The sequence below is a fragment of the Rhizobium sp. BK512 genome (assembly GCF_014194915.1).
GTDB lineage: Bacteria > Pseudomonadota > Alphaproteobacteria > Rhizobiales > Rhizobiaceae > Rhizobium.
The window spans coordinates 169,755-227,425 of sequence record NZ_JACIAS010000003.1; the positions used below are offsets into that span (position 1 = coordinate 169,755).

Consider the following 57,671-nt stretch of genomic DNA (forward strand, 5'->3'; position numbering starts at 1 on the left):
GGTCATGACCGTGTAGAAGATCCACGACAGGAGCAGGATGATCAGGAAGTAGACGATCGACATTGCCGCCGCAGGCCCGAGATCGAACTGACCGACGGCCATCTTGACGAGATCGATCGACAGGAAGGTGGTCGAATTGCCCGGCCCGCCGCCGGTAACGACGAAAGGCTCGGTGTAGATCATGAAGCTGTCCATGAAACGAAGCAGCACGGCGATCAGAAGCACGCGCTTCATCTTCGGCAGCTGGATGTAGCGGAAGACGGACCAGCGCGAGGCGCCGTCGATCTTGGCCGCCTGGTAATAGGCGTCGGGGATCGACACGAGGCCGGCATAGCAGAGCAGCACGACAAGGCTCGTCCAGTGCCAGACATCCATGACGATGATGGTGATCCAGGCATCGAGCGGATCGCGGACATAGTTGTAGTCGAGGCCAATCGCTTCCAGCGTATGGCCGAGCAGGCCGATATCGACGCGACCGAAGACCTGCCAGATGGTGCCGACGACGTTCCACGGGATCAGCAGCGGCAGCGCCATCAGGACGAGGCAGACAGGCACGCCGATGCCCTTCTTCGGCATGTTGAGCGCGATGAAGATGCCGAGCGGAATTTCGAGCGCCAGGATGATGATCGAGAAGAGCAGGTTGCGCTGCAGGGCTGCCCAGAAGCGATCCGACTCCAGGGTCTGCACGAACCAGTCCGTGCCGGCCCAGAAGAACTCGTTATTGCCGAACGTATCCTGCACCGAATAGTTGACGACCGTCATCAGCGGAATGGCCGCCGAGAAGGCGACGAGCACCAGGACAGGCAGAACCAGAAACCAGGCCTTGTTGTTCCATGTCTTTTCCATGACTCAGGCCTCCCTGCCGACACGCCAGGAATCGGCGTAGATGCTAATCGCCGCGGGGTCGAAACTGACCCGCGCATCTTCCGGGATCTCGGCGTCCTCCGATAGGACGATCGCCAGCGGCTGGCCGGCAAAACGGGCGCGTACGATCTTCTGGCGACCGATATCCTCGACCTTCGAGATCGATACCGGCATTCCGTCACGGCCAAGCCGGATGAATTCGGGACGGATGCCGAGCTCGACCTTGGCGGCCCGCGACGTGTCGGGCGCATAATCGAGATTGATGGTCTCTCCGCCGACACTGACGCTGGAACCAGCGACCTTCGCGGGCATGACGTTCATGCCGGGCGAGCCGATGAAATAGCCGACGAATGTGTGGCTTGGCCGCTCGAAGAGTTCGGCCGGCGTGCCGATCTGGACGATCTCGCCTTCATACATGACCACCACCTTTTCGGCGAAGGTCAGCGCTTCCGTCTGGTCATGCGTGACATAGACCATGGTGAAGCCGAACTGCTTGTGCAGGCGCTTCAGCTGCGAGCGCAGCACCCATTTCATATGCGGATCGATGACGGTCAGTGGTTCATCGAACAGGATGGCGTTGACGTCATTGCGCACGAGGCCGCGGCCGAGCGAGATCTTCTGCTTCTGATCGGCCGTCAGGCGCTGCGCCTTGCGTTTTGCCCAGTCGGTCAGATCGATCATCTCGAGGATTTCGCGGACGCGCCGGTCGACCTCGGGTTCGGCAACGCCCCTGTTGCGCAGCGGAAAGGCCAGATTGTCGTAGACGGTCATCGTGTCGTAGATGACCGGGAACTGGAAGACCTGCGCAATATTGCGCGCCTGCGTCGAAAGATTGGTGACATCGCGGCCATCGAAAAGGATGCGTCCGTGCGAGGGCTGCAACAGGCCGGAAATGATGTTGAGCAGCGTGGTCTTGCCGCAGCCGGAGGGACCGAGCAGCGCATAGGCGCCGCCATCGGTCCATTCGTGGTCGACTTCCTTCAGCGCATAATCCTTGTCCGACTTCGGATCGGGGCCATAGGCGTGGCGGATATGGTCGAGCGTGATTCGTGCCATTGAAACCTCCTATGCCGCCTGGCTGCCGGTTGCGATTGCCCGCCCATCAGGCCCGAAGGCCATGAGATGGCGGGTGTCCAGGAAGACGGCGATCTCGGTATCGGGATCGATGTCGTGAATGCCATGCGCCAGCATCACCCAGCGCACACCGTTGAAATCGACATGCACGAAGCTTTCCGAGCCGGTGATTTCGGAAATCTGCGTGCGCGCCGTCAGTCGCGGCGAAGCCGGAGTCTGGGCTTGCAGTGACAGATGATGCGGGTGGAAGGCGATCGTGACGGCGCCATCCGGCGTGGCGGCAAGATGCGCCGGCACGACGATCTCAGCGCCAGCTCCATGGCGGAAGATGCTGCCGTTCTTCTCCACCTCGATGAAGTTCAGCGGCGGGTCGGCGAAGGTCTTGGCGGTGACGAGATCGACCGGGCGGCGATAGACCTCGATCGTCTTGCCGAACTGCGTCACGCGGCCTTCGCTCAGCGTCACCGTATTGCCGCCGAGCAAAAGGGCTTCGGAAGGTTCGGTCGTCGCATAGACGAAGATGGCGCCGGATTGCGCGAAGATACGCGGCAGTTCCTCGCGCAGTTCCTCGCGCAGCTTGTAGTCCAGATTGGCGAGTGGCTCGTCGAGCAACACGAGGCTGGCATTCTTGACGAGCGCGCGGGCAAGGGCGGTACGCTGCTGCTGGCCGCCGGAAAGATTGAGCGGCGTGCGGTCGAGATAGGGCGTCAGCTTCAGAAGCTCTGCGGCCTTGCGCACTTCGATATCGATCGTCTTGGCATCGTGCCCGGCAATGCGCATCGGCGAGGCGATGTTTTCATAGACGCTGAGTGCGGGATAATTGATGAACTGCTGGTAGACCATCGCGACATTGCGCTTCTGCACCGGCATGCCGGTGACGTCGGCGCCGTCGAAATGCACGGAACCGCTGGTCGGCCGATCGAGGCCGGCCATCAGCCGCATCAATGATGTCTTGCCGGAGAGCGTCGGTCCGAGCAGGACGTTCAGCGATCCCCGTTCAAATGTCAGGTCCGTCGGGTGAATATGGTATTCACCGCCGACCATCTTTGCGGCATGGCGCAATTCGAGCATTCCGGTTCCCGTGCCTCCTCAAGACGGGGACCACATGCCGGCTTAGCCTGCGAGTTTCGCGGGCAGAGCGGCGATGTACTCCTCCAAAATATCTATCTGTTGTGGTGTCATGTGCAGGCCGGCCTTGGTTCTCCGCCAGAGCACATCGTGGGCAGTGACGGCCCATTCATTGTCGATCAGGTATCGGACCTCGGCCTCGTAGAGGTCGGATCCGAACAGCCGGCCGAGATCGTCGATCTTTGCGGCATTGCCGAGAAGCGTTGCAGCCTTCGTGCCGTAGCGGCGAATGAGACGTCGGGCATGCGCATCGGCCAGGAACGGATAGCGGCTCTTGAGCTTGACGACCTCGCCCTCATAGCCCTGCACCGGAAAATCCCCGCCCGGCAGATGGCTGCCCGCCGTCCACGGCCTGCCCTTGACGCCGATCGCCTCGCCGATCTTCTCCAGCGCATGTTCCGACAGACGCCGGTAGGTGGTGAGCTTGCCGCCGAAGACATTGAGAAGCGGCGCCTCGCCCGCCTTGCCCTCGACCTTCAGGACATAATCGCGCGTGGCCTCCTGCGCCTTCGAGGCGCCGTCGTCGAAGAGCGGACGCACCGCCGAATAGGTCCAGACGATATCCTCGGGTCTGACCGGCTCCTTGAAATATTCAGACGCCGCATTGCAGAGATAGACGGTCTCCTCCTCAGAGATCTTCACATCCTTCGGATCGGCGGTGTAGTCGCGGTCGGTGGTGCCGATCAGGGTAAAATCGGTCTCATAGGGGATGGCGAAGATGATGCGGTTGTCGGGGTTCTGGAAGAAATAGGCGCGCGGCCCCTCGAACTTCTTCTTCACGATGATGTGGCTGCCCTGGACGAGACGCACATGGCGGGCCTCGTTATGGCCGAAGGCGGAGCGGATGACATGGTCGACCCAGGGGCCGGCGGCATTGATCAGCATGCGGGCCTGATGGCGCTCGCTCTTGCCGGTGAGACTGTTGATCGTCTCGATCTGCCAGACGTTGCTTGCCTGCGCATCCTTTTCCTGATGGGCGGAGACGACCTTGGTGCGCGGCATGATCGTGGCGCCCTTGTCGGCGGCATCGCGGGCATTGAGCACCACCATGCGGGCATCGTCGACCCAGCCGTCGGAATATTCGAAGGCCTTCGTAAACAGCGCCTTCAGCGGTTTTGCCGCCGCATCGCTGCGCATGTTCAAGACCGCAGTCGGCGGCAACAGCTTGCGGCCGCCGAGATGGTCATAGAGGAAGAGGCCGAGGCGGATCATCCAGGCCGGCCTGATCCCGCCCTTGTGATAGGGCAGCACGAAGCGCAAAGGCCAGATGATATGCGGGGCCATGGCCCACAGGATCTCGCGCTCCATCAGCGATTCCCGCACCAGGCGGAACTCGTAATGTTCGAGATAACGCAAACCGCCATGGATGAGCTTGGTGGCACCCGACGAGGTGCCGGAGGCGAAATCGTTCATCTCCGCAAGCGCCACCGTATAACCACGACCCACGGCATCGCGCGCTATCCCGCAGCCGTTGATCCCGCCACCAATGACGAAAATATCGTGGATTCGGCCCATATTCCCCCCGTTCGAGCCAAGACAGCGCAACAGTTCCTCCAACCGTTGCGAAAGTGAGGGTGATTAAATCGAAAATTTTCCGAATGTCAAACGAATGTTATTGGCCGTAAAAATCAGCGGTTAGCTTTCGCTGCTTCGATCAACACGACACCGCTCTGCTGACAGATATTGCGGATGGAGGGCGAATCGCATTGGTCGGTAATGAAAGTATGGACCTGCGAAATCTGGCCGATCCGGACAGGCGCAGTGCGCTCGAACTTGGTTGAATCCGCAACCAGGATAACGTGTCGCGCATTGGCGATGATAGCCTGCGCCACCTTCACCTCACGGAAATCGTAGTCGAGAAGCGCGCCATCCGGATCGATCGCCGATGCTCCGATCACGGCATAATCGACCTTGAACTGGCGGATGAAGTCGACCGCCGCCTCGCCGACGATGCCGCCGTCGGACTGGCGCACCACGCCGCCGGCGATCACCACCTCGATATTGTCGATCAGCCGCAATCTATTGGCAACATTGATGTTATTGGTGATCACCATCAATTCGTGATGATCCGAGAGCGCTTCTCCGACAGCTTCCGTGGTCGTGCCGATATTGATGAAAAGCGAACTGTTGTTGGGAATGAGATCAGCGGCAGCCACACCGATCGCCTGTTTCTCCATCGCGGCGATCTGGCGCCGTGCATCGTAGCGGACATTTTCCGTCCCGCGCGGAAAGGTTGCGCCTCCGTGAATGCGGGTCAGGAGCTGTGCATCGCAGAGATCGTTCAGATCCTTGCGGATCGTCTGCGGTGTCACGGCAAACTGCGCCGCCAGATCATCGACCAGCACCCTGCCCGACGATCTCGCAAGTGCGATGATCTTCTCCTGGCGATCCGACAGAAACATGCGCCCTCCCTTCGTTTCGCTTTCATCTTTAGCGAAACTTCGCCTCAAGGCAAAGCGATCGATACTGGTGCGATCCTCCGGATCAATCCCACCGTTCACTGCTTTCGAACATGAACGAGTGCTGAAATCCCTTTGGATATTGCAAAGCCCGCCCCGCCTCTGCCTTGTTGCGCGCTTAACGTATTATGCGATTCGCTATCCGCGACGGGGCGGAGCATGCACGAGGGACAAAAGGAGAGTTCGATGACAGACGCCAAGAGCGGCATTACGGGACTACGGCCGCAGATCACGGTGATTGGCGTCGGCGGAGGCGGCGGAAACGCGATCAACAACATGATCGCCGAAAAACTGGCGGGCGTCGATTTCATCGCCGCAAATACGGATGCCCAGGTGCTGGCGACCTCCAAGGCGACGCGCCGCATCCAGCTCGGCGCGCATGTCACCGAAGGTCTCGGCGCCGGCTCCCTGCCGGAAGTCGGCCGCGCGGCTGCCGAAGAATCGCTCGACGAGATCATGGATCACCTGAGCGGCTCGCATATGTGCTTCGTCACGGCCGGCATGGGCGGCGGCACCGGCACGGGTGCGGCACCGGTCATTGCGCATGCCGCCCGTGCAGCCGGCATCCTGACGGTCGGCGTCGTCACCAAGCCCTTCACCTTCGAGGGCAATCGCCGCATGAAGATGGCCGAAGCCGGCATCGAGGCGCTGCGCCAGGCAGCCGACACCGTCATCGTCATTCCCAACCAGAACCTCTTCCGCATCGCGGACGCCAAGACCACCTTCGCCGATGCCTTCATGACCGCGGACCGCGTGCTTTATGCCGGCGTGGGCTGCATCACCGATCTCATCGTCAAGGAAGGACTGATCAATCTCGACTTCGCCGATGTGAAGTCCGTCATGCGCGGCATGGGCCGCGCCATGATGGGCACGGGCGAGGCTGAGGGCGAAGCACGGGCGATGAAGGCGGCGGAAGCCGCAATCGCCAACCCACTGCTCGACGATATCTCGATGAAGGGCGCCAAGGGTGTGCTGATCTCGATATCAGGCGGTTCCGACATGACCCTCTTCGAGGTGGACGAGGCCGCAAGCCGCATTCGCGATGAAGTCCAGGACGACGCCGAAATCGTCGTCGGCGCAATCTTCGACCGCGGCCTCGACGGCAAGTTCCGCGTCTCCGTCGTTGCGACCGGGCTCGAAGGCGCAGGCCCCGTCGCAGCCGTGCCGAACTTGGCCGCAGGGCAGGTCTCGAACCGCACGCTGCAGTAGATCGATAAGATCGCCTGACCGCCACGCAGATCCTCGCAGCGGTGACGAACAACTGAGAGAGATAGGATTGACCGCCACCGGTGCGGCATCCTGGCTCTCTCAGCACCAACGTGACGAGGTTCCAAGCGCCGTTAGCGCAGAATCATGTCGGACGCCTTCTCGGCAATCATGATCACCGGGGAGTTGGTATTACCGGAGACGATCGTCGGCATGACCGAAGCGTCGACAATGCGCAAAGCGCCCACGCCATGCACTCTCAACTGTTCGTCGACGACAGCCATGCCGTCACGCCCCATCTTGCAGGTTCCAACCGGGTGGAAGATCGTGGTGGCGATGTCCCCAGCGCGGCTGATCAATTCATCATCGCTTTGAAATTCCTTGCCAGGAAGCATCTCCTGCGGCCGGAACTTCGAGATGGCGCTCGTCTGCATGAGACTGCGGGCATGGCGGATGGATTTTGCGGCAAGGATGCGATCTTTGCTGGTCGAGAGGTAGTTGGGCTTGATCTCGGGAGCTACGGACGCATCCGGCCCGGCAATGTGGACCGTCCCCCGGCTCTCCGGTCTCAGGTTGCAGACCGATACAGTCACCGCGGGATAGCGGTGCAGCGGTTCGCCGAGCCTGTCGGTGCTGAGCGGCTGCACATGATATTCGAGATCGGCGGTCGCGACTGCCGGGTCGCTCCTTGCGAAAATACCGAGCTGACTTGGCGCCATCGAGAGCGGGCCGGAGCGGCGTAGCGCATATTGCAAGCCCATGCCCGCACGGGCGAAAAGATTGTGGTAGAGCTGGTTCAACGTCTTTGCCCCCTCGATCCGGAAAACCGTCCGGATCTGAAGGTGGTCCTGCAGGTTCTCGCCGACGCCGTGAAGCGCGTGAGCCACGTCGATATTGACGGAGGACAACAAATCCGGGCGGCCAATCCCGGAAAGTTCCATGATTTTCGGCGAGTTGATGGCACCGGCCGAAAGGATGACTTCACGACCGGCATGCACGACATGGATCTGCCCGTTCAAACGGAAGCGGACTCCGGTTACACGACGTCCGCCGAGCACCAGCCGCTCCGTTTCCGCTCCGGTCAGCACGCGAAGGTTAGGGCGCCGCATTGCGGGGCGCAGAAATGCCTTGGTGGTATTCCAGCGAACGCCGCCGCGCTGATTGACCTCGAAATAGCCCGATCCCTCGTTGTCACCGCCGTTGAAATCATCGGTCTTGGGAATGCCGAGCTCCTCGGCTGCGTCGCGAAAGGCATCCAGGATCGGCCAGGAAAGTCGCTGCCGTTCCACGCGCCATTCGCCGCCTGCCCCGTGCATGGCAGAATTGCCGCGGTAGTTATCCTCGGATTTGAGGAAATAGGGAAGCACGTCATCCCATCCCCAACCTTCGTTGCCCGCCTGCCGCCAGCCATCATAGTCGGCGGCCTGCCCCCGCATGTAGATCATGCCATTGATCGACGAACAGCCGCCAAGCACCTTGCCGCGCGGATAAGGAAGCGACCGGCCATTCACCCCCCCCTCGGCGGCGGTGCGCATCATCCAGTCGGTACGCGGATTTCCCATGCAGAAGAGATATCCGATCGGCACATGCACCCAGTGATAACGATCGCTGCCGCCAGCCTCGAGCAAGAGGACACGGTTGGCCGGATTTGCCGACAGCCGATTGGCAAGAACGCATCCGGCCGAGCCTGCCCCCACGATGATGAAGTCGTAAGAGCCCGCGTCGGCAACCACTTCCGTTAAAGGCCCGCTCACGCCGCTGCTCCTGCAACATCGGCTTTCGCCGACACGAGCCGCCGCCAGATCGGAGCCATTGCCTCGGCGATATCGCGATAGAGGCCATAACGGCGCGCATAGTGGGCTTCCAGCCGTCTATCAGGGATGTAATTGCGTTCCATGCGAACCATCGAGGCGGCGCCGGCCTCGAACGACGGAAAGACGCCGGCGCCGGTTCCCGCCGCAATCGCGGCCCCGAGCGCGCCCGTTTCTCGTGAGCGGGCGATCGAAACCGGCACGCCCAGAACATCGGCGAATATCTGCGGCCAGATCAGGCTTCGCGAGCCTCCACCGGAAAGGACGGCTTCGTCGAATGTTGCCCCGGCACTGCGCATGGTCTCGACGTGTTGACGATGGCCGAAAGCGACCCCTTCAAGGACCGCTCGCACCAGATGGCCCCTCGTGTGCCAGCCAGCAACGCCATAGAAGCCGGCGCGGGCATTGCCATCCTGCTGCGCGCCATACAGGAACGGATGATAGAGCGGATCGTCAGCGCCGGGCTCGACGGCAGCGGCGAGCGCCGCGCAATGATCGAAAGGCGAGCGCTCGTCGGGCGAGGCGTCGGGGAAAAGCTCCCGCACCAGCCATTCGAGGTTCGCAGCCGATGTGGCGCTGGACTCGATCGCCATGTATCGCTCCCGGTCGAATGTGGACGACATGAAGACTGGCCCGGCCAGTTGCGGCGCATCGATAATCACCTGATTGATGCTCCAGGTCCCGGCGATGATCGAGGCAGCACCCGTCCGGGTCACGCCGGATCCGATCGCCGAAGCAACGACATCGAACAGGCCGCCGACCACAGGTGTGCCGACGGCAAGACCCGTCTGCGCGGCCGCCGCCGCCGTGACATGACCTGCGATATCCGAGCTCTCGAGCAATCCTGGCAGCATCGCCAGGCAATCGCCGAGGCCATAGGCATCCATCAAGGTCTCGCTGTAGCGGCGGTTGGCAACGTCAAGCAGGCCGCAACCTGTCATGTCGGACACCTCGCTGACGCGGGCATCCGTCAGGCGGTTGACGATAAAGTCCTTGCAGAGGAATACCGTGCCGATCCTGCCGAAGATCTCCGGCCGGTGGCGTTTCAGCCAGGCAAGAAGCGTCGGCGTCTGCGATGGCCAAGGGCGCTGCCGTCCGATCGGATAGGTGCGATCGCCGATGCCCTGTGTCTGCCATTCCTCGACCAGAGCCGCAGCGCGCGTGTCGAGCGACTGGATGCCGAGCAATGGTTCACCCTCGCGATCAAGCGCGTAGAGACCGTTACCATGTCCTGCGCAGCCGATCGCGATAATCTCCTCGGGCCGGATGCGGGCCTGCTCGATACAGCTGCTGATGACCTGACGTGCATTCGTCCACAATTCGTCCAGGCCACGCTCGACATGGCCGGGGCATGGCATGCGGCTGTGCCCCTCGGCTGACGCGGCAGCGACCTCGTTGCCCTGCCGGTCAAAGATCACGGCCTTGATCACGGTGTTGCCGGCATCGAGCCCCAACAGATAATTTCCCATGCAGAACTCCTCCCCAGGTTCAGCAACTATTTTCAATCGCGCTCGTAGAGCGCAAAGGCTTCCTCGCCAGTAGCGTCGCCATGCACGATGGCCATCAGCCCGCGCACGACTGCCCCTGGATTGGCGTGCTGATAGATGTTGCGTCCGTAGACCATGCCGACCGCCCCCTGCCGCATCAAGGCCGCAGACTTGTCGAACACGGTCCGAAGATCCTCCTTGCCGCCGCCACGCACCAGAACCGGGCAACGCGCCGCCTCCACGACCCTGTGGAAATCTTCCGCATTGGTTGTCGGATCGGCCTTGACGATATCGGCGCCCATTTCGCGCGCAAGCCGTGTCAGGGTGACGATCTTGTCGGCATCGCCATCGACCATGTATCCGCCCTTTTCCGAGACCGGCTGCATGACCAGAGGTTCGATCATCAGCGGCATTCCGTACTTGTCGCAATCGGCGCGGACACGTGCGATGTTCTGCACGCATTGGCGAAAGAGATCCGGCTCGTCAGGCAGCATGAAGAGATTGACGACGACGCAGGCCGCGTCCATCTCGAGCGCGCCAATCAGCGGCTCGGCCTCATTCTGCAGCACCGCCCACATGTCGCGGTGTCGAATCCTGTTATAAGGGTTGCCCATGTCGATCCGCATTACCAGCGCCGGCTTGTTCTTGCCGGCGACATTCTGGAGCAGATCGGCCTGGCCATAGTTCATCTGGATGGCGTCCGGGCCAGCGGCCGTCAGCGCCTCAACGACCGATTTCATGTCCTCAAGGCCGCTCAGGAAGGACGGCTCGTTGCAGACACCGTGATCGATCGCAACGTCGAGGCAGCGACCATGACCGAAGAGCCGGTTCATCCGGACTTTCATGTTGTTTCGCATTTCTTGCTCCTTTGTTCGTTCCGTGCGGAAAGGCTGAGTTCGTCGACGCCGTGGCGGTCGCGCAAAAGGGTGAGGAAGCGGCTTCGCTCCGCAGCCCGCAGAGCTGGCGTCCAGGCCTTCTCCGCTGCCAGAAGATCGAGGACGGCATCCGTCATCTCGAGCGACAGCGTGCCGGTGATCGCCAGCGTCGTTCGCCGGAGCAGAACGTCATCGAGATGCTCGACGGCTTCGTTCCTGATGAGGAAGAGAATTTCGCGCTCCGAATAGGCCGCCTGCGGCAGGGGTGCATCAGGCGCAGCCACGATGAAGGCCGCGATCGCTTCGGCTTCCGTCCCGTAGCGGGAGAAGAGTTCTCCCATGCGATCGCCGGAAATGCCTTTTTCCCTGGCCGTCCTGGCAATCCATTCCGCGCGATCCGGTGGGAATCGCCTGCCACCACCAATTGGCCGCTCAGCGGTTGTTACGCGACGTGTCCTGCCGAGACGTTCCAGAGCGAGATCGGCCGCAAGTTCGCCGAACGAGCGAAAGGTCGTCCATTTGCCGCCGATCATGCACAGCACCGCCGGCCCACTGCCGGAAGTTTCCACGATGGTACAGAAATGGTCGCGCGGGATGCGACCGGTGAAGCTGTCCTTGCTCGTCGGCAGCGGGCGCACGCCCGAGAATTGAAAACTGATTTCCTCCGCCCGGATCTTGATGCCAGGCAGCACGAAGCCAAGCGATTGCAGGATATAGTCTCGCTCGTCGGCTTCGCAGCGCACGGTTTCGGGATCATCGACGCGAATATCGGTCGAGCCGACCAGCACCTTGCCGAGGTAGGGAAACAGGATGCAGATCCTTCCATCCTCGTTCTCGTAGTAGATCATGTGACCCGCCAGGGCGTCGTAGAGTTCGGCGTTGTCGATGATGAGGTGAGATCCCTTGGTGCCACCCATCAGGGTTGCCGGGCGGGCATCCGGCGAGAAAAGAGTGTCGTTGGTAATGTCGATCCATCCGCCTGTTGCGTTGATGATGAGTGTGGGGTCGACCTCCGCGGAGCGGCCGCTGACAAGGTCGCGAACGACAAACTGCCCGGGACCCGCTGCACGAATGTCGGCGTAGTTCAGCGCTCCTGCGCCAGCGCCAGCAAGAAGGGCATCATCGAGCAGCTCGATGCCCAAACGTTCGGGGTGACTGACCCACGCATCGTAGTAGGTCGCAGAACTTCTGATCTCCGGGTTGAGCGCCGGCCACTTCGCAAGCGTTGTGCGTCGGCCGCGAAACTTGTGGCGCGGCATCATTGCCCGTTTGCACGTGAGGAAATCATAGATGCTGAGCCCCATCTTGATTGCGACCGCGCCGCGACGGCTGGGGCGACGGGTCAGCCCCAGGAATCGGACGATGCCGTTGCCCAGCCCCGAAAAGGCATCGAAGACAGGGACCGTCGTCGGCAAGGGGGCGACATAGTGCGGAGCATTTCGCAACAACCGGTCGCGCTCGACAAGCGATTCCTGCACCAGCTTGAACTCGCCATTCTCAAGGTAGCGAAGTCCGCCATGCACCATCCGTGACAGCGCCGCACTCGCTCCGGAGCAATAATCATGCCTCTCGACGAGAAGGACGTTGAGCCCCTGCAGCGCCAGCTCCCGGAAGACGCTGATGCCGTTGATACCGCCGCCGATGACGCACACGTCCACCTTCGGGCTTCGTCGAAGCCCGTCCAATATCTCTTCGCGATTCATGATGCGATCCGTTACCTGTCCATAGCCGTCAGTTTCGTCGCAATGGCCGCATCGATGGCCGAGTGATCGTCCGGGTCAAGGCGGATCGTGCCAGCCCGTGCATTGTCGAGCGCCTGCGCAGGGTTGCGTGCGCCGCAAAGGGCGAATGTCACGCCGGGCTGCGCAAGCGTCCAGGCGATGACGATTTGTGCAACGCTTGCTCCGTGCTTCCCGGCGACCGGCCCGATGGCTGCGGCGAAGGCCATCGCCTTCTCGCGATTGGAAATGGAAAAGCGCGGATTGTCTCGTCGCTGATCGTCACCGGAAAAGGCCCGATCCGGACCGACTGTCCCGGACAAGAGGCCAAGTGCAAGCGAAGAATAGCTGAGCGTCGAAATGCCGTTCGGCCGCGTAAGCGGCAAGAGATCGGCCTCGATTTCCCGGTCTACCATGCTGAAGCGCTCCTGGATGGCATCCAGGCCGCCGACGGAAATATAGGTTTCAAGCTCGGCAGCACTGACGTTGCTGGCACCGATCGCACGAATCTTGCCCGCGGCCTTCAGCTCTTCCAGCGCGCGCATCGTCTCCTCGATGGGTGTCGTCGGATCCTGCCAGTGGGTGATGTAGAGATCGATATGATCGGTGCGAAGGCGCCGCAGGCTCTCCTCGACTTCATAAAGGATTGCGTCGCGGCCGAGGTAGCGGTGGACCGGCTTGCGATCCTGATCGAAGAAATGTTTGCCCTTGTCCGTGTGCCACACGAGCCCGCACTTGGTCGCGATGACGGCCTTGTCGCGGCGGCCTTTCAACGCCTTGCCGACGATCTCCTCGGATCGGCCAAGTCCGTAGGCGGGTGCCGTGTCGATCAGCGTCACGCCGGCGTCGAGCGAAGCCTGGATTGCTGCGATCGATTCCGCCTCGTCCGTGCCTCCCCACATCCAGCCGCCGATCGCCCAGGTTCCAAGCCCGACCGCCGAGGCGACCACACCCGACCTGCCGATTTCACGCATCAACTGTTGCCCGCTCATGCGTGCTGTCCTTTGCCTGCGGCCAACGCGAGAATGCGTGCGCCGGTTGCCTCGTCGGTTACGAGCGTATCGAGATGATGACCCCGCATGACGCTCAAGATCGGCCCTGCCTTGTTTGGTCCGCTGGCCACGCCAATCTTCATCGGGATCGACGCGAATTCGGGAAGGGTCAGCGATACCAACGAACGATTGAGGCTGTAGTCACACACGCTGCCATGATCGTCGAGCAGATGCGCAAGCAGCTCGCATGAGGCGCGGGAGCGCTCGATCGCAGCCCGGTCGGTGCTGGAGGACGGATGCAGGTCGTAATAGCTTGAATCATCCGACAAGATCGAACCGATGCCGACGACGGCGACCTTGGCCTCACGCGCCCGCTTGAAGACATCGGCAACCGAGCGCATGTTCATCAGCATCCCCCGTTCGGCGGCGCTGTCGGCAAAGAGGGGGGCATGGATCTGGAACGAGCGGCCTCCAAGCCGGTCGGCCATCATCGTCGAGACGTGGTTCACATCCGTGTAGTGCTTGCCCTGAACGCATCCCGTTGCCGGTATAACCTCGACGTCGAAGCGCCGCGGCGGCTGCAGGCCGGCAACGACGGCGCTGACGCCCTTGCCGCCCGTGATGCAGATCGTGTCGCCATCAGTGATCTCCTCGATGAGCAGCCGCGCTGCCGCCTCGCCAACGGCCTGCAATGCGGTTTGCGGATTGTCGGATACGGTCGGCACGACAATCGCCCGGCTGATTCCGCCAAGCGCCAGAAGCTGTTCTTCCATATCGACCAGCGGCTCGACCGGCGATTTGATCTTGATTTCCACGAGGCCGAGCTGGCGACCGCGCTTGATCAGCCGGTTGACGGTGGCGTGAGAGATGCCGAGCTGATCAGCGATCTGCGCCTGCGTCAAACCTTCCAGGAAATGCAGGACGAGAGCCTGGTGCATCTGGCGTGCGATGACGATTTCTTCGCGTGGCGCAGAGACGATCTTGGGTTTGGCAATCGGCATGTCAGGCAGCCTTCCGCTTGTGCAAGAAATGATCGATGGAAACGGCAGCCAGGAGAATGCAGCCTTTTATCATATCCTGCCAGTAGACCGAGACATTCAAGAGGATCAGCGAACTGCTGACCACCGACAGAAGCGCGATACCGAGGATGGCGCCGAGGATGGTGCCGGAGCCGCCGCTGAGCGATGCGCCGCCGATCACGGCAGCGGCAATGATGTTGAGTTCCATGCCCACGCCGAAGGTCGGGGTCGCAGCACCGAAGCGCGACATGTAGATGACACCGGCAACGCCCGACAGCGTGCTGCAGAGGACGGTCACCCAAAATTTAACCTGGTTCGTCCTGATCCCCGAATAAAGCGCCGCCTTCTCATTGCTGCCGGTGTAGAAGACCTTGCGGAACGCTGTCGCCCTGCGCAGCAGGAAATCAAAAACCGCCACGATCGCGACGAAGATCAGAATGACGTAGGGAATGCCGTGGAACGTGCCCTGCCCGACCGCCTTGAATGACGGCGGCAACGTAAACAGCGAGAGCGGCGTTCCCTTGGTGATGATCAGGCAGACGCCCCGCACGATGACCATTGCGGCAAGCGACGTGATGAAATGGTTGAGCCCGATCACTGTCACAAAGAAGCCCATGGCACAACCAATCAAGGCACTGGCGAGAATACCCACCAGAGACGCGCTCCAGGGGTCCATCCCCATCAGGAACAGCGAGCCGGACAAGACCATCGAGAAGCAGACAACCGAGCCGACCGAAAGATCGATGCCGCCAACGATCAGAAGGATCGTCATGCCGACGACCACGATGCCCTCCACCGAGAACGACATCAGCATCGCACGGAAATTGCCCATCGTCAGGAAGTGCGGAGAGGCAAAGCTCATGAGGACGCAGAGCGCGAGAATGATCGCAATCAATCCCGCCTCGCGCATCGTTCCCAGCCTCTTCCAGGAAGAGACGCGTTGTCTTGTCGCCGCCAATGCGTGATCTGTCATTGCCTGGTCTCCCGTCCCAGTTTTCTCGTCAGACGGCATGCTCTGATGCCTTCGATATGTTGTGTTGACTTGCGCCAATGCCGGATGCGAGCCGCATGACGGCCTGTTCGGTCATCGCCTCGCCCTCGACTTCTCCGGCAACCCTGCCTTCGCGAATGACGATCGCCCGATCGCAGAGACCGAGAAGCTCCGGCAGCTCGGATGTGATGACGACGATGCCGACCCCGGACCGCGCAAGCTCGCGCAGCAAACGGTGAATTTCAGATTTTGCGCCAACGTCGATACCGCGCGTCGGCTCGTCCATCAGGATCACTTTCGGATCGACCGCCAGCTGTTTCGCGATGGCGACTTTCTGCTGGTTGCCCCCGGAGAGCGATGAAACCGGCATGTCGATACCGCCCATGCGAATACCAAGACGGCGCGCGAGATCCTGTGCCCGCTCGGCCTCTGCCCTCGTGTTCAAGAGTCCAAACGGTCCCGTCAGCGACTTGAGATCGAGGGCAGCGATGTTCTGGGCGATCGACAGATCGAGAAAGACACCCGAGCCCTTGCGATCCTCGGACAGATAGACAACGCCCGCTTTCACCGCCTCGGCATAGGACGAGACGCTAAGCACGTTGCCCCAAAGTCGAACGTCGCCTTGCCTGGTCGGGCGAAGGCCGCAGATACCCTCTGCGATCTCGGTTCGGCCGGAGCCGATGAGGCCGCCGATCCCGAGAATTTCTCCCTTGCGCAATTCAAAGCTGACATTTTTAAAGCGCATCCCGTCGCCGAGATTGCGGACGGAAAGAATGGTTTGCTCGCTTTGCTCCGCCACCGGTTGCTTTTCGGGGTAGAGCTGCGTGATCTCACGCCCAACCATGCGGCGCACGACTTCGTCGGGCGTCAGGTCGCAGATCCGTTCGGTGGAGACATAGCGTCCATCGCGAAAAACCGTGACCCGATCGCAGAGGCTGAAGATCTCTGCCATGCGATGGCTGATATAAATGATCGAAATGCCGTGAGCCTTCAGATCGTTGATGATGCCGAACAGGACCTGCGCCTCCGCCTCCGTCAGAGCCGCGGTGGGCTCGTCGAGGATGAGGACACGGCAGTCGAGCGTCAGCGCCTTTGCAATCTCGACCAGCTGCTGGCTGGAAATCGGCAGATCGCCAACCTTCTGGCGAACGTCGATCGGAGCAAGGCGGTTCATTACCGCCTGAGCGTCGCGTTCCAGCCTGGCGAAATTCATCAAGGGCGACCGCCGGCGGTTCGTCGCCACCATGAACATGTTTTCGGCAACGGTGGCATCCGGGCAAAGCGCGATTTCCTGGTGTACCAGTCCGATGCCGAGCGACTGCGCAACGGCGGGAGAGGCGATTTTCACGGGCGCGCCATCAACGACAATTTCTCCCTCATTCGGCTGCAGCACACCCGCAATGATGTTCATCAACGTCGACTTACCAGCACCGTTTTCGCCGCAGAGGGCATGAACCTCTCCCTTTTGAAGGTGGAAGCTCACATCTGTCAGCGCCTTGATCGTGCCAAAACGCTTGGTGACGTTGCGTATTTCCAGGGCCGGCGTCTGCGCCATGATAACTCTCCCTCTCCCCGCTTTGCGGCCGCTGTCGGCTCCTGACCCCGACAGCGGCCGGCAAGGCTTACTCCTCGATGCCTTTCGTACCCCGGCGCTGGAGGTACTTGTCCCAGTAGAAGTCGTCGGCATTTGCGGCCGTCACGATCGAGAGACCGTTATCGACGACGGGGATGCTCATCGGGTTGAAACCCGAACGCTTGGCGTCGTTCATCGGATCGATCAGTTCCGGATGCTTGGCAAGCCACAGCAGCATGAAGCCCATGTAGCCCTGCATGCCCTGGTTGGGATTGATCGAGCCGAAAACTTCCCCGGCCTTGATCATGTCGAGGATGTTGGCATTGACGTCGGCGCACATGACGAGGATCTTGCCGCCGCTTTCCTTGTTTGCCTGGGCCGCGCCGATTGCCGAGTTGGCCTCCGGCATGAACACCGCATTGAGGTTCGGGTGAGCCTGTACCAGGCTCATCAGACCTTGATAGGCCTTGTTCGGATCCTGGTTCGATGCCGCCCGGCCAACGAGCTTCATGTCCGGGTACTTCTCTTCCATTCGCGCGATGAAGGCTGCGATGCGCTTGTCGTGGTTGTCCTGACCCGGATTTTCCAGAACCGCATATTCACCCTTGCCCCCGAGCTTCTTGGCAATTGCGTCGGCGGCATAAATGCCCTCGCGGGTATTGTCGGAAGTAATGAAGGAAATGCGCTTCGACAGCGGTGAATCCGCCGCAAAGGTGACAACGGCCGTACCCTGATCGATCGCGCGATTGATCGGCTCGATGAAAGGATCCGAGTTCATCGGGTGAACGAGGATGCCGGCCGGGTTCTGGGCAAGAGCCTGGTCGAACGTTGCGATCTGCTTGTTGACGTCATATTCCGGGGTGCCGGTATAAGCCGTCTCGCAGCCGAGCTGCTGTCCGGCCTGCTTGAACATTTCATAGACCGGGAACCAATATTCAACGCCCGACACCATGACGTTCATGACGTATTTTTCGCCGGGTTTGCAGCGAAACGGATTTTCGGTTTCGGCCGCTGACGCAGCCGTGCTCAGTGTCGCGGCAGCCAGAACGGCCATCGCTGTCGTGCCTAGAAAATTGCGCAAAGTTCCTCCTCGAGGCCGAAGCCCCTCCCAAATGCCGATGGCGCAATCAGCGCCTTGTTCGTGAAACCGGATTTCCTCCTCGAACGCCGGTAAAGCGAGATAACTCTGGCGCCAAAAGAATGTCAATATAATTCATCACGTGAAATATATTTCACATCAAGGGCACGACGCAGACGCCGTGGTCCACCGTGATGGCCTGTAAAGCAGCGATCAGCCGATTTGGAATCCTGACTGTCGACCCGGCCTAGCCAGCGTTGCCGATCACTTCGTCGGCAGCCCGCAGTCCGCTCTCCCATGCCCCGTGCGCGGTCGAGAAATCGGATTGATGCGTCGCTTCGCCGGCAAAGAACAGCCGGTCGGCGACGGGCTTCGCCAGGATGGCTCGCGCACCCGCATTGCCCGGCAGCGCATGGCTGTATGAGCCTCGAACCCAATCCGTGTGGCACCAGGACGACGCTGTCAGGGGCCGGAGATGGCGGCGGATGTTGTTTCCGAGCAATGATGACAGCTGCTCGAGCGCAAAGGTAAAGGCGTCGAGCAGGCCAGCCTGTTCGATGACGACGGCGCCCTTGCCGCCGAAGAAGCCTTCGACGACGGGGCGGCCGAGCGGCCGGATATAATAGCTGCCGGTCTGGTCGTTTCGGGCATCGCCGAGAAGATGGGTTTCCGGTTCCAGGCCGTGATTGCCATGGACTTCCATGAAGAGCTTGTCGGCAAGGCCGAGCGGTAATTGTGCTGCGGCATGCAGATGCTCATCGGCCTCAGGGTCGAAGACGATAGTGCCGCGGGCAAGCACATTGGTCGAAACCGTGACGATCACTGCACTGGCACTGACCGGACCACGATCGGTTTCAAGTCGGACGCCCCCACTCGTCAGCGCAACACGGCGCACCGGGGTCGACAGACGCAGGGTCACATCGGGAACGGCAGCGGCGATCAGGCTTCCATAGCCTTCGTGCACCCGCCAGTTGGCATCGGTTGCGGCATTGTCATAAGCAAGGAAATCGGCAACCGACAGCCGCTCCAGCGGCGCGCCGTTCAGATAGCCTGACAGCGACTGGCAATAGGCGTTCCACTCGCCGCCGGGCTCCAGCGCGTCCGATGCCCTGTCGCTTGCCGGCGGATTGGCCCGCAGCCGCTCTTCAAGCGCGCCCCAGGCGGCAGCGGCGGCCTTGCGTTCCTCCGGAGGGAAACCGAGATCGCGCCACTGGTTCTGCCAGGCCGTCGGCCCGCGCTCGATCGTGAAGCCGGCCTCACTGCCGATCGCGACAAGCGGATTGCGCTCGGCCGAATGCAGCCAACCGCAGCCCATATCGAGCGACATGCCGGAAAGTTCGACGGTCCAGGCACGACCGCCGACACGGTTGCTGGCTTCGAGAATGACGACCGAACGGCCGGCACCGGCGAGCTTTCGCGCCGCTGCAATGCCCGCCGCGCCAGCGCCGATAACAGCCACATCGTAGTCCATCGTCACGGCTTGCCTCGCCTTTTGTCATCACCTTGATAGGCTTCAGCTTTACATGGGAGCCGCACCCGCTTCAATGCGACGGAAAGCCTGCTACTATGCCGACATGACCTTCTTCGAAACCCTCGTCGCCCTTCTCGCTGTCGCCATCCTGCTCCTGCAGATCACCCGGCGCATGCATCTGCCCTATCCGGGTATTCTGGCTGCTGCCGGCGTGGGCGTGGCGATGCTGCCCGGCGCGCCTGTCATCCCGATCGATCCGCCGACGGCGCTTGCCCTGTTCATCGCGCCCGTCCTCGTCGATTCCGCCTATGACTTCCCGATGGGGGCTGCGCGGCGCATGCTGCTGCCGCTGATCTTCTATGCCGTCATCGCCGTTCTGGTGACAACAGGCGTGGTGGTGTCGATCAGCATGCTGACCGTCGGCTTGCCGATCGCGGTGGCGGTCACACTTGGCGCCATCGTTGCACCGCCTGATGCTGCTGCGGCGACCGCCGTGCTTTCCAATCTGCCGGTGGACCGCCGCGTGGATGCTCTGCTGAAGGGCGAAAGCCTATTCAACGATGCAACGGCGCTATTGTTGTTCGGGGCCGCACTCACGGTCCAGGCGCGCGGCGGGCTCGATGGGGCGACGGCCCTTCAGATCGGCTTTGCGGCACCCGGCGGCATTTTGCTCGGCATCGCCTTCGGCTTTTTCGTCTCGCGGCTCCGGCCGATTACCGAAAACACGGTCGGCGGCACCCTGCTGCAGTTCGTCTATGCCTTTTCGACCTGGCTGATCGCCGAGCATCTGCATCTCTCGGCCGTACTGGCAACGGTTGCGAGCGCCATGACGATCGCCACACTGTCGACGGTCGACGATTCCCCGCGCATGCGGGTGCATTCCTTCGCCGTCTGGACGACGGTCGTCTTCCTGCTGAACGTCGTCGCTTTCCTGCTCATGGGGCTGCAGGCACGCAGCATCGTCGAATCCATGTCGGCCGAGGCGCTCGAGCGGGCGCTCGCCTTTGCCGGAATCGTGGTTGTCGGCGTCATCCTGGCGCGCCTGGCGATGGCCTTCCTGCTGCATGCGTTCGTCACCTTGCGTCACCGGCGCGGCGGTGTCCTGGCGCCCTTCAGGCACGGGGAGACCTTCCTGGTCGGCTGGTCGGGCATGCGCGGCCTCGTCACGCTTGCCACCGCCTTCGCGCTGCCCGCCGATTTTCCGGACCGCGATCTCGTGGTGCTAACAGCCTTTGCGGTGGTCCTGGCAACGCTCGTCATCCAGGGAGCGACGCTTGCCCCGATGATCCATTTCCTGAAACTCGGGCGGCAACGCCAGGTCCATGACGAACTGGAAGCAGCAAGGCGCTCGCTCGCCGAGGCGGCATTCCAGCGGCTTGAAAAGGAAGGCGGCGCCGAGGCCGAAGCGATCAGGACTGTCTGCAAGGACCACTGGACGGTGCCCTCGGACCTTGACGGAGCCTCGCCGCTCGAGCGGCGCCGCAAACTGACAATCGCCGCCGTGATCGCCCAGCGCCAGCGCCTGGAGGAGCTGCGCGACAAGGACAGGATCGGCGCGACGCAATATCTCGAACTGCAGGAAGATCTCGACTGGAAGCAGCTCTCGGTCGGCTCCGACGAGGATCGGCGCATTACCGAGAGCTAGGTCACCAGAAACAGGCTAGGCGCCTTCAGCGGATGCTGAACGGGAAATATTTCGCGTTGATCGTATCGTAGGTGTCGTTGGCCTGGATCTCCTCGAGCGCTGCATTAAGCCTGTCCAGCAGCGGCTTGTCGGTCGGACGCACGGCGATACCTGCTCCGTCGCCGAAATATTCGGTGTTCTTGATATCGTCGCCCTTGAATTCGCAGCAGCTGCCAGCTTTGGTGTTTGCGAGCCAGTCATAGACCGCGAGCTTGTCTTCCAGGATGATATCGACCTTGTCGTCAGCAAGACCCTTATAGAGATCCGGCGAGGCCTGGAATACGGTCGTGGCGATACCGCCGTAGAACTTCTTGGCGTAGGACTCCTGGGAGGTCGCTGCCGTCACCCCGAGCCGTAGCTTCTTCAGATCTTCGGGTGACGTGCCGGCAACGTCGAACTTCTTGCGCGCGATGAAGACCGTCGGGCTATCATAGTATTTCTGCGTGAAGGCGACCTTTTCTCGCCGCTCCGCGCTCATCGACATTGACGAAATGATTGCGTCATACTTGTTGTCGAGCAGGTTCGGGATCATCGCCGTCCATTCCTGGATGACGAATTCGCACTTCAATTTCGCGGCCTCGCAGAGGGCCTTGGCGATATCCACGTCGAAGCCCTGAAGCTGGTTATTGGAATCGACATAGTTGAACGGCGGAAACGCGCCCTCGACAGCTATGCGGATGCTGTCGCTTTCGGCAGCACGGACAACCGCCGGCATAAAAATGCCGACCGAAACAACGGCCGCACAAACAAATACGAAGAACTTCGAACGGTAGAGAGATCCCAATCGCAACATATCAATCACCTTGACGTAGAGCCCGATCGCCAAGCTTGCATCGGCAAGCGTTGCGCAATGAGCAGCCAATCACAAAACGATTAAAAAGCTCATCATTTTGGGCCATTAATTTTGATGCTGCTTGAAAAGCTTTTTGTAAACAATCGAGGTCAGTATTGGCGCGCTCGGGAGAAGACTGCGTGCCTGCTGATCCGTCTTTAAGATTATTCACTCATAGAAAGGCCTGGACATCGTCCGGGTCGATACTGGTGCTGCTTGCGATCAGCGGCCTGGCAATTCTTGGGCTGGTGTTCCTGGCTGCCATCTGGGCCGGCAGGGAAAGCGACGCCGCCGCTCTCGATCGGCAGCGCCAGCTCGTCAACAGCCGGCTTCTGGATCAGGTCCAGCGGGTATCGCAGGACATCCAGCTGATGGGCGCCGGTTACGCCTCGCTGCTGGTGTCGGATTCGGCGACGACCGGCGGCAAGAGCGGCGCGACATCGGCCGGGGCGTTCGGGAAGATCGCGACGACGGTATTCGGCTACAATGCAGCATTCCTGGTGACCCCGGCAGGCGAGCTCGCCCTGCAGTCCGATACCGAAACGAAACGTCGCTTTAAATGGGTGCGGCCGCTGCTTCAGCCCATGATCCAGGATCTTGAAGCAAGGCAACACGGTGCGCCGCAGGGACCGAGTTCGGATCCGGAACCCAGCCGGGTGGAGCTGATGCGTCTCGAGGGCCGGCCTTCGGTCGCCGGCGTCGTTTCGGTCACGGGCTCTTCGAAAGTGGATCCGCAGCAAGCAAATGATGCCAACAGGCTCTACCTCGTGGCGTTCCGCTTCCTCGACGGCGCCACGCTCGATACGCTGAGCCGGGAACAGGGGCTGGCAGGCGCGCGCTATGCCCGCACTGCGGATCAGGAGCAGAATGAGGTCGCCTTCGAAATCGAGGCGACGACGACGGGCGAACCGATCGGCTTCATCATCTGGAGGCCGGACCTGCCGGGCACACGCGTCATCGGCCGGCTCGTTCCCGTGCTTTCCGTTGCCGGTCTCGTCATCGCTGGCCTGTTCTTCGCCTTGATGGGCCGGTTGCGCGGCAGCCTCAGGGAACTCAGCGCCAGCGAACTTCATGCCCGGCATCTTTCGCTGCATGACGTGCTGACGGGCCTGCCGAACCGGGCGCTCTTTGCGGCCCGTTTCGAGCAATGCCTCGCGGCCATGAAATCACCTGGCGAGCATGCCGTCCTTGCCCTTGTCGATCTCGACAAATTCAAGGAGGTGAACGACATCCACGGGCATGCCGCCGGAGACGAGCTGCTGCGCGGCGCCGTCGACAGGATGAATGCCCTGATCGAAACGGGCGACACGCTTGCAAGGCTCGGCGGCGATGAATTCGCCCTGCTTCTTCCCCATGTCAGGGAGGGTGACGACAGCTACATCCTGCTTTGCAACACCATCATCGAGGCCCTGAGCAGGCCGTTCCAGCTGCGCGGCGGCGACGTTGTCGTCCGCATCGGATGCTCGATCGGCACCGCAGCCTTTCATGATGCGGCTGAGGCGACCAGCGAGATATTGCGGCGTGCGGACGTCGCCCTTTATGAAGCCAAGACCAGCGGGCGCGGGCGCCTGATCGAATATGAACCCTCCCTGGATCATCGGGTCGAGGCACGGGAAAATCTCAAGAACGATCTTCGCCTGGTGCTGGAGGGTCCGACGCACCTCTCCGACAGCGCAGAGATTGTACGTCCGAGTGATCCCGGCCATCTCGAGGTCTTCTTCCAGGGTGTGCATCGCGCTGACGCGCATGGAAGACTTTCGGGGGCGGAAGCCCTCGTGCGGTGGCGCCATCCCACCCTCGGACTGTTGTCGCCGGACAAGTTCATACCGATCGCGGAGGAAGCCGGCATGATCGACCAGCTTGGCGGCTGGGTGCTGAGGAACGCCGCGAAGGCAGCGGCAAGCTGGCCAGCCGATATGTCGGTCGCCGTCAACGTCTCCCCCTCGCAGGTCCGGCATCGCGACTTCGACCGCTACGTGCTGTCGATCCTTTCGGAAACGGGCCTGTCACCATCGCGCCTCGAACTGGAACTGACGGAAGCCGCCCTCTTCAACATCGACGAGAGTGCGCAAGGCACACTCGGCAGGCTTCGATCCCAGGGGATCCGGATTGCGCTCGACGATTTCGGCACCGGCTTCTCGTCGCTCAGCCACCTCATCCAGTTCAATATCGACCGGATCAAGATCGACCGGTCCTTCGTACGGTTGCTGGGAACACAGGCCGAGGGCGCCGCCATCGTTTCGGCGATCCTGGGCCTCAGCCGCACGCTTGGAAAAGCGACGACGGCGGAAGGTGTCGAGACCGAAGGGCAGCGGGATTTTCTCGTCGCTGCAGGCTGCAACGACCTGCAGGGCTTCCTGTTCTCCCGCCCTGTGCCGCTGGCTGACTTCGTCTCGTCATTGCCATCCACCGAAGCCATACGGCCACAGTCGGCTGCCACACCCTGAACGGCTGATCGTCTTTCATAAGAGGCCGCGTCACGGCCTCTCGCCGATCATCCAGACAAGGTAAGGCGCACCGGCGAAGGCCGCAAAAAGGCCGAGCGGCAGCTCGTAGGGGAAGGTTACGGTGCGGGCGCCGAGGTCGGCGATCACCATCAGCACAGCGCCAATCACAGCCGAGGCGACAAGGCGGCTGCCTGGCTTTTCGAAGCCGGCGCGGTGGGCGATGTGGGGAGCCATCAGGCCGACAAAACTCAAGGGGCCGACAAGCAGCGAGGCGGCAGCGGTCGCAATGCCTGCCGTCAGCACCATCATCATGCGGGCGCCGACCAACGGCAGGCCGAGGGCCAAGGCGGTGGGTGCTCCAAGCGGCAGGATTGTCAGCCACCGCGTGAAGATCAGGCCGATGATCAGGGTAAGAAGAGTAAGGGCGGCGAGGAACGCTGCAACGTCGGGCGTCGCCGCCGCAGCCGAGCCGCCAAGCCAGGCAAGAATCTGCCAGGCGCGCTGATCACCAACGGCAAGAAGAGCGCTGAGGATCGCGGAGCTGAAAGCGCTGACGGAAATACCTGCGAGCAGCAACCGCTCCGGCGGAAGATGCCGGCGGGCGGCAAAGAGCGCCACGAGCGCGAGCACGATGACTGCGCCACCGCCGGCCCCGAGGAAGAGTTCGAACGCGCCGGCACTGGCGGAGAAACTCAAGGCAACGGCATAACCGACACCGGCACCGCCGCTGACACCCAGCACCTCCGGGCTTGCCATCGGATTGCCGGTGAGGCGCTGCAGGATGGTGCCAGCCATGGCAAGCAGGCCGCCGGCGGCGGCCGACGCAACCAGTCGCGGCCAGCGGGCGGGGAAAAGCTCCCAGAAGAGATCGCCGCCAAGCAACATCCAACCGTCAGGCAGGCGGGCAATGCAGAGGGCCGCCCAGACGAGCGGCGGCAGCAGGCAAAGGATGAAGAGGAGCCGCGACAACGGCGCACGGGAAACGACGATGCTGTCGGGCGGTTGCGGCGGTTCGACGGCGCGCACCTGCGGCAGCAGCCAGATGAGCAGCGGGCCGCCGATCAGCGCCGTCACCGATCCCGTCGGGAAGGTCTCGCCGGCCGAGGCGGCAACGAGCTGGACGACGCCATCGCAGAACCAGAGCAAGAGGCCGCCAGCAACAGGCGACAGAAGCAGGACGCTGCGTGTCGTGCGGATACCCGCCAGGCGCACCAGCGCCGGGGCGGCAAGGCCGACGAAGCTGACGAGGCCGACGGCAGCGGCAACGCCGGCGCTCAGCGCCACGGCAAGGCTGGCAACGGCTATGCGCGTGCCGGCGAGCGCGACACCCAGCGAGCGGGCACCGCTGTCGCCGAGGCCGAGCACGGTCAGCGGACGCAGCAGCAGGAGGGTGACGGCGATGCCGAGCAGCAGCTCCAGACCAAGTGTTATCGTCGTCGACCAGTCCTGCTGGCTGAGCGAGCCACCGTTCCAGGTCACCAGCGACATCAGGTATTCACCCTGCGAGAGCGTCATTGCCGCCGACAGCGCGCTGCAGGTAATGCCGACGAGAAGACCGGAGACGGCCATCGTGATGGGCTCGAAGCTGCGACGCCAACCGAGCAGGAAGACGAGAGCCATAGCCGCAGCGGCACCGGCAAGCGCGACGAAGGCGCGGTAGCCATCGAGCACTTCAGGAAAGAAGAGTGTCGCTGCGACGATTGCAAGCTGCGCGCCCGAGGAAACGCCGAGCGTCGAGGGATCGGCGATCGGGTTGCGCAGCAGGCGCTGCAAGAGGGCGCCGGCAAGCCCGAGAGCGGCACCGGCCAATATCGCGACCGCTCCGCGCGGCAGAACGGCATAGGCGAAAATGATCTGCTGCGTCGTCATCCGCCCGGCATCGAAAGGCAGGGACGGCCAGTCGGCCACGGGCAGATGGTTCAGCGCTGACCACAGGAAGAGGCCGGCAGAGGCGGCAAGGGCCAGAAGTGCTGCTGATAATGCGGCGGGTCTCGTCACGGCATTTCCCCCGACGAGAGCATCGCCGCCTGGAAGAGCCGCGTGAAGCGTGCGGCGGCGATGATGCCGCCATAGGGATTGATGTTGCCGAGCATCAGCACGCGGCCAGAGCGCACCGGCTGCAGCGATTGCCAGATCATGCTCTCCTTCAAGCCGTTGCGGGCCTCGACCGGGATATCGGAAATGATGACGATGCGGGCTTCGGGGTCGGCCGCGAGATTTTCGATCGGCACCGGCGCGGCAAACGTATAGCGGGAGCGGTCCGTCCAGGCATTCGGCAGGCCGAGGCGGCCGAGGATGTCGCCGAACATGCTGTCTGCGCCGAAGACGCGCACATGCCTGGCATCGCCGATGTTGACGAGATAGGTCGGCCGGGACGCAAATGCCTGCAGGCTGAGGCGTGTCTCCCCGACGAGCGCTGCCTGTTGCTCCACCACCGCACGTGCTCGCTCCTCGAGGCCGAGTTCGCTGGCGAGCGCGGAGACGGCATCGATTGCCTTCTGATAGGGCGGCTCCCCCCTGTTGTAGAAAGGCAGCGACAAGACAGGCGCGATCGCCCGGAAGCTTGCCTCGAACCTGACATAGAAGGGCGAAATCAGGATGAGGTCCGGGCGCAGCAGGCGCAGGAGTTCGAGGTTCGGCGATCCGCGCAGGCCGAGATCGGCAACAGCGGGGGCGAGCACGGGTTCGACCGCATCCTTGCGGAACTGCACGAGTTCGGTCGCGGCGACCGGCATGACGCCGAGCGCGACCAGTGTCTCCAGCATCGCCCAGTCGATCGCCGCGATGCGCTTCGGTGTTTCCGCAAGCGCCTTTCCCGGAACGGCGAAGGCCGCCAGCAGCGCAAGCGCCCGCCGACGGCTGATGCCTCGTCCGTTTTCGTCTCGAATTTCACTCACCATTGAAAGGTCAGCTTGCCCATCACCGTTCTGCCATCGCCATAGGTGCAGCCGAAGGAGCTGCAGCTTGCAACATAGTCCTTGTCGGCAAGGTTCTTGAAGTTCAGCGAGGCGGTCACATTGTCCTTCTTGTAATGCACTGCTGCATCGAAGAGGGTCACGGCGTCAAGATCGAGCGTGTTCTTGATATCGCCGTAGCGCTGGCCGACATAACGCACGCCGCCGCCGAGACCGAAGCCTTCGAGCGCCGTATCCTCGGGGAAGGTGTAGTCGAGCCAGAGGCTTGCGGCATGCTCGGGCACATTGTCCGGGCGCTTGCCATCGTCGATACCGCCGACGATTTCGGCCTGCATGTAGGTGTAGGCGGCGCGCAGGTCGAGGCCGTCTGTGAGACTGGCGACGCCTTCCAGTTCGATACCCTTGACATCGACTTCCCCGATCTGACCGGTTCTCGTCGTGCCATCCGGCAAAGCGTAAGTCGTCAGGACGTTCTCCTGCTTCAGGTCGTAGGCGGCGATGGTGAAGAAGCCGTTCCAGCCCTCCGGCTGATATTTGATACCCACTTCCACCTGCTCGCCCGTCGTCGGCTGGAGAATGCCGCTCGTTGCGGAAACCGGCACCGGCTCGAAGGAGGTAGCGTAGCTGATATAGGGGGCGATGCCGTTGTCGAAGACATAGCTGAGACCGGCCCGACCGGTCAGCTTGTGATCGTCCTGATCGAGAGGACGCGACACACCCGTCAGCCGGTTCGTCGATGTCCCCTCGGTGCTTGCCCAGTCCTGCCGAAGGGCTGCCGTCGCGCGCCAGTTCTCATAGGCGAGCTCGTCCTGCACATAGAGGCCGACCTGTGTCATCTGTGAATCGACATAGGTGCTGAGCGTCGGGGCGATCAGCCGGACCGAACCATAGGCTGGATTGAAGGCATCGAGCGGGCTCGCACGCCAGAACTGCGTGCCGACATTATTGCTGTAATAGCGATAGTCGAGCCCGAAGAGCATCTTGTGCTGGACGTCCCCGGTATCGAATTCGGCAAGCAGGTTGTTGTCAACGTTGAACGTGTTGAGCAGCTCGTCCTGGATCGTGGCGTTGCGATTGATCGTTCGCCCGCCGGTAAGGCCTAATGTCGACATGCCGAGCGCCTTATAATTCCAGTCGAAATTCTGATAGCGGAGGTTCTGGCGGAAGGTCCAGGTATCATTCAGCCGATGCTCGAACTCATAACCGAGATTGGTGAGCGTTCGTGAGGACATATCGAAGCTCTTGTCGCCAACGAAGAAATCCCGCGACAGGCGGTTGGTATCGGTCGCATTCAGCGTGAGCTGCGCCGGCAGGCCGGATGGCGTGCTCGGATTGTCGTGCTGGACGCTGGTCAGGATCGTCAGCCTGGTATCGTCGTCGGGCTGCCAGGTGAGCGCAGGCGCAATAAAATAGCGGTCATTGTCCAGTTCTTCGACCTGCGCCGACGCCGCTCTCGCGAGCCCCGTGAGGCGATAGGCGAAATCGGAGTTGCCGGGAATGATATCGCCGAAGTCGAAATAGGTGCCGTAGGTATCATAGCTGCCGGCCTGCACGCCCACTTCGCCGAAACGTTCGAAGACCGGCCGCTTGCTGATGAGATTGATCATGCCGCCGGGATTGCCCTGGCCATACATGACGGAAGCCGGGCCACGCAGCACTTCGATACGCTCGAGCTGATAGGGGTCGACCGCAGGCGCACCTGCCGTGCGCATCATCCGCAGCCCATTCAGGAACTGCGCCTGGCGGCTGTCGAAACCGCGAATACGCGGTGAATCAAAGCGCGGATCGGCGCCGTAGGGTTCGCCGACGACGCCGGGTACATAGTCGAGCGCCTGGCCGACGGTTTCGGCATCCTGCGACTTCAGCTGATCGGCGGTCAGTACCGATATGGATTGCTGGGTTTCGAGAAGCGGTGTGCCGGTCTTGGTGGCCGTCGCACTCGTCCTGGCGACGAAACCCTTTACCGGCGCCGTCGGGTCCTCGTCCTTGGAGCTACTGATGACGATCGGGGCAAGCGTCGTCGGACCGGTATCCTGCGCGGCCGCCGGAAACAGCGGCGCCAGAAGCGCGCTTGCCAGCGCTGTGGTGGAAGCAAATTTGAGGAGATGAAGAGAACCGGTCATTGGGGACTCGTTATATGCCGTAAAACTGGATTTTTATAATCATGTTATTTTTCGGAGGTCCAATAAACGCGGCTCGAATTTTTCATAAGTCTGGATTATGAAATGCGCCCGATCTCATAGATTTGAATTCTTCCAGGAGAACATGATGGCGCTGAACGACCCCGGCTTCGAACTCCGGCACCTGCGATACTTCGTGAGCCTGGTCGAAGAGCGGAATTTCGAACGTGCGGCTGGCAGGCTCGGCATCGCCCAGCCGGGTCTCAGCCAGCAGATCAGGAGCCTTGAAAAGATTGTCGGCACACCGCTGCTCGATCGCAGCCGACGAGGCGTGCAGCTGACGCATTCGGGCGAGACCCTATTTCAGGAGGCCAGGAAAGTGCTCGCCCAGACGGAGGCGACGGTTGCCGCCATCAACCGTGCCGGGCGCGGCGAAAGCGGACGCATCTCGATCGGCTATGTGGCGTCGGCCGCCTATTCCGGTGCCGTCGTCGGCTCTATCAGGGATTTCAAGCGCGACTATCCCTATGTCGAGGTCGAACTGCAGGAAATGGAACTGCGCCAGCAGTTGCAGCGCATTGCCGACGGCCTGCTCGATTTCGGCTATATCCGCGCACCGGCCCCGATCCCATCAGGTGTTTCCGTACAGGTCGTGTTGCGCGAACCGCTGGTCGCCATGATCCCCGACGGCCATGAATTCGCAGAGCGCCCGATCGATACGCTGGCTCGATTGACGCAGGAGACGTTCATCACTCCGCGCCAGCCGCCGGACGTCGGCTTTCACCGCAACACGCTACAGGCCTGCCGCGAGGCCGGCTTCGAACCAACCGTCGATGCGGTGGCGCACGACTTCACCGAAATCGCCGCCCTCGTCGGCATCGGCATGGGCATAGCGCTGGTGCCGCAATCGATGAGCCGCGTGGAACTGCCTGACATCTACTACAGGCCGCTCGGCAGCGTCGCTGTCACCTCGGACGTGGCGATCGCCTATCGCAGGGGCGAAGGCGCTCCGGCGGTGAAAGCCTTTATCGCCCGGCACCGCGAGCAGCAACCATCGCCTGGTAACTGATCGCCGGAATGCGATCATACAGGCTTCGGGTTCGGCGGCGCTGAGCGTCTATCCGCACGTCTTTGGCTGAAGACGAGGTATGCCAGGGCGCAGACGAAGATCGCAAGAAGCACCCATAGCTCACCGACATAGGTGATCCAGTGCTCCCCGATCCTGAGGCTCAGAACGCGGTCCATCAGAAACATCAGATCGATCGCGGAGGCCGACGGCAAGCCCACGATCCAGCCGAACGATGCGACGATCGGGATGCAGATGACCCCGGCGATCATCGCCGATACAAACGCGCTGATGCCTGCAAGCCGCCAGGGAATGGTCAGCGCACCGTCGCGGTTCTCGTCCTCGCCCTTCCAGACAGAAAGGAAGATGATGAAGGCGAAGAAGAAGAGCATCGTTACGGGAGCTCTGAAGGACAATATGCCGAGGGAAAAGCCGACGGCCCAGAAATTGAAGCCGGCAAGAAGAACATCACGGGCCGCAAGCAACCACAGCAACCCGGCAAGCGTCCACAAGACACTCAAACCGGCATGCGCGCATCGCCTTGCGATCAATATCAGCATCGCGATAGCGTAGACGAACACGAGGAGGATACGGCCAAACAGGGCGAACATCAGAGCGACGGCGCCGCAGGTATCGGCAGCGCAGGCTGTCATCTTCACGGCCGCAAAGAGGATAAGCGGAAAACCGACCGTAACGGCAATCCACAGGGCGGTGAACACACTGCTATATATTGCGAAGTTCTTGCGGGTCATGATCTCTCCGTCGTCAGGAGAAATTGCCAGACAGCTCTTAAGGACGCGAGAAGCCGATCGGTAAAATGCTGGTGGCTCCCCCATATCAGTTCGGCCGAGATTGTCGAAGCTTCTGCAGCATGAACAATCGAACATGGCCCTCTCCACATTGCGCCGTTCGCCGCTTGTCGGTTCCGGTCCTTGCGCCAGTGCAGCCGATAAGAATTGGCCGCGGCCAACTCCGTTTCCTGTTCTCCATCAATGCTTTCATTGATCAGTCCCTTGCGCGTGGATTTATCCCCACCAGGGCGGATGGGACCGATGGATTGCTAATCTGGCTTCGGCTGCAACCGGCTCCATGACAATTGCACGACATAAATGGAACAAGGGTGGAAACGCTTGTAACCCGCCTGACATTGGCGGGCTCTAAAGAGGCGGCAAGAGCATTTGCCTGCCGCCGGAAAGGTGCCGCGGGCCTATCGGAGAGCGCCGGCATGAAAATCGTCCAGATCACCGACACGCATTTCAGCCCGTCGATACCGCATTTCAACGGCAACTGGGAGCCGCTTGCGGACTTCATCAACGGCAGCGGCGCCGATCTCGTCATCCATACCGGCGACCTCGCCGTCGATGGCGCCGACAAGGACGGGGACCTCACCTTCTGCATGGATCTGATGCGGCAGGTGAAGATCCCGATGCTGATCGTTCCCGGCAATCATGATGTCGGCCATCTGCCGGGTTCGCTGCAGCCCGTCGATGCGACAAGGCTTGCCCGCTGGCGCAGCCTTGTAGGTCCCGATTACTGGCTCGAGGATGCCGGCAACTGGCGCCTGATCGGCCTCGACAGCCTGCTGATGGGCATGGAAAACGACGAGCAGGAAACGCAGTTTGAATGGCTGGAAAGAGCACTTGCCACACGCGCCGGCCGGCGCGTTGCAATGTTTGCCCACAAGCCGCTCTTTGTCGACACGCCTGATGAAGGCGACACCGGCTACTGGAGCATCCGCCCGGCACAGCGTCAGAGGCTCTATGACCTGATCGCTGCCCATGACGTCGCGCTTTATGCCAGCGGCCACCTGCACTGGGCCTGGAAAGGCCGCTTCAACGACACCTCACTCGTCTGGGGTCCAGCGGCCTCCTTCATCATCGGCACGATGGAGCGCGAGATGCCGGGCGAGAAGCTCATCGGCGCCGTGCTTCACGATCTCGGCGATGATGTCACGAGCGAGATTATCGCCGTATCAGGCATGAAGGCGCATGTGCTCGATGACGTGGTCGCCGAAGTCTATCCGCACGAGGCCCACAAGGTGCAAAAGGAGCCGGCGCAATGAGTGCGCTCTCCCTTTCGGCCATCAGGAAATCCTATGGCGATAACGCCATCCTGAAGAATATCAGCCTCGACGTCGAGCCAGGCGAATTCATCGCCCTCGTCGGCCCCTCGGGCTGCGGCAAGAGTACGCTTCTACGTATCCTTGCCGGTCTCGATCATGCCGATAGCGGAGAGATCGTCATCGGCGGGCGGGAAATGTCGGACGTGGCGGCGGCCGACCGCAACATCGCCATGGTCTTCCAGTCCTACGCGCTCTATCCGCACCTGACGGCCGGCCAGAACATCGCCGTGCCGCTTGCCATGCGGCGCTTGAGCCGCCTGCAACGCCTGCCTTTCCTCGGCCCGGTCATGCCCGGCTACCGCGCCATTCGTTCCGGCATTTCCAAGGACGTGCAGGAGACCGCAAAGGCCCTGAAGATCGATCATCTCCTGGAACGCAAGCCCGGCCAGATGTCGGGCGGCCAGCGGCAGCGCGTGGCGCTCGCCCGCGCCATGGTGCGCCATCCGAGCGTCTTCCTCATGGACGAGCCGCTGTCAAACCTTGACGCCAACCTGCGCGTCCACGCGCGCGGCGAGATCGTGGAACTGCATCGCCGCGCCGGCGTGCCGACCGTCTATGTCACCCACGACCAGGCCGAGGCGCTCTCCATGGCCGACCGGGTCGCCGTGATGATCGGCGGCGAGCTGCTGCAGCTGGCGGCACCCCAGGTCATCTATGACGATCCCGCCCATATCGAAGTCGCCCGTTTCGTCGGCCAGCCGCGCATCAATCTCCTGCCGGCGCGCGCCGAGCACGGAACAGTCGCCTTCGGCGATATCCGACTGGCGCTGGAAGAGACCAATCCTGCCGGTTCCGAGGTAACGGTCGGCATCCGTCCGGAATTCGTGCGGCTTGCCGCCGAGGACGAGACCTCGCTTTCCGCCCGTATCGAGCGCCTGGAATTCCTGGGGTCAGAGGTGATCCTGTTCTGCCGGCTGAATGCGATCGGCGAGACCGTGCTTGCCAAGCTTGCGCCAGCCGATGCCGCAGGCCTCGCCGCCGGAATGGCGGTTGCCCTCTCCTTCCAGCCCGACAAGGCGATGGTCTTTGCAGCCGATGGTCGTCGTCTTCGCACGAGCGGCCTTCCCGCCGATACCGCCAGGGAGAAGGCTCATGGCTAGTATCGCTGCCGGCGAGATCCGCCCGGTCGCATCGGCGGCAAAGCATGAACGGCGCGAGGCGCAGACCGCATGGTTGCTCGCTGCGCCTGCGATCGTCCTCATCGTACTCTTCGTGCTGCTGCCGATCGTCGCCGTGCTCGTCCTCGGCTTTACCGATTTCGAGCTTGGCGCCGGCAAATTCCGCTTCGTCGGCTTCGAGAACTATGCAGAGCTGTTCACGGACCGCACCTTCCGCACGTCGCTGTGGAACACGACGGTCTATACCGCGATCGTCGCGCCCGTTTCGATCCTGCTCGGCCTCGGTGTCGCCATGCTGATCGAGAGCGAGGGCTGGGGAAAGAGCTTCTTCCGCACCGCCTATTTCCTGCCCGTCGTCTCGCTGATCGTCGCCATGGCGACCGTCTGGCAATATCTCTTCCACCCGACCATCGGCCCGCTCAATGCGCTGATCGGTCTCGCCGGCCTGCCGAAGCCAAACTGGCTCGGCTCCTCGGCAACGGCACTTTACAGCCTCTCCATCATCGGCGTGTGGCAGACGGTTGGCTTCAACATGGTACTGTTCCTCGCCGGCCTCACCGCGATCCCGCGCGAGCTTTATGCCGCCGCCGAGATCGACGGCGCCAAGTCCCCGCTCGACCGTTTCATGCTCGTCACCTGGCCGATGCTCGGGCCGACGGCGCTCTTCGTCACCACGATCAGCGTCATCAATGCGGTCAAGACCTTCGAGACGGTGAAGACGCTGACGGATGGCGGCCCGAACCACGCTTCCGAAGTGCTGCTCTTCACCATCTACCAGGAGGGCTTCGTCTACATGAAGGTCGGTTATGCCTCGGCCATGACGGTCGCCTTCCTCGCGATCCTCGTCGTCATGATGTTCCTGCAATACCGCTTCCTCGACCGGCGGGTGCACTATTCATGAAGACGCGCACGCCATTCACCCTCGGCCGATTGATCCGCCTTGCCTTGCTTCTTCTCGGCGCGGTCATCTTCCTCGCGCCCTATATCTTCATGATCTCGGCGGCCGGCAAATCGCAGGACGATATATTCACGGCCGCGCTCTCGCTGATCCCGACACATTTCTTCTACGTGCAGAATTTTACCAAGGCGCTCGACAAGGTGGCGATGGGCACGCTCTTGTGGAACGGCTTCGTCGTCTGCGCGCTGATCTTCGTCTTTCAGGTGCTGGTCGCCATCCCCTGCGCCTATGCCATGGCGAAGCTGAAATTCCGCGCCGCCCGGCTGATGATGGTGCTGGTGCTGCTCGGCCTCTTGGTGCCGATCCATGCGACGGCCCTGCCGCTTTATGTCGCCTTCGACAGCCTGTCGCTGCTCAACGGCTATACGGCACTGGTCGCCCCCTTCACCATCTCGGTCTTTGCGATCTTCCTGTTCCTGCAGTTCTTCCGCGCGATGCCCGACGACCTGATCCATGCCGCCCGCCTCGACGGCATGTCGGAGCTCGGCATCGTCTCGCGCGTCATCGTCCCGAATGCCTGGCCGGCGGTGACGGCCTTCGCGATCTTCTCGGTCGTCGCCCATTGGAACGACCTCTACTGGCCGCTGATCGTCATCTCGAAGCCCGGTTATGCCACGCCGCCGCTCGGCCTGATGAACTTCCGCGCTGCGGAAGCCGGCGACGATTACGGCGCGCTGATGGCGGCCACCATCATCATCACCATTCCCCTCGTTGCGGCCTTTCTGTTTGCACAGAAACGCTTCGTCGAGGGCATCACCATGACCGGTCTCAAAGGCTGACCGGCTGAACCCAGGAGAACGAGCGATGAAGCATTTCACCCAGTTCCTCGCAGCAGCGGCTCTGTCCGTGGCGGCAGCCCTGCCGGCCCACGCTGAAACGACGCTGACGATCCATTACCCGATGCCGGGCTTCTTCAAGGACGTGATGGACACGATCTCGAAGAAGTTCATGGAAGAAAACCCCGATATCAAGATCCAGTTCGCCGCGCCTTCGGCGACCTATGAAGACGGCATCCAGCTGATCCTGCGCCAGGCCGGCACGTCTGAAATGCCCGACGTCACCTTCATCGGGCTGAACCGCCTGCGCATGCTGAACGAGCGCAATGTCGCCGTCGACATGACGCCGCTGGTCCAGAAGGAAGGCAACATGGCCGAGCAGGGCTTCTCGGACACGATCCTGAAGCTCGCCCAGGTCAAGGGCAAGCAGGTTGGCCTCGCTTTCGCCACCTCCAATCCGATCATGTATTACAATGCCGATCTCGTGAAGGCGGCCGGCGGCAATCCCGACACCCCGCCGAAGACCTGGGACGAAGTGATCGCGCTCGCCGGCAAGATCAAGGCGCTCGGCAACGGCGTCGACGGCATGGACTTCCGCTGGCAGGGTGACGACTGGATGTTCTCGGCCCTCCTCTTCGGCGCTGGCGGCAAGATGCTGAGCGACGACGAGCAGAAGGTCACCTTCAACGGTCCCGAGGGCCAGAAGGCTGTCGAACTGATCAGCCGCTTCGTCAAGGAAGGCGGCATGCCTGTTTTCACCAAGGCAGCGGGCGAACAGGCCTTTGCAGCCGGCAAGGTGGGCTTCGAATTCCAGACGACGGGCGCGCTCGTCAACACGATCAAGAATGTCGGCGCCAAGTTCGACCTGCGCACCGCCCAGATCCCGCTGATCGACCCTGAAAAAGGCCACCTGCCGACCGGCGGCAATGCCGTCGTCATCCTCGCCAAGGATCCGGCCAAGCAGGAAGCAGCCTGGAAGTTCGCCAAGTTCGCCGCCGGCCCCTATGGCGCCTCGGTCGTCGTTCCCGGCACCGGCTACGTGCCGAACAACGAGCTTGCCGCCAAGTCGGCCGAATATCTCGGCGACTTCTACAAGAAGAACCCGCTCTTCCAGGCCGGCCTCAGCCAGATGCCGCGCATGATCCCCTGGTATGCCTTCCCCGGCACCAACGGCGTCAAGGTCACTCAGACGATCGTCGACAACCTGTCGCGCATTGTCGATGGCTCGGCTGAACCGAAGGAAGCCCTCGACGACGCGGCCTCCGACGTCGAAGGCATGCTGCCGCGCAGCTAATGCTCTGAAAGATACGTGGGCTCAAGCGGCCCGCGGTCTCGATCCGGAACCGTCGCAACCCATGAGGGGTGCGGCGGTTTCTTCTTTCTGGAGGTTCCGCACCGTCCCGCCGGGGCGCAAGGCATGCGACAATTCCAGATGTCTCAACGGCGCGTTATTCTCGACGATATCGAGCAGCAGCGATGCCGCCGTCGCGCCCATGCTGAGATCCGGCATTTCGATCGAGGTCAGTGTCGGGTTGATGAGCTTGCCGATGGCGATGCCATCGAAGCCGGCAACCGAGATATCCTCGGGCACCCGCAGGCCCTCGCGATTGACGGCGCCGATGACGCCAAGCGCGATCAGGTCGTTCGAGCCGATAATGGCGGTCGGCGCGAATGCCCGCAGGGCCTGGCCGAGATCCATCTGGTCGTAACCGCTGACGAAGGGCACCTCTATGGCCTCGAGCGGGGAGACACCGGCCGCCGCCATCGTCTGCAGATATCCGCGATAGCGCAGGAGCGCGCGGTCAGACGCCTTGAAGCTGCCCGAGACATAGAGGATGCGCCTGTGCCCCATGGAGAGAAGATGTTCGGTCAACCGGCAGCCGGCCGCATAATTGTTGACGGTGACGGCAGCCGGATATCGGGCCGTCGGGGAGCTGCCGAGCAGCACCGTTGGCGGCAGGTCCTGCGCCAGCGCCGGGCTCGTCTCGCCGTTGCAAACCGTCAGGATCAACCCGGTCGGCCGCTCGCCGAGCAACCCTGCCACTGCATCGGCCTCCTGATCGGGATCGTAATTCGATTGCGCAATGAGGACGCTGTGACCGGCGACCAGCATGCGGTTCTGGATGCCTGAGAGCGACGAGGCAAAGACCGGATTGGTGACGCTCGGCACCAGCACGCCGATAACAGGACGGCGGCCGCTGCGGGCTGAAGGCGCGGCCGCCCGATAACCGACTTCTGCCGCCGCACGGCGTACGCGAAGGGCGGCGGCCCGGCTGACGGGACCGCTGAGGTTCAGCACCCGGCTTGCCGTCGCCATGGAACATCCTGCCCTCAGCGCAACCTGTTTCAACGTCGTCATCGCCGTCCTGTCCGTTTCCGTCGAGGTTTGCAGGCTCTTACGGGCCGATTGTCATGAAATGATGACGGACCAGGGCCGGGTTTCAACCCCGCTTGGGCTTAAGGCCGAGGATTTGCCGCACGCCGTCCTTGGTGAAGGGCTGCGTCAGTTGGCTGACAAAGCCGGGAGCGATCTGGCCCTTGATGCCAATATCGGTCGAGGATGGGCGATCGGGATTGAAATAGGTGCCGAACAGCTGGTCGAACAGCACGACATTCTCGCCGTAATTGGTATTGCCTTCGCGCAGATCCTTCGAATGGTGCCAGCGGTGCAGCCGGGGCGTCGAGAAGACGAAATCGAAAAGGCCGGTCCGCATGTCGACGTTGCAATGGGTCAGGATGCCGATGAAGGCCGTGACCGCGCCGAGCCACCAGAAGACCTGCAGCGGGGCTCCGAGCAGGTAGAGCGGGATCTGGCTCAGTGCGATCTTGAACAGGGAATCGATGACGTGGAAACGGCCGGTATTGATGACCCAGAGGCGGGTGACACTGTGGTGCAGGGCATGGAAACGCCAGAAGAACAGCCGCTCATGGGCGATGCGGTGCGCCCAGTATAGACCGAACTCGGCAATGACGACGGCGAGGGTCGCCTGGAAGAGCATCGGCCAGGATGACGGCCAGAGACTGAACTGCATGGCGGCAAGCGGCTGCAGCAGGCCGGCGGCGAGCATCGGAAAGATCGCCGCCGCAAGTGCTGCCAGTTGCACCAGCCCCTTGGTCAGAACCGTATGGGCGATATCGTTGGCCGTTTCGCCATCCGCCTGCAGCCAGCGCTGCTCGTAGGGAATGGTGCGTTCGAGCAGGAAGAGAAGCAGGACTTCTCCCGCATAGACCGCCGCAAAGCCAAGCATCGGCCGGTCGCCGGCGAAGGCAAAATAGGCGCCCGTCAGGCCGGAGAAAAACACCAACGGCCAGGACAGGTAGGCAAGAATATATCTTCCGGCTGCGGCTGCTTTCGCCATCGATGTCATATCCCCTCAAGAGCTCGCCGGGTTTCGAGCCAATCGCGCAATCCTGCCCGGATAGCCGGCGACTGTCGCAGCCCGGACCGATCCGGGAACGCCCTCGACCCGGTCCCCCGCCACTCATGCCATCGATCCGGACAATCGGCAATCGCCTGGGACCGTCGTCGCGCTGAACGATGCCGCCAAAGTGTGGATGGACGATTGCAGGGGCATTGCAGCGATCCGGCGATTTCGACTGACCGCACGGCAGTCGCCGGAAGGCGCGGGATCCGCGCACGAGAAAATCCCTGCCCGTGTATCGGCAGGTTTCAATCCACGCATTCGTGTCTTGAGACTGTTGCCGGCCTTTGCCAGATTGGCGGCGGCGGCTTGCGGGCTGCTTCAATAAAATCAAAGGAATTGGCCCATGAAACGCGGTATTGAAATCACAACGGCTGACGGCATTGCCAGGGCGTCAGTTTTCCGTCCAGAAGGCAGCGAGGGCAAGCTCCTGCCCGGTGTTCTCTACTATATGGACGCGCTCGGGCCGCGCGAGGCCATCGATATCATGGGCGAACGTCTGGCGAATGCCGGTTATGTCGTGCTTGCTCCCGATCTCTTCTACCGTTTCGGCTCCTACGGCCCCTTCGACGGCTCTTCCTTCGGTAATGAGACCGCACGTGCCGAGATCATGAAGATGATCCGCGAGACGACGCAGGAGATGACGAGGCGCGACAGCGCAGCCTTCCTCGACGCGCTGGAGGCCGAAGGCGTTTCCGGTCCGGTCGGTGCCGTCGGTTATTGCATGGGCGGCGGCCGGGCCCTGACGGCAGCGGCCACTTATGCCGACAGGATCGCGGCTGCCGCAAGCTTCCACGGCGGCAATCTCGCAAGCGAGGCGCCTGACAGCCCGCATCGCCTTGCCAGTGGCATCAAGGCACGCGTCTATGTCGGCGTTGCCGGCGTCGATGGCAGCTTCCCGCCTGAACAATCCGCGCGGCTTGCCGAGGCGCTCCGCACCGGCGGCGTCGACCACATCATCGAGAATTATATCGGCATGTCGCATGGCTGGACGGTTCCCGATCGCGGCGAGACCTACAGCGAAAAGGGCTCCGAGCGACACTGGAAGCGCCTGCTCGAACTTTTTTCGGAAACGCTCGGCTGATATCGGCGAACGCGACCCACCCGGTCTCGGGCGGGTCCTTGATCATTGCGACCTGCCATTGAGTATCCAGGCTTTGCTGGCGTGAAACCGTGATCATGCGCACCGTTATACACAGGCGGGAAAGCGACATTAACCCATTGGGCTTGCACGGCAAATTATCTCGCCGCGTGGCGACAGCGTCCTTGGCCATCAGTTTGCCATGATGCGCCCTACCCTCGCACGCGTTTGCCCCAACGAGAATTGGATTGATGATCAACTTCACAAAATCTGCCATCGGCATTCTGCTTGCCCTTGGCACCGCAGCCTCCACCTCGAGCATCGCGTCGGCGCAGTATTACGACGGTTATGACAGAGGCCCGCCACCGCGCTACGAGTCTGACAGGGATTGGGGCCGGCCTCATTCGCCGCCCGGTTGGGGTCGTCCGCCGCGCGGTGGCTGCGATCCCCGATGGGCAGAGGACAAGGCGCGTGATTTCGGCTTCCGCCGCGCTCGCGTCGTCGACGTCACGCCACGGCGCGTGATCGTTCAGGGCTGGACGCGTCGAGGTCCCGACGAGATCAGCTTTGCCAACGTTCGCGGCTGCCCGGCGCTGCGATAAAGGCTTCCGGCCGATATGAGATGCCCTCGGTCGTAAGACCTGACCGAGGGCGCTTCATGTTACTACAGAGACTCCAAGGAACTTTTTTGTCCGCCGTCGTTTAAACAGCATGATAAAATCCATGCTCCTATTCGGCTTCATATCGCTTTCAATCTTCGGTGTCGGCAACGCCCAGCAATTTGCGGCCGAGACCATCAATAACGCGTCGATTGATGACATCTCCCCAGCCCCGCCGAGCGCACGATCGCCGTCGCCGGATCCGGCCGTCATCCATCTTCAGGTTCTGCTTGATCGAGCCGGTTCGTCGCCCGGAGTGATCGACGGCTTCTACGGCGACAACGTCGTGAAGGCGATTGCCGGCTTCGAGATCATGCAGCGACTTCCCGTCGACGGGAAACCCGACCCGCAGATGCTCGCCCGGCTCCAGGACGACCGGAAGGTTATCGGACCCTACGTGATCGCACAGGATGATGCCGCCGATCTCGTCGAGGACATTCCGAAAGATTATGCCAAACAAGCCAGGATGACACATCTCGGCTACACGAGCGTCGCCGAGCGGCTGTCCGAGCGCTTCCACATGGATATCGACCTGCTCAAAACACTGAATCCCGGCGCTCAGTTCGTCCCGGGCGAAACAGTCTCGGTCGCAGTCATTGGTGCGCCGAGAACGGGGAAGGTCAAGCGTATCGAGGCTCACAGGAAAAGCGGTGAGGTGCTGGCCTTTGCCGGCGATGGATCCGTTCTTGCAGTCTACCCGGCGACGATCGGCAGCGACGACAACCCTTCACCCGCGGGCCGGCACAAGATAAACGGCGTCGCCCGCGAGCCCAAATATACCTATAATCCCAAAGTGAATTTTCAGCAGGGTCATAACAGGAAGCTCCTGCAATTGCCGAGTGGCCCCAACAATCCGGTCGGGACGGTCTGGATCGACCTCTCCGAGCCGACCTACGGCATCCACGGATCGCCGGAGCCATCCTTGATCGACAAGGCCGGTTCGCACGGTTGTGTGCGGCTGACGAATTGGGATGTCGAGGAACTTGCCGGCATGGTGAAGCCCGGCGTCATCGTCGATTTCGTCGACTGAGCGGTCTTCTGACCGAACGGGAGGCACGGATCCATGCACCTTTCGACGGGATCCCTGATCTGCGGATGTCGGCCCGCTGCTATCCCGCGCGGTGACGCGACGATCGGATACAGCAGTTCAGCCGCGGCGATGATCGCGGATCATGCCTTCAAGAGCGGGATTTCCGCTGCGAGCGACAGCCATCAGCGCCGCCTCCCCGCCGCCGTCACGGGCAAGCAGTGACATGCCGTTCTGCAGCGTCGCGAAGAAGACGGCAGCGGCCTCGCAGTCGAAGGTGTCGTTCAATTCCCCCTCACTGACGGCGCGCTCGAATCTTTTCATGAGCTGGCTAATATTTTCCGCACGGCGCTGCCTGAGATCCTCGCCGATTGCCTCGATTTCGCTCGCAGCCGGATTGGAGCCGAGCACGATCATGCAACCGGCCGGCTGATCAGAGCGGCTATAGGCGCGGGCAGTATTGACGAGGAAGCCTTCGATCGCTGCGGCAATCGTCTGCCCCTCTTCGAGCGCTCTCCAGATCTCGTTGTTGACCGTCGCCTGATAGAGATCGAGCGCTTCGGTAAACAGCGCCTCCTTTGAGCCGAAGGCGGCATAAAGGCTCGGAGGTGCGATTCCCATGGTCTGGGTCAGATCGCTCATCGAGGTCTCTTCAAAACCCTTTTGCCAGAACAGATGCATGGCGCGCGACAGCGCTTGCTGCCGGTCGAAGCTTCTCGGGCGTCCGCGTTCGTTCATCTCAGGTTTGCCTCACGCAATCGGGATTCCAATTCTGTATCGCTCAATACATAAATCGCTTGACGAAAGGATACAATCGCAGCATGAATTCTGTATCAATCATTACAGAAAGGAATATCATGTCTATCCTTGACGGAAAGGTGGCTCTCGTGACCGGCGGCAGCCGCGGTATCGGCGCTGCAATCGCCAGACGGCTCGCGGCCGATGGCGCCAAGGTCGCACTGACCTATGTGAATGGAGACGAAGCGGCCGCCAATGTCGTCAAGGCGATAGAGGCCGAGGGCGGAATGGCGCTTGCCCTCAGGGCCGATGCGTCCGACGCGGCCGATGTCGAGGCAGCCATTGCGACGGTTGCGCAAACCTTCGGCCGCATCGATATCCTCGTCAACAATGCCGGAATTTTCCACGCGGGGCCGATAGAAACGCTATCGCTCAGCGATTTCGATGCGACGTTCTCGATCAATGTCCGCTCGGCTTTCGTCGCTTCCAGGGCAGCCCTTGCTGTCATGCCGGATGGCGGTCGCATCATTTCGATCGGCAGCAATCTTGCAGTACGCGCCACCTCTCCGGGACTCAGCCTCTATACGGCGAGCAAAGCGGCGATCGCAGGCCTGTCGCAGGCGCTCGCCCGTGAACTCGGCCCACGCCGCATCACGGTCAATGCCGTGCATCCCGGCTCGACGAATACGGACATGAACCCGGCAGACGGCCCGCATGCGCGTGCGCAGAAGGGTCTGATGTCCAATCCGGCGGGCTTTGCCGATCCCGGCGAGATCGCCGATGTCGTCGCCTATCTCGCTTCACCAGCTGCCCGCTCGGTCACGGGTGCGGCCTGGACGATAGACAACGGGGCGAATGCCTGAAGCTGGAAGAGAAGAGGCCCGGCACAAACCGGGCTTCGATCATGCCGCCGTATTGGCCTCGGCTGCGCTGAGCGCAAGATCGGTCACCTCACCTGTCGAGGCATAACCGGAGACGAGTTCGGCGAGCATCAGCCGGGCGGCAGGTATGTCGTTACGATCGAGAGCCGCATCGAGAACCTTCAGACGTTTGGAAAGCTCCGGCCAGAAGAGAAAATCCTCGCGCGCCTTCATGATGCGCGGATGCTGCGTCGTTTCGGGATTATCGCCGATCAGCAGTTCCTCGTAGAGCTTCTCGCCGGGCCTGAGACCCGTGACCGAAAGCTCGATATCGCCTTCGGGATTATCGTCGCTGCGCACCGTCAGACCCGAAAGATCGATCATCCGGCGCGCCAGATCGGCAATGCGCACCGGCTCACCCATATCGAGCAGAAAAACATCACCGCCGTCGGCCATGGCGCCGGCCTGTATGACGAGCTGCGATGCCTCCGAGATCGTCATGAAGTAGCGGGTGATATCAGGATGGGTCAGCGTCACGGGCCCGCCATCTTTGATCTGCTGGCGAAACAGCGGCACGACGGACCCTGAGGAACCCAGCACATTGCCGAAGCGCACCATGGAGAAATTGGTGTGCGTGGCGGACTGCCTTTCGGCCGACAGCGCCTGCAGCACCATTTCGGCAAGCCGCTTGCTGGCGCCCATCACATTGGTCGGGCGGACCGCCTTGTCGGTGCTGATCAGCACGAAATTCGATACGCCGTATTTCTCCGCTGCCTGTGCGGTGATCAGCGTGCCCATGACATTGTTCTTGATGCCTTCGACGGCATTTTGCTCGACAAGCGGCACGTGCTTGTAAGCGGCGGCATGATAGAGCGCCTGCGGACACCAGCTCATGATGATGTGCTCCATGCGGTCGCGGTCGCGCACCGAACAGAGGATCGGGACGATCTGCACCTTCTGCTGGTCGTACAGCTCCGAAAGCTTCTGCAGCTCGCCATGGATCGCATAAAGGGCGTATTCGTTCTGCTCGACGAGGATGAGATGCGTCGGGCCACTGCGCAGGATCTGGCGGCAGAGCTCGCTGCCGATCGAGCCGCCCGCGCCCGTCACCATCACCACCTTGCCGAGCGTTGCCTTGTCGAGCAGCTCCTGGCGTGGCGCCACGGCCTCGCGTCCGAGCAGGTCCTCGATTTCGAGTTCGCGAATGTCGGAAACGGCGATGCGGCCCTGCGCAAGTGCGGTCAGATCCGGCAGCGTGCGAACATTCACCCGCGCCTTGCGGATCTGTTCGAGGATCTCATTGCGGCGTTGGCGCGATGCCGAGGGCAGAGCCAGAAGCACATTATGGATATTAAGTGTCTGGACGAGCCCTTGCAGATCCGAGGGATCATAGATGGGCAGGCCGCCCATGATGCCGTTTCTGAGCTTCGGATCGTCATCGAGATAACCGACGACATTGAGCTCGGCATTGTTGGTCAGTGCGGCGGCAAGCTGGCGGCCGGAACTGCCAGCGCCATAAATCAAGACCTTGGCGAGCGTATTCTTGTGCAGGATGCGCTGATAGGTATCGCCCAGCCAATAGCGGATGCCGAGGCGCGAGAGGCCGATTGCGATCAGCAACAGGAGCGGCTGCAGGATACCGACCGTGCGTGGAATGCCGGGAACGCTGAGCGCGGTGAAGATGCTCGCGAAGGCGACGCCATAGATCGCGATCGCCTTCAGCACCGCCAGAAATGCAGCAATGCCGGCATAACGGAAGATCGCCCGATACATGCCCATGACGATGAAGATCGGCAGCGCCAGGCATAGCGAAACGAGAACCGCAAGCCATTGTACGCCGGTCAGCACTGTCCATTCATTCAGGCGGAAACAATAGGCAAGCCAGATGGTCAGAATACAGAAGCTGGAATCGACGATCAGCGCAAGAATACGCTTTGCCGGACGCGGCATTGCCAGGAGCGGCCCCACCAGTGCCTGCATCGACATCCAGGACTGGCTGGTCTTTGATCCGTCGTTTGAAGGATCACCATGCATGTTTATACTGCCCATCCATCATTCCAGCCTGACTTCTTCTTGTCCTTTTCGATCTCAAGTGCAACCGAATAATCAGTGGTCGCGCATGCAATCTGTTTATAACCTTAGGTCGTAGCCTCAATGCGTTATGCCCTTGCTGCCCAATACCTTGCCGACGGTCATTGCCAGGATGCGCATGTCCATGAAGAAGGAGCGGTGCCGCAGATAATCAACATCGAACTTTACCTTTTCGGGGATCGGCAGTTCGTCACGGCCATTGACCTGCGCCCAGCCCGTCAGCCCCGGCAGCAGCGCATCGACACCTTCTGCCGTGCGCAACGCGATTAGGTCGTCCTGGTTATAAAGCGCCGGACGCGGGCCGACGAAGCTCATGTCGCCCTTCAGGATACACCAGAGCTGCGGCAGTTCGTCGAGGCTCGACTTGCGCAGGAATCCTCCGATCGGCGTCAGATAGCGGGAGGGGTCGTCGAGCAGATGCGTGGCGACCGTCGGCGTATCGATCCGCATGCTGCGGAATTTCGGCATCCGGAAGATCTCGTTGCGGCGCCCCACACGGTTCGACCAGTAAAGTGCCGGTCCCGCAGATGTCATGCGTACGCAAAGCGCCACGACCGCGATCGGAATGATCAGGATCAGGGACGCCACCATCGCCAGGAAAAGATCGACTGCCCGCTTCAAGTCCGTCCTCGCTCTTTGCACACTGTTCCGGCCTCCAACTGCCCGCCTTGCCCTATCGTCTCCAGCCAATTCACGTCAACGATCCTTTCCGGCCTCAGAACGCTTTACTCGTTGTTTCTCAGGTATTTGCGGCAATCACGTCGCCGCCTACCGAAACGCTTCTTAATCTAAGCTATTGATACGAGATGTCTTTCATCTCATTGCGGAAGCTAATTCAGCAATTATTTCCGATACCTGTTTGCCCTCCGAAGAACGACGTGTCCTACAGCCAGTCCAGTGATAGTGCCTAAAATACGTATTGCAGTCTTGTCGAGATCATCTCCATGCCAATGAGCGGTCCACGGTGGACATCGCCCGGTTACTCGAAAGCATTCAAGCCCTCCGTGCAACCGGACTATTCTGCCGTACCAGCGCCATCAGCATTGGGCCAAGCGAGAACTCCCCTCGTGCTCCCTTGCGGGTGAGGTCACGCAGATAGCCGCCTGGCGAGTTGATATGGTTTGCTCGTTCCAGCATGCAGGCAATAACGACAGCGGCATTTTCTCGGCCGAGGCTTTCGCAAGCCGCCTGATAGGTCTCTGACGTGATGCCCAGCATAGACCGTACGGTGACGGCAGCGGTCACGAAATCTCGCCAGCCCCTGATCGATCCTCCCTGGGCGTAATCGCTGATTTGCGGGCAAGCCTGCAGAATGAGGGCAAGAGGAAATATTTTCTGTGGTCCGTTTGGCTGAACCTTCCCGGTCGTAACCCGCAGTGTTTCCGCTTGCGCCGTCGGTAAGGATTCTAATTCAAGAGAGTCTATATCTGAATTCTGTATGTGCGGTTCGTTTTGGACCACACTGGCGCTCACTTTTTTGAAATTTTCGAAGTTCGTCAACAGATTGACGATGTCGGTGCGAAGGGTTTCGAGATTCAGGCGAACGCTGTCGAGATCGGAAGCCGCCGCATTGCGGGGAAGGCACGCGAGGTGATGTGCATAGGCAGCCTCGATGTCGTCCCAATTGCCGGGAACACCGTCCTCGATTGCGGCATCAATCAGCTTGCGGACATCGCGGCGGCAGATCGTCAGCCGCTCGCGCGCGCGCCGGAGTGCCATCCGGTCGGCTTCTATCCTTTGAGCCATGGCAGCCAGTTCTTCGCTGCGGGCAAGAAGCGGCGCCAGGCTGAAGCCATAGGCATCCTCAAGTTCACCGGATGTTTTCCGGCGGGCAAAACGTTTCCCATTGGCGCTGTCCTTGCGGATGATCAGCCCGGCGTCGACAAGAGCCGCCAGATGCCGACGCAGAGTGGTGACTGCAATGCCGTGTGCCCGCACGATCAGCTGTCGGTTGGATGGAAAGACGACCATGCTCGCCTCACCGGAGAGATGGTTCTCGGGATAGAAGGAGAGAAGTGCATTCAGCACAGCGAGTGTGCGGTCGGAAATGTCGAGCAGCGGACGTGCTTCGCAGACGTCGCGAAACACCTTCCACTTGTCGACGGACTTATCTGGTTTAATTGATTCGGCCTGAAGCTGACCTCTCATCAAGGCAAGCGACATTGGCCGCCGCCCGAAAGGCGTCGTCACAAATCCCGTATCCATCGTGGTTCACCTTATACAAAGGCAAATCATCAGCGCCCGCCAAAACGGCGTTCAAAAACCTTGACAGCGATTCCGGGAAGTGCGATTCTCTAGGTGCTAAACGAGAGAAGAGGGCTTCCGGATGTTTTGTTCGGGGGCCTTTTTCTTTGCCTATTGGCTCCTTTTCCTAACAGTCAAATCCTTGTCAGCGGCTTAGCCTGCCAACAGTTATCGTTGTGACCTGACGGCGCCGAACTCTTCGAAGAGCTCATCCAGCCGGGTTGTGAGATAATCGGCAAATTCAGGCACCATGCGCTCATCGAACGTGATGCGCGTCTTGTTGCTAGAGCGCTCGATTTGCGCTGCCCTCTGTCCTTGCCGCGTTTTCCAGATATCGCCCGCCACCTTCTTCTGATCGCGCGCTGCCATTTTCGACAACACACGTTGCAGACGCTGATCGCTGTCGAGATCGGCAAAGGCGTCGTCTTCGATAATCGACTCGACCTTCTTCGGTGACGAAGAGACGGCATCGACGAGAGCGAGCCATCGGGCACGACCTGCCTTTGGTGCCGGCCCGATTGCCAGGATCACGGTCTGCGGTACGCCGCGGGCGACCGAGATATAACGGCTGAGATCGGCCTTGTCGGTCGAAAGCGCCGCCATGATGACATCTCGGGGGTAGCCAGCCTCTTCCAGACGATGGGCGAACAGCGCCTTCTCGATGAAGGAGAGATCCTGGCGATCGAGATTTTCCTTACCCTGAGCAATGACCAGTTCGGTATCGCTCAAGCTTTGAACGATCGCCTTGACCTTAAGGCCGAGCTTAGCAGCAGCCCGCAGTCGGCGACGGCCGTAAGCGATCTGGTAGCGTCCTTCCGTTTCAGGGTCAGGACGGACCAGGATCGGCACTTTCTGACCATGTTCGGAAATGCTTGTCACCAACGCATCGAAGTCGGCATCGCGCTCGACCGGGATACGATCGCTAATCGAGGAATTGGAAATATCCGAGGGATCGATTTCAAGAACGGAAAATCCCGAGGAAATCTGTGCCTGGAGACGGCCGGCGGCACGCGCCGCCTCTGTCATTTCCTGAAGCGATGCACCCATGGCCGAGACGGCACCGGTGCGCACTCGATCCGGGTTCTTCTCGATGCCGGCCGAAGCCGCCGGTGTCTCGGCCTTGCGCATGAAGATCGAATTGACGGTATCGCGCCGGCTCATCAATTCTCTCCTTTCCAGTCAAATCCGGGCAGGCCGGAAAGACGCAGTTGGGAGCTCCCAACGTGCTCATCGGCCACCGACAGATGGAGGAAATTTTGCGAGATGCTCACAGTGGGGCAGCCATTGTTGGGAGCTCCCAACAGGTGGTGATTGCCAGTGAAGCCTGAGGAGTTGATATCGATCGCGGGAAACGTCATGTGCGCCCCCATGCCTGCCGGATCAGCGTCTCGACTTCTCCGTTGACGGCATCGAGGGCTTCCATCGCGCGGTCATAGGTCGAGCGTGTCAGGTTCTCGCGGCCGATCTCATAGAGAGTCTGCTTGGTAAGACCGGCGTCGGAGACGGCTGCCGATTTCACCATCGCATTGATCATCACGTGATCGTCGAACAGATTGCGCAGAAGAGCCGCGACCTTCGTCTGCGGCGCATCCTGTGGTTCGTAGCGGGTGAGCAGATAACGAATGAAATCATAATTGAGCTCGCCGCCGGCTTCGCGCACGACGGAGAGAAGGTCATGCGTCATCAGCAGGAACTGGCTCATGGAAGCCACGTCCAGCATCTGCGGATGTACGGTGACGATCATCGAGGTTGCGGCGCAAAGGCCGCTCAGCGTCAGGTATCCGAGCTGCGGCGGGCAGTCGAGGACCACGACATCATAGTTCTCGCCAACATCGTCGAGCGCCTTGGCGACGCGCATGAAGAAGACGCCTTCGCCATCCCGGGAGCCGCGCATCAGCGCGCGTGGCGTCGTATGCTCGAACTCCATGAGTTCGAGATTGCCCGGGATCAGATCCAGGCCATCGAAATAGGTATTGCGTACCACCTCAGAGAGGGGACGCCGCTCCTCGTCGTAGCGGATTGCCGCATAGAGTGTCTCGTTGGAACGGACATCCGTCTCCGGCATGACGCCGAGCATGGCCGACATGCTGGCCTGCGGGTCGAGGTCGAGGGCGAGCACGCGGTAGCCTTGCAGCGCTAGATATTGCGCAAGATGGACCGAGGTCGTGGTCTTGCCCGATCCGCCCTTGAAGTTGGTGACTGCGATGACCTGAAGATGTTCGTTCTCCCTGCGGCGCGGCAGGAAGTCATGCGCCTCACGTCCACGGGCGGAGGCGGCAAGCAGGGCGCGCAGTTCATTGAGCTGACGCAAGGAATAGAGGCGCCTGCCATTGCTGCCGACATCGGGCTGCGGGCCTTCGCCGGCAAGCGTCATCTTCCGCAAGGTCGAATCCGAAACGCCGATCAGCTTGGCCGCCTCGCCGGAGGTAAAGCGGCGCAGTGTCTTGCTCGCAGTCGGCGGAAACAGGGCTTCGCTGATCGCCTGCAACTGCGAACTGATCGTCGACGCATGGGCGCCGATCGTCTCATCGACGCTACGTTGAAGGGTCCGAGAAGTCCTTTGTGGCTTGCTCACGCTCTAATCTTTCATCACGGAAAAACACCAGAAACGGCTGTTTATCCGTGACGATTACCGATCGCAGCGATTCTGGCAAGGTACTCCGGCAGAACAAGGCTTCAGCGGCGGCGGTCACGATCACGAGTTTACGACAGAAGGATTACAATTTCCCCTGATATCTCCGTCAGTTAACAGAAATCCGATTCGCCTTGCAAAGCTGTGCCGTCCTCACATCATTTTTGTGATCGATGCGGCAAAGCCGATGTTTTGATCCGGCAGACGGTCCCTGGCGCATCCCATTGAGAAGAATCAGCTATTACCGATTCCTAATCTTTGCCGGCAAAGGATCTGATGACGAAAGGGGCAAGGGCCTTATTGCCGCAATCCTCTGTGGCGTCGACGAAGGCGAAGGGCGCCTGTGTTTCGAACTCCCGAAGACGAGATCACGCCTGTCGGGAACGCGGATCTGATCGAAAGGCTGTCTGACACCTTTGTCGATGGTTGGGCGTGCCAAAATCGAACAGGGGTGTGGCGGAATCAATCTGCGTATTTGATTCCGTTTCGATCAAAGATGTGAGAAAAAACAGCGCGTTAGGAACACGCGAAATACCCTGCGGAAGCATCCGAAATGGGCTCTTTCAAGCCCATCCTCGTAGATCAATCTTATAAAGGATCCGGGATGTTTCCGCAATGACCGGCATGCTCAATCCCCAGCGGACAGCCGAGAAAAGGTGATGCCGCCCGCCTTAGCCGCTGAATGTGTAGCCGGCAATCGAGGCCGGCTTCATCTCGATTGAGAAGCCGGGCCGGGTCGGCGGCATATAGGCCGCATCCTTGATGATGCAGGGATCGAGAAAATGTTCATGCAGATGGTCGACATATTCGATGACGCGGCCATCCTTGGTGCCTGACACCGCCACATAATCGATCATGGACAAGTGTTGCACATATTCGCAGAGCCCGACACCGCCGGCGTGCGGCCAGACCGGCAGGCCGAATTTGGCGGCGACCAGCAGCACGGCCAGCACCTCGTTCAACCCGCCCATGCGGCAGGAATCGATCTGCACGATGTCGATCGCACCCTCGGCGATGAACTGCTTGAACATGATACGGTTCTGGCACATCTCGCCGGTCGCGACCTTCACCGGGGAAATGCCCTGGCGGATCTTGCGATGGCCGGCGACATCGTCGGGGCTTGTCGGCTCTTCGATGAAGAAGGGCTTGGCGAAGGAAAGCTGCTTGACCCAGTCAATCGCCTGGCCGACCTCCCAAACCTGGTTGGCGTCGATCATCAGGTAACGGTCCGGACCGATCACCTCGCGGGCAATCCTCAAGCGGCGGATATCGTCCTCCAGATCGCGGCCGACCTTCATCTTGATATGGTTGAAACCGGCATCGATCGCCTCCTGGCAGAGCCGGCGCAGCTTCTCGTCCTCGTAGCCGAGCCAGCCGGCCGAGGTCGTGTAGCAGGCATAACCTTCTTTCTCGAGCGTCGCGATACGCGCAGCCTTGCCGGGCTCGGCTTGTCTGAGGATGGCGATGGCCTCGTCGCGCGTCAGCACGTCGGTGAGGTACCGGTAATCGACGATATCGGCGATCTCCTCCGCCGGCATTTCGGCAACGAGGCGCCAGACCGGTTTGCCGGCCTCCTTGGCAAGCAGATCCCAGACGGCGTTGACGATTGCGCCGGTTGCCAGATGGATCGCGCCCTTTTCAGGACCGATCCATCGAAGCTGGCTGTCGCTGGTCAGATGCCGCCAATATTTGCCGGGATGGGCCAGCACATCCGAAAGCTCGGTGCCGACGACCAGATGCCGCATCGCCTCGATCGCCGCGCAGCAGATATCGTTGCCGCGGCCGATGGTGAAAGTCAGGCCGTGGCCGGCAAGGCCGTGCTTGTCGGTTTCGAGGATCACATAGGCAGCGGAATAATCCGGATCCGGGTTCATCGCATCGGAACCATCGAGGCTTTGCGAGGTGGGAAAGCGAAGGTCGAAAACACGGAGGTCGGTGATGCGGGTCATGATATTCTTCCCTTTGGGGGCCAGCATCCTTCGTTCGAAAGATGCTGGCCATGCGAAAGCTCAGATCGTCCAGCCGCCGTCGATCGCGTAGGCCTGGCCGGAAGTATAGGTCGCACCGGCGAGATAAACGGCGAGACCGGCGATTTCCTCCGGCGTGCCGAGGCGCCCCATCGGTTGGCGGGCGATGAAGGCGGCGCGCGCAGTGTCGTAGTCGCCTTGAGCGCGCATGCGGTCCTGCAGCGAGGGGCTTTCCACCGTGCCGGGGCAGATGCAGTTGCACCGGATGCCTTGCGTCACGTAGTCGGCGGCGACCGATTTGGTAAGCCCGATCACGGCGGCCTTGGTCACGCCATAGGCGAAGCGGTTCGGCACGCCCTTGATGCTTGAGGCGACTGAGGACATGTTGATGATGGAACCGTCCTTGCGTTCCAGCATGCCTGGCAGCACGGCACGGATGGTGCGGATCATCGCCTTGACGTTGAGATCGAAAGCAAATTCCAGATCGGTGTCAGGCATCTCCAGCACCGAGCCGTTATGGACGACGCCTGCGCAGTTGAAGAGCACGTCGACAGCGCCGATCCCGGCCACCAGCGTCTTGACCGCATCCTCGTCGAGCACGTTCAGCTTATGGGTGGAGATATTGCTCTCTGCCGCCAGGGTCGCGAGTGCGTCGGTATTGATGTCGGTCGCATGCACCTTGGCGCCAGTTGCGGCAAAGGCAAGCGCCGTCGCGCGGCCGATGCCCTGACCGGCTGCGGTGATGAGAACGGTCTTACCGGAAAGATTGCTTGTCATGTCATGGCCTCTCTGGGGATTTTCCCGCACTGACGGTGATACTTGAAGTCGATCTCAAAAGGATTGGTCGGGAGCAAGGCCGCGCCCGGTTGCGCGCGCTCTCAAGCGACGTCGCATCAGGCCGACGATCACGATATCCATGCGCTGCATGGCCTCCTCCCTCTCCCGTTATCTTATTTTTGTCTCGCCTTGGCGAGCCTTTCCGGGAACTGCAATCGTCCGGCGTAAGACCCATGCCGAACAACATCCTCACCCTTGATTTGTCTGTTTATAGACAAACAGACGATTGCCTCGTGGTCAAGCGCGAACTTTCTCTTTTCCGTCCGCCCGTCTGCGTATATGCAGAATGATATTCACAGGAGGGAAGAATGGAGACCGAAGAGTCAGATCGCTATCGCGCTCCGGCGCTCGACAAGGGTCTTGATATTCTCGAACTTCTGGCCGGCGTCGACAGCGGCCTGACGCAGGCGGAAATCGCCAAGCGGCTGGAGCGCAGCCCGAATGAATTCTACCGCATGCTCGACCGTCTCGTGAAGCGTGGTTACGTGACGCGGCTCGATGGTGACCGTTATTCTCTCACCCTAAAACTCTTCGGCCTGGCGCAGCTGCATGCGCCGGTGCGACGGCTCGCCTCCTATGCGACGCCGCTGATGCGCGATCTCGCCCAGCGCTCGCGCCAGGCGAACCATCTTGCGGTCTTCGACCGGGGTGCTGCCGTCGTCATCGCCCAGCAGGAGGCGCCGGACTATTGGGGCCTGTCGATCCGCGTCGGTTCCCACATCAGTCTCTTCGACACAGGGTCCGGCCATGTGCTGCTTGCCTTCCGCAGCGACGAAGAACGCGAGATGATGATTTCGGAACATGTGCGCAGCCGCAAAGACGCCGATCTCGGCGCGGAGTTTTACGAGCGGCTGAACCAGATCCGCGAGCGCGGCTATGAGATGATGGCAAGTGCCCAGACGGCCGGTGTCTATAATCTCTCTGCACCGATCCTGGGGCCGGACGGGCGCGGCATTGCAGCGCTGACCTGCCCCTATATCGCGCTGGTGAACGCGCCGGCAGCGCCCGACATCAGTCAGGCGATCGGCATGGTGCAGAAGACAGCCGCTGAACTCTCGGCGCTCGCCGGCGCAACGATTGCCGTGCAGGCTTAAGGCCGGCCGAATTTCTATTTGAACAATCCATTCACCAGGGATAGGTTGCTGCCAACCACTCTCTGGAGGAGAAGAGCGTGTTCATCGATACACATCTGCACGTCATCGACCGGTCGGCGCTGCATTATCACTGGCTCGCGAATGTGCCTGCTCTCGACCGCGATTTTCTTTATGAGACCTATGCGACCGAGGCAAAGCGCTGCGGCATCACCAAGGTTCTGCACATGGAGGTGGATGTCGATCCGGTCATCATGCAGGCCGAAACCGACTATGTCAGCCGCCTCGGCGACCTGGTGGCCGGCGCGATCGTCTCCTGCCGGCCGGAAGAAGATGGTTTTGCCGCCTATCTGGAGCGACAGAAGGCCGATCCCTTCGTCAAGGGCTTCCGGCGTGTGCTGCATGTGGTGCCAGACGATGTCTCGGAAGCTGCACTCTTCCGCGAGAATGTCAGAAGGCTCTCGGGCACCGGGCTGACTTTCGACCTCTGCACGCTGCCGCATCAGGTCGGCAAGGTGGCGTCGCTCACCGATGCTGCGCCCGACGTCCAGTTCGTGCTCGACCATTGCGGCAACCCGGACATCAAGTCGAACGCCTTCGAGCCCTGGAGCCGGGGTATAATCGAAATCGCCCGCCGGCCAAATGTCGTCGCCAAGATTTCCGGCATCGTCACAAATGCCGATCCGGCGACTTGGACGGCGGAAAACCTGCGGCCCTATATCGAGCACGTCATATCAAGCTTCGGCTGGGATCGTGTGGTCTGGGGCAGCGACTGGCCAGTCTGCACGCTGGCAAACGGCCTTTCCACCTGGGTCGCGGCCACCCAGGCGGTACTGTCAGGCACTGCGGAAACGGAGCGTTCGAGGCTTCTGCACGGCAATGCGCAGCGGCTGTGGATGCTCTGAATTTCATCCAAGGCACGCGCTTCCAGAGTTCAATTCTGCCGGATTCTCGTATGAAGTGATCTGTCGCGACGTGCAATCCGTAGTGGCTCTCGGATGGCGCGATGTTTTGGCCCAACCTAAACTACATCCAAACAATTGCTAGGTTGAACTAACTCGGCTAAAAGTTGTTGTTGCGGGCCGTGTAAGTTGTCGGTCCGGTTTTCGCAGGAGGGAATATCAGATGAAAGAAGAACCGCATTCCGTGGACGTTCACGTCGGCAAGACGATCCGCATACAGCGACTGCTGAGAAAGGTTTCTCAGACGGAACTGGGCGATCGTGTTGGTGTGACCTTCCAGCAGATCCAGAAATACGAAAAGGGCTCCAACCGCGTTTCTGCCAGCATGCTCGTCGAAATCGCCGGCGCACTCAGCGTCGATGTCAGGACCTTTTTCGACGACCTGACGGCGCCTGCCGCCAACGCGAACGATAATCCCGCTCCGAGCGAAGAATTCGTCATTTCGCGTGAAGGCGTCCAGCTGAACGCTGCCTTTTTCTCGATCAAGAACGAGCAGCTTCGCAAGAAAATCCTCAAGCTCGTCCAGGCGATTGCCACGACCGAGCAAACGGACTTCGACGCTGCAGAATAGCACGTCGGACTGATTTTTTAGCGCTCTGTCGCACCCTTCATCAGGGCTAATGGCGGTCGATCACGATCAGATTCTCGCCAGCGTCCTTCATTGCGATCTTGGCTTTGCTGCCGAGGAGTTTTTCGAGGTTCGCATCGAGTTCCCTATCCGGATCGATGCCGTCCCAATCGATGACGACTTGCAGCAGCGCCATGTTTGTCAGGTGCATGAGATTGCGCAGCTGAAGTTTTTCAGCTTCCTCCTTGGCTGCCGACAGCAGCCGGAAGAGTCTTGCGTATTCTCTGCCTGCACCTTGGTCCCTTTTTTCAAACATCGTTTCCGCCCTCGACAACAGTCATATCCCCACGCGAGATACCTTGGGCTTGGAACCGTTATTCGAGCGTTACAGGCTGCATCTGCTGCGTGACTTCGGCTTGCAATAGCTCGAAATGCGAGGTCGCAGCAAAGCTCCAGTCACGTATCGTTGACGCAAACTCTCCGTTTTGCAGCCATTCCAGCACGAGCCTTGCATCGGTCCGCTTGCGCTCGACGCGATTGGCGCGAATCACGGCCAGGATCTGTTCGCGCCGCGGTTTGCGGGCAAAGTGGGACTCTTCGACCACCTTGGCATAGGTGCGTTCGGAGAAATGCAGAAAACGCCCGGCAAGGAGCAGCTTCTTGCGCTCGCTGACGGTAATCTCTCCCTTCGCATGCAGGCCTTCAATCGTCGGCTCGAAATCGACCCAGGGAACAGAAAGCGGCAGCCAGCCGAGCTCCTGCGGCGCATGGACGAGCGCTACCGCCTCGTCGTCGAGGAGCACGCCGGATTCATAGTCTTCGAAGATCGAACCGATGCCGACCATGCCGAAGGCGGAGCACTCGGCAGCGCGCAACGCCCCCATGCTGGATCCGCCAGCAACGGCAACGCCATTTTCCAGCGCAAAGAGGATTTCCTTGTGCCACACGGATGGCAGATCGCCAAAATAGCCGTCGATCAGACCGATCGCCGTCGCCCCTTCATGGACCGCTTTCAGAATGTCGCCGCAGGCCGCCGGCGCGCGGAAATCGACATCAGGATGCTGCTTTCGGGCATCCGCAATCTCGCTTGCAAGGCTTGGACCGACAAAAAGGACCTTCATGCCGCGGCCTCCCTGATGACGTTGACGGCGCGCAGGCCAAGCTGGATATATTGGCCGCTGATATCGACCTCAAGGCCCGGCACAATGACGCGCACCACCGAAACCGGAAGGGTCGGATACGGCAACGGCACGGCGATGATCTGGGTAATGCCGGCGGCCCTCAGCCGGCCGGCAATGTGGCGGATCGTATCCTGGATCGTCGCCGGACGTTGCGGGCGTATCGGGAAGGGTTTCAGAGCCGCATCATCATTGCAGAGATCGACGACCTGACGCATGCCGGCGCTGCGGTCGATCCGCTGGTAGATCTTCGGCGAGAAATCGTCACGGCTGCCGGCAATGGCCGTCAACCGGCTCTGTGCCGCCTCGGTAATGGCGCGAAGGGCAGCGCGCACCGGATCGGGATGGCAGCCGCAACCGCCGCAGACCTGCGCCCACCGGGCATCGACACGATCGGACAGGTTGCCGGGAATGATGACGGCGAGAAAGGCGGGAACGCCGATATCGGTGGTCATGTCGATCAGCAAGAGGCGCATGCCAGCCTGACGGATACGATCGACCATTACGTCGATCACGGCATCGCCGAAGGC

At 61.2% G+C, this 57,671-nt stretch carries 50 protein-coding genes (2 of these 50 cut by a window edge); 16 read left to right on the forward strand and 34 right to left on the reverse strand.

Going from position 1 to position 57,671, the window contains the following annotated elements; translation table 11 throughout:
* The 5 genes from FHX06_RS11745 to FHX06_RS11765 all read right to left on the reverse strand — a co-directional run.
* Positions 1-846 carry the 5' portion of a carbohydrate ABC transporter permease gene (locus FHX06_RS11745; RefSeq protein ID WP_112542010.1) on the reverse strand. Its footprint begins 21 nt before the window's first position, so only the first 846 of its 867 coding nucleotides appear in the window; its start codon is at positions 844-846; the stop codon falls past the left edge of the window.
* Between the two features lie 3 nt (positions 847-849).
* Positions 850-1,920: an ABC transporter ATP-binding protein gene (locus FHX06_RS11750; protein ID WP_112542009.1), complete on the reverse strand. Its 1,071-nt coding sequence runs from the start codon at positions 1,918-1,920 to the stop codon at positions 850-852.
* Between the two features lie 9 nt (positions 1,921-1,929).
* Entirely contained in the window at positions 1,930-3,009 is a 1,080-nt protein-coding gene (locus tag FHX06_RS11755; RefSeq protein WP_183879381.1) for an ABC transporter ATP-binding protein, read from the reverse strand.
* Positions 3,010-3,051: 42 nt separating this feature from the next.
* Positions 3,052-4,581: a glycerol-3-phosphate dehydrogenase gene (glpD, locus tag FHX06_RS11760; RefSeq protein ID WP_183879383.1), complete on the reverse strand. Its 1,530-nt coding sequence runs from the start codon at positions 4,579-4,581 to the stop codon at positions 3,052-3,054.
* Between the two features lie 113 nt (positions 4,582-4,694).
* Positions 4,695-5,468 (reverse strand): DeoR/GlpR family DNA-binding transcription regulator, encoded by a 774-nt coding sequence (locus tag FHX06_RS11765; RefSeq protein WP_112547463.1) that lies wholly within the window; start codon positions 5,466-5,468, stop codon positions 4,695-4,697.
* Positions 5,469-5,711: 243 nt separating this feature from the next.
* On the opposite strand from FHX06_RS11765, the gene ftsZ reads away from it, so the two are divergent.
* Positions 5,712-6,734 carry a cell division protein FtsZ gene (gene ftsZ, locus FHX06_RS11770; RefSeq protein ID WP_029868774.1) on the forward strand — a complete coding sequence of 341 codons (1,023 nt, stop codon included), beginning with the start codon at positions 5,712-5,714 and terminating at the stop codon, positions 6,732-6,734.
* Between the two features lie 131 nt (positions 6,735-6,865).
* Here the strand turns inward: ftsZ and FHX06_RS11775 are convergent, their stop codons facing one another.
* From FHX06_RS11775 to FHX06_RS11820, 10 genes are all read right to left on the reverse strand, one after another.
* Positions 6,866-8,485 carry a GMC family oxidoreductase gene (locus tag FHX06_RS11775; RefSeq protein ID WP_183879385.1) on the reverse strand — a complete coding sequence of 540 codons (1,620 nt, stop codon included), beginning with the start codon at positions 8,483-8,485 and terminating at the stop codon, positions 6,866-6,868.
* Complete coding sequence (locus FHX06_RS11780) at positions 8,482-10,011, reverse strand: FGGY-family carbohydrate kinase (RefSeq protein ID WP_183879387.1); 1,530 nt, start codon at positions 10,009-10,011, stop codon at positions 8,482-8,484. Before FHX06_RS11780 ends, FHX06_RS11775 begins: the two co-directional genes overlap by 4 nt.
* 32 nt (positions 10,012-10,043) lie before the next feature.
* Complete coding sequence (locus FHX06_RS11785) at positions 10,044-10,862, reverse strand: class I fructose-bisphosphate aldolase (protein ID WP_113016284.1); 819 nt, start codon at positions 10,860-10,862, stop codon at positions 10,044-10,046.
* Between the two features lie 8 nt (positions 10,863-10,870).
* Entirely contained in the window at positions 10,871-12,607 is a 1,737-nt protein-coding gene (locus FHX06_RS11790) for a glycerol-3-phosphate dehydrogenase/oxidase (RefSeq protein ID WP_183879389.1), read from the reverse strand.
* A gap of 11 nt (positions 12,608-12,618) precedes the next feature.
* Positions 12,619-13,614 carry an aldo/keto reductase gene (locus FHX06_RS11795; protein WP_183879391.1) on the reverse strand — a complete coding sequence of 332 codons (996 nt, stop codon included), beginning with the start codon at positions 13,612-13,614 and terminating at the stop codon, positions 12,619-12,621.
* Positions 13,611-14,615 carry a sugar-binding transcriptional regulator gene (locus tag FHX06_RS11800; RefSeq protein WP_112972295.1) on the reverse strand — a complete coding sequence of 335 codons (1,005 nt, stop codon included), beginning with the start codon at positions 14,613-14,615 and terminating at the stop codon, positions 13,611-13,613. The genes FHX06_RS11795 and FHX06_RS11800 overlap by 4 nt, the downstream gene beginning before the upstream one ends.
* A gap of 1 nt (position 14,616) precedes the next feature.
* The gene (locus FHX06_RS11805; protein ID WP_112547470.1) at positions 14,617-15,606 is read right to left on the reverse strand and encodes an ABC transporter permease; all 990 of its coding nucleotides are present in this window, start codon (positions 15,604-15,606) and stop codon (positions 14,617-14,619) included.
* 28 nt (positions 15,607-15,634) lie between these two features.
* Positions 15,635-17,179 carry a sugar ABC transporter ATP-binding protein gene (locus FHX06_RS11810; RefSeq protein WP_183879393.1) on the reverse strand — a complete coding sequence of 515 codons (1,545 nt, stop codon included), beginning with the start codon at positions 17,177-17,179 and terminating at the stop codon, positions 15,635-15,637.
* Between the two features lie 67 nt (positions 17,180-17,246).
* Positions 17,247-18,278, reverse strand: coding sequence for a substrate-binding domain-containing protein (locus FHX06_RS11815; protein WP_029869183.1), 1,032 nt, complete (start codon positions 18,276-18,278; stop codon positions 17,247-17,249).
* Positions 18,279-18,522: 244 nt separating this feature from the next.
* Positions 18,523-19,746: a flavin monoamine oxidase family protein gene (locus FHX06_RS11820; RefSeq protein WP_183879916.1), complete on the reverse strand. Its 1,224-nt coding sequence runs from the start codon at positions 19,744-19,746 to the stop codon at positions 18,523-18,525.
* Positions 19,747-19,849: 103 nt separating this feature from the next.
* Between FHX06_RS11820 and FHX06_RS11825 the strand changes: the two genes are divergently transcribed.
* Positions 19,850-21,391 carry a cation:proton antiporter gene (locus tag FHX06_RS11825; protein WP_183879918.1) on the forward strand — a complete coding sequence of 514 codons (1,542 nt, stop codon included), beginning with the start codon at positions 19,850-19,852 and terminating at the stop codon, positions 21,389-21,391.
* 25 nt (positions 21,392-21,416) lie between these two features.
* Here the strand turns inward: FHX06_RS11825 and FHX06_RS11830 are convergent, their stop codons facing one another.
* A complete protein-coding gene (locus tag FHX06_RS11830; RefSeq protein WP_183879395.1) occupies positions 21,417-22,223 on the reverse strand; it encodes a transporter substrate-binding domain-containing protein in 807 nt (268 codons plus the stop codon).
* A 179-nt stretch (positions 22,224-22,402) separates the two neighbouring features.
* On the opposite strand from FHX06_RS11830, the gene FHX06_RS11835 reads away from it, so the two are divergent.
* On the forward strand, positions 22,403-24,709 hold the full coding sequence (locus FHX06_RS11835; RefSeq protein WP_183879397.1) for an EAL domain-containing protein: 2,307 nt from the start codon (positions 22,403-22,405) through the stop codon (positions 24,707-24,709).
* A gap of 30 nt (positions 24,710-24,739) precedes the next feature.
* On the opposite strand, the gene fhuB is transcribed toward FHX06_RS11835, so the two are convergent.
* From fhuB to FHX06_RS11850, 3 genes are read right to left on the reverse strand one after another with little or no spacing between them, the layout of a single operon-like run.
* Complete coding sequence (fhuB, locus tag FHX06_RS11840; RefSeq protein WP_183879399.1) at positions 24,740-26,707, reverse strand: Fe(3+)-hydroxamate ABC transporter permease FhuB; 1,968 nt, start codon at positions 26,705-26,707, stop codon at positions 24,740-24,742.
* Complete coding sequence (locus FHX06_RS11845) at positions 26,704-27,609, reverse strand: iron-siderophore ABC transporter substrate-binding protein (protein WP_183879401.1); 906 nt, start codon at positions 27,607-27,609, stop codon at positions 26,704-26,706. Before FHX06_RS11845 ends, fhuB begins: the two co-directional genes overlap by 4 nt.
* Positions 27,603-29,747: a TonB-dependent siderophore receptor gene (locus tag FHX06_RS11850; protein ID WP_183879403.1), complete on the reverse strand. Its 2,145-nt coding sequence runs from the start codon at positions 29,745-29,747 to the stop codon at positions 27,603-27,605. Before FHX06_RS11850 ends, FHX06_RS11845 begins: the two co-directional genes overlap by 7 nt.
* A gap of 145 nt (positions 29,748-29,892) precedes the next feature.
* On the opposite strand from FHX06_RS11850, the gene FHX06_RS11855 reads away from it, so the two are divergent.
* Positions 29,893-30,813, forward strand: coding sequence for a LysR substrate-binding domain-containing protein (locus FHX06_RS11855; protein WP_183879920.1), 921 nt, complete (start codon positions 29,893-29,895; stop codon positions 30,811-30,813).
* 14 nt (positions 30,814-30,827) lie between these two features.
* Here FHX06_RS11855 and FHX06_RS11860 read toward each other — a convergent pair whose 3' ends face one another.
* Positions 30,828-31,562, reverse strand: a complete 735-nt coding sequence (locus FHX06_RS11860; RefSeq protein WP_183879405.1) for a hypothetical protein — start codon at positions 31,560-31,562, stop codon at positions 30,828-30,830.
* Positions 31,563-32,035: 473 nt separating this feature from the next.
* Between FHX06_RS11860 and FHX06_RS11865 the strand changes: the two genes are divergently transcribed.
* Genes FHX06_RS11865 through FHX06_RS11885 form a run of 5 tightly spaced genes read left to right on the forward strand, consistent with a single transcriptional unit; the run spans position 32,036 to position 37,078 of the window.
* Entirely contained in the window at positions 32,036-32,872 is an 837-nt protein-coding gene (locus FHX06_RS11865) for a metallophosphoesterase family protein (protein ID WP_183879407.1), read from the forward strand.
* A complete protein-coding gene (locus FHX06_RS11870) occupies positions 32,869-34,032 on the forward strand; it encodes an ABC transporter ATP-binding protein (RefSeq protein WP_183879409.1) in 1,164 nt (387 codons plus the stop codon). Before FHX06_RS11865 ends, FHX06_RS11870 begins: the two co-directional genes overlap by 4 nt.
* Positions 34,025-34,951 (forward strand): carbohydrate ABC transporter permease, encoded by a 927-nt coding sequence (locus FHX06_RS11875; RefSeq protein ID WP_183879411.1) that lies wholly within the window; start codon positions 34,025-34,027, stop codon positions 34,949-34,951. Before FHX06_RS11870 ends, FHX06_RS11875 begins: the two co-directional genes overlap by 8 nt.
* Positions 34,948-35,787, forward strand: coding sequence for a carbohydrate ABC transporter permease (locus FHX06_RS11880; protein ID WP_183879413.1), 840 nt, complete (start codon positions 34,948-34,950; stop codon positions 35,785-35,787). The genes FHX06_RS11875 and FHX06_RS11880 overlap by 4 nt, the downstream gene beginning before the upstream one ends.
* 25 nt (positions 35,788-35,812) lie before the next feature.
* A complete protein-coding gene (locus tag FHX06_RS11885) occupies positions 35,813-37,078 on the forward strand; it encodes an ABC transporter substrate-binding protein (protein WP_112547485.1) in 1,266 nt (421 codons plus the stop codon).
* A 21-nt stretch (positions 37,079-37,099) separates the two neighbouring features.
* Here the strand turns inward: FHX06_RS11885 and FHX06_RS11890 are convergent, their stop codons facing one another.
* Entirely contained in the window at positions 37,100-38,143 is a 1,044-nt protein-coding gene (locus FHX06_RS11890; RefSeq protein WP_112547486.1) for a substrate-binding domain-containing protein, read from the reverse strand.
* 82 nt (positions 38,144-38,225) lie between these two features.
* Positions 38,226-39,143 carry a sterol desaturase family protein gene (locus FHX06_RS11895; RefSeq protein WP_183879415.1) on the reverse strand — a complete coding sequence of 306 codons (918 nt, stop codon included), beginning with the start codon at positions 39,141-39,143 and terminating at the stop codon, positions 38,226-38,228.
* A gap of 409 nt (positions 39,144-39,552) precedes the next feature.
* On the opposite strand from FHX06_RS11895, the gene FHX06_RS11900 reads away from it, so the two are divergent.
* The 3 genes from FHX06_RS11900 (at position 39,553) to FHX06_RS11910 (ending at position 41,976) form a co-directional block, all read left to right on the forward strand.
* A complete protein-coding gene (locus tag FHX06_RS11900; RefSeq protein WP_183879417.1) occupies positions 39,553-40,290 on the forward strand; it encodes a dienelactone hydrolase family protein in 738 nt (245 codons plus the stop codon).
* Positions 40,291-40,535: 245 nt separating this feature from the next.
* Positions 40,536-40,889, forward strand: coding sequence for a hypothetical protein (locus FHX06_RS11905; protein ID WP_409564379.1), 354 nt, complete (start codon positions 40,536-40,538; stop codon positions 40,887-40,889).
* A gap of 109 nt (positions 40,890-40,998) precedes the next feature.
* Positions 40,999-41,976, forward strand: a complete 978-nt coding sequence (locus FHX06_RS11910; protein WP_029869238.1) for a L,D-transpeptidase — start codon at positions 40,999-41,001, stop codon at positions 41,974-41,976.
* A gap of 117 nt (positions 41,977-42,093) precedes the next feature.
* Here FHX06_RS11910 and FHX06_RS11915 read toward each other — a convergent pair whose 3' ends face one another.
* Complete coding sequence (locus FHX06_RS11915) at positions 42,094-42,711, reverse strand: TetR/AcrR family transcriptional regulator (protein ID WP_113208234.1); 618 nt, start codon at positions 42,709-42,711, stop codon at positions 42,094-42,096.
* A gap of 119 nt (positions 42,712-42,830) precedes the next feature.
* On the opposite strand from FHX06_RS11915, the gene FHX06_RS11920 reads away from it, so the two are divergent.
* Positions 42,831-43,574: an SDR family NAD(P)-dependent oxidoreductase gene (locus FHX06_RS11920; protein WP_183879419.1), complete on the forward strand. Its 744-nt coding sequence runs from the start codon at positions 42,831-42,833 to the stop codon at positions 43,572-43,574.
* 39 nt (positions 43,575-43,613) lie between these two features.
* On the opposite strand, the gene FHX06_RS11925 is transcribed toward FHX06_RS11920, so the two are convergent.
* The 8 genes from FHX06_RS11925 to FHX06_RS11960 all read right to left on the reverse strand — a co-directional run bounded on the left by FHX06_RS11925 (position 43,614) and on the right by FHX06_RS11960 (position 53,282).
* Positions 43,614-45,557: a polysaccharide biosynthesis protein gene (locus FHX06_RS11925; protein ID WP_183879922.1), complete on the reverse strand. Its 1,944-nt coding sequence runs from the start codon at positions 45,555-45,557 to the stop codon at positions 43,614-43,616.
* A gap of 165 nt (positions 45,558-45,722) precedes the next feature.
* On the reverse strand, positions 45,723-46,283 hold the full coding sequence (locus FHX06_RS11930; protein ID WP_183879421.1) for a sugar transferase: 561 nt from the start codon (positions 46,281-46,283) through the stop codon (positions 45,723-45,725).
* A 372-nt stretch (positions 46,284-46,655) separates the two neighbouring features.
* Positions 46,656-47,867 carry a plasmid replication protein RepC gene (repC, locus tag FHX06_RS11935; protein ID WP_112547494.1) on the reverse strand — a complete coding sequence of 404 codons (1,212 nt, stop codon included), beginning with the start codon at positions 47,865-47,867 and terminating at the stop codon, positions 46,656-46,658.
* A 207-nt stretch (positions 47,868-48,074) separates the two neighbouring features.
* Positions 48,075-49,067, reverse strand: coding sequence for a plasmid partitioning protein RepB (repB, locus tag FHX06_RS11940; protein ID WP_112547495.1), 993 nt, complete (start codon positions 49,065-49,067; stop codon positions 48,075-48,077).
* Positions 49,067-49,264 carry a hypothetical protein gene (locus FHX06_RS11945; protein WP_162710229.1) on the reverse strand — a complete coding sequence of 66 codons (198 nt, stop codon included), beginning with the start codon at positions 49,262-49,264 and terminating at the stop codon, positions 49,067-49,069. The genes repB and FHX06_RS11945 overlap by 1 nt, the downstream gene beginning before the upstream one ends.
* Entirely contained in the window at positions 49,261-50,481 is a 1,221-nt protein-coding gene (repA, locus tag FHX06_RS11950; protein WP_112547497.1) for a plasmid partitioning protein RepA, read from the reverse strand. Before repA ends, FHX06_RS11945 begins: the two co-directional genes overlap by 4 nt.
* Before the next feature lie 728 nt (positions 50,482-51,209).
* Positions 51,210-52,487, reverse strand: coding sequence for an L-fuconate dehydratase (locus tag FHX06_RS11955; protein WP_112547498.1), 1,278 nt, complete (start codon positions 52,485-52,487; stop codon positions 51,210-51,212).
* 60 nt (positions 52,488-52,547) lie between these two features.
* Positions 52,548-53,282 (reverse strand): SDR family oxidoreductase, encoded by a 735-nt coding sequence (locus FHX06_RS11960; protein WP_113211146.1) that lies wholly within the window; start codon positions 53,280-53,282, stop codon positions 52,548-52,550.
* A 368-nt stretch (positions 53,283-53,650) separates the two neighbouring features.
* Between FHX06_RS11960 and FHX06_RS11965 the strand changes: the two genes are divergently transcribed.
* The 3 genes from FHX06_RS11965 to FHX06_RS11975 all read left to right on the forward strand — a co-directional run bounded on the left by FHX06_RS11965 (position 53,651) and on the right by FHX06_RS11975 (position 55,966).
* Positions 53,651-54,436, forward strand: coding sequence for an IclR family transcriptional regulator (locus FHX06_RS11965; RefSeq protein WP_113211145.1), 786 nt, complete (start codon positions 53,651-53,653; stop codon positions 54,434-54,436).
* A 77-nt stretch (positions 54,437-54,513) separates the two neighbouring features.
* Entirely contained in the window at positions 54,514-55,338 is an 825-nt protein-coding gene (locus FHX06_RS11970; protein WP_113211144.1) for an amidohydrolase family protein, read from the forward strand.
* Between the two features lie 220 nt (positions 55,339-55,558).
* Positions 55,559-55,966 (forward strand): helix-turn-helix domain-containing protein, encoded by a 408-nt coding sequence (locus FHX06_RS11975; RefSeq protein WP_112547502.1) that lies wholly within the window; start codon positions 55,559-55,561, stop codon positions 55,964-55,966.
* A 46-nt stretch (positions 55,967-56,012) separates the two neighbouring features.
* Here FHX06_RS11975 and FHX06_RS11980 read toward each other — a convergent pair whose 3' ends face one another.
* The 3 genes in view from FHX06_RS11980 to FHX06_RS11990 are tightly spaced (at most 58 nt apart) and all read right to left on the reverse strand, a layout consistent with a single transcriptional unit that may run on beyond the window.
* On the reverse strand, positions 56,013-56,279 hold the full coding sequence (locus FHX06_RS11980) for a hypothetical protein (protein WP_112547503.1): 267 nt from the start codon (positions 56,277-56,279) through the stop codon (positions 56,013-56,015).
* Between the two features lie 58 nt (positions 56,280-56,337).
* Positions 56,338-57,084, reverse strand: coding sequence for a TfuA-like protein (locus tag FHX06_RS11985; protein WP_113211143.1), 747 nt, complete (start codon positions 57,082-57,084; stop codon positions 56,338-56,340).
* Positions 57,081-57,671, reverse strand: the 3' end of a protein-coding gene (locus tag FHX06_RS11990) for a YcaO-like family protein (RefSeq protein ID WP_113211142.1). The gene runs 672 nt beyond the window's last position; only the last 591 of its 1,263 coding nucleotides appear in the window; the start codon falls outside the window, past its right edge — the gene reads right to left on this strand; it ends in the stop codon at positions 57,081-57,083. The genes FHX06_RS11985 and FHX06_RS11990 overlap by 4 nt, the downstream gene beginning before the upstream one ends.

Coding starts and splice junctions, on each gene's coding strand:
- FHX06_RS11750 (WP_112542009.1), bottom strand. CDS start 1,920: ATGGCACGAATCACGCTCGACCATATCCGCCACGCCTATGGCCCCGAT.
- FHX06_RS11755 (WP_183879381.1), bottom strand. CDS start 3,009: ATGCTCGAATTGCGCCATGCCGCAAAGATGGTCGGCGGTGAATACCAT.
- glpD (WP_183879383.1), bottom strand. CDS start 4,581: ATGGGCCGAATCCACGATATTTTCGTCATTGGTGGCGGGATCAACGGC.
- FHX06_RS11765 (WP_112547463.1), bottom strand. CDS start 5,468: ATGTTTCTGTCGGATCGCCAGGAGAAGATCATCGCACTTGCGAGATCG.
- ftsZ (WP_029868774.1), top strand. CDS start 5,712: ATGACAGACGCCAAGAGCGGCATTACGGGACTACGGCCGCAGATCACG.
- FHX06_RS11780 (WP_183879387.1), bottom strand. CDS start 10,011: ATGGGAAATTATCTGTTGGGGCTCGATGCCGGCAACACCGTGATCAAG.
- FHX06_RS11785 (WP_113016284.1), bottom strand. CDS start 10,862: ATGAACCGGCTCTTCGGTCATGGTCGCTGCCTCGACGTTGCGATCGAT.
- FHX06_RS11790 (WP_183879389.1), bottom strand. CDS start 12,607: ATGAATCGCGAAGAGATATTGGACGGGCTTCGACGAAGCCCGAAGGTG.
- FHX06_RS11795 (WP_183879391.1), bottom strand. CDS start 13,614: ATGAGCGGGCAACAGTTGATGCGTGAAATCGGCAGGTCGGGTGTGGTC.
- FHX06_RS11800 (WP_112972295.1), bottom strand. CDS start 14,615: ATGCCGATTGCCAAACCCAAGATCGTCTCTGCGCCACGCGAAGAAATC.
- FHX06_RS11805 (WP_112547470.1), bottom strand. CDS start 15,606: ATGACAGATCACGCATTGGCGGCGACAAGACAACGCGTCTCTTCCTGG.
- FHX06_RS11810 (WP_183879393.1), bottom strand. CDS start 17,179: ATGGCGCAGACGCCGGCCCTGGAAATACGCAACGTCACCAAGCGTTTT.
- FHX06_RS11820 (WP_183879916.1), bottom strand. CDS start 19,746: ATGGACTACGATGTGGCTGTTATCGGCGCTGGCGCGGCGGGCATTGCA.
- FHX06_RS11825 (WP_183879918.1), top strand. CDS start 19,850: ATGACCTTCTTCGAAACCCTCGTCGCCCTTCTCGCTGTCGCCATCCTG.
- FHX06_RS11830 (WP_183879395.1), bottom strand. CDS start 22,223: ATGTTGCGATTGGGATCTCTCTACCGTTCGAAGTTCTTCGTATTTGTT.
- FHX06_RS11845 (WP_183879401.1), bottom strand. CDS start 27,609: ATGGTGAGTGAAATTCGAGACGAAAACGGACGAGGCATCAGCCGTCGG.
- FHX06_RS11850 (WP_183879403.1), bottom strand. CDS start 29,747: ATGACCGGTTCTCTTCATCTCCTCAAATTTGCTTCCACCACAGCGCTG.
- FHX06_RS11855 (WP_183879920.1), top strand. CDS start 29,893: ATGGCGCTGAACGACCCCGGCTTCGAACTCCGGCACCTGCGATACTTC.
- FHX06_RS11860 (WP_183879405.1), bottom strand. CDS start 31,562: ATGACCCGCAAGAACTTCGCAATATATAGCAGTGTGTTCACCGCCCTG.
- FHX06_RS11865 (WP_183879407.1), top strand. CDS start 32,036: ATGAAAATCGTCCAGATCACCGACACGCATTTCAGCCCGTCGATACCG.
- FHX06_RS11870 (WP_183879409.1), top strand. CDS start 32,869: ATGAGTGCGCTCTCCCTTTCGGCCATCAGGAAATCCTATGGCGATAAC.
- FHX06_RS11875 (WP_183879411.1), top strand. CDS start 34,025: ATGGCTAGTATCGCTGCCGGCGAGATCCGCCCGGTCGCATCGGCGGCA.
- FHX06_RS11880 (WP_183879413.1), top strand. CDS start 34,948: ATGAAGACGCGCACGCCATTCACCCTCGGCCGATTGATCCGCCTTGCC.
- FHX06_RS11885 (WP_112547485.1), top strand. CDS start 35,813: ATGAAGCATTTCACCCAGTTCCTCGCAGCAGCGGCTCTGTCCGTGGCG.
- FHX06_RS11890 (WP_112547486.1), bottom strand. CDS start 38,143: ATGACGACGTTGAAACAGGTTGCGCTGAGGGCAGGATGTTCCATGGCG.
- FHX06_RS11895 (WP_183879415.1), bottom strand. CDS start 39,143: ATGGCGAAAGCAGCCGCAGCCGGAAGATATATTCTTGCCTACCTGTCC.
- FHX06_RS11900 (WP_183879417.1), top strand. CDS start 39,553: ATGAAACGCGGTATTGAAATCACAACGGCTGACGGCATTGCCAGGGCG.
- FHX06_RS11910 (WP_029869238.1), top strand. CDS start 40,999: ATGATAAAATCCATGCTCCTATTCGGCTTCATATCGCTTTCAATCTTC.
- FHX06_RS11915 (WP_113208234.1), bottom strand. CDS start 42,711: ATGAACGAACGCGGACGCCCGAGAAGCTTCGACCGGCAGCAAGCGCTG.
- FHX06_RS11920 (WP_183879419.1), top strand. CDS start 42,831: ATGTCTATCCTTGACGGAAAGGTGGCTCTCGTGACCGGCGGCAGCCGC.
- FHX06_RS11925 (WP_183879922.1), bottom strand. CDS start 45,557: ATGTCGATGCAGGCACTGGTGGGGCCGCTCCTGGCAATGCCGCGTCCG.
- repC (WP_112547494.1), bottom strand. CDS start 47,867: ATGGATACGGGATTTGTGACGACGCCTTTCGGGCGGCGGCCAATGTCG.
- repB (WP_112547495.1), bottom strand. CDS start 49,067: ATGAGCCGGCGCGATACCGTCAATTCGATCTTCATGCGCAAGGCCGAG.
- FHX06_RS11945 (WP_162710229.1), bottom strand. CDS start 49,264: ATGACGTTTCCCGCGATCGATATCAACTCCTCAGGCTTCACTGGCAAT.
- FHX06_RS11955 (WP_112547498.1), bottom strand. CDS start 52,487: ATGACCCGCATCACCGACCTCCGTGTTTTCGACCTTCGCTTTCCCACC.
- FHX06_RS11960 (WP_113211146.1), bottom strand. CDS start 53,282: ATGACAAGCAATCTTTCCGGTAAGACCGTTCTCATCACCGCAGCCGGT.
- FHX06_RS11965 (WP_113211145.1), top strand. CDS start 53,651: ATGGAGACCGAAGAGTCAGATCGCTATCGCGCTCCGGCGCTCGACAAG.
- FHX06_RS11975 (WP_112547502.1), top strand. CDS start 55,559: ATGAAAGAAGAACCGCATTCCGTGGACGTTCACGTCGGCAAGACGATC.
- FHX06_RS11980 (WP_112547503.1), bottom strand. CDS start 56,279: ATGTTTGAAAAAAGGGACCAAGGTGCAGGCAGAGAATACGCAAGACTC.
- FHX06_RS11985 (WP_113211143.1), bottom strand. CDS start 57,084: ATGAAGGTCCTTTTTGTCGGTCCAAGCCTTGCAAGCGAGATTGCGGAT.